The organism is Mesorhizobium sp. M0522 (genome assembly GCF_040321085.1).
GTDB lineage: Bacteria > Pseudomonadota > Alphaproteobacteria > Rhizobiales > Rhizobiaceae > Mesorhizobium.
The window spans coordinates 280,604-334,371 of the sequence record NZ_JAMYQW010000003.1 but is presented as its reverse complement, the minus strand read 5'-3'; the positions used below and the strand labels follow the sequence as shown (position 1 = coordinate 334,371).

The window sequence follows — 53,768 nt, the reverse complement described above, 5'->3', positions numbered from 1 at the left end:
GCGAATGATCGGGCTGAGATCGGGCAGAGCATGCCCGTACAACTGGACCGTGACCACCGTGGTGCTGGTCCGGGCAACGACCTTGGCCCAGCGCCAGAAGCCATCCGCGCCAAGCAGACGAATGGCGCGGCCGATATCGCTGGTCTGGAAGCCGATGCCGTCGTTGATGCCGACGATCGAGGAGGCCGAGAGATCGAACGGCGTTTGCGACGGCGCGTATTCGTGCAGGGCCAGTTCGGCGATAGCGGTTCCATCGCTGCCGCCACCTGAAAACAGCAGCTGATAATATTCGTAGGCAACCGTATTGTTGAAGCCGTCGAAGAAGCGGGTTTCCGACTTGGACCAGCCGGTCTCTCCGTCCCGGCTGTCGAGCGTCGTCCAGTCGGTGCCGTTGTGCGAGGCCTGGAATTGCCACTGGGTCGGCGATGCAGTGTCTGAGTGATCATTCGTGGCGGTAATCCAGTAGGCGTCGACCGTCTTGGCCCCGCCGCCGCCGAACTGGTAGCGCAGATACCCGCTCGGAAAGCCCGCTATGTTCTCCCCCTTCTGCTTGTCGCCATCGAACACCTGCCACACGTCGGATGAGCCGTTGCTGTTGCTGACCGTGCCGCTTGGCAGCGTATTCGCGACCATGACCGGCATGGCGTTGCCGGTTGCGGCCGGCGTTAGCGTCGTGGCCGTGGTGTTGATCTTGTCGTAAGGGCCGTCGAGAAAGACGAAATCGGCCAGCGTCCAGGTCGTGTGCGCGGTGCGCGTCAGCACTTTGACCGGATGACCCTTGTGGGTGATCCACATCTGGTCTGCCGACTGGACGAATTGCAGGTCGAACAGATCGGCCTCGGGATAAGGCGAAACGACTTCGACCGTGCCGACGCGCGCGCCATATGCATAGACGCGGATGTAGAGATCGCCGAATTCGAGCGCATAGGCCTGGTCGGCCGAGAAGATGAACGGGATCAGCCGTGTCGCCTTTGACGGAGCCTTCACCTGCGCGCAAAAATACGTGCCGCCGCGTTTCCTGATGCCGCCATGCGGCAGCGTGACGAAGTTCGTGCATTTCGACAGCGCCGCCCGGTAAAGGTCGAGCGAGGCGCGAGCATGCAAGCGGGGAGAAATCTCGCCGCGGATGAAAGCATCTTGGACCGGATAGAGCGTGGTCATCGGCCGACGCCCCGGCTGTCGCCGCGCTGGAAAGCCCAGGAAATTGTGGAAAATCTGCCGCCGCGCTGGATGGCATTGGCCGAGTAGGCTGCATCCAGCGCTCTGTCATAGGCGCTGCGTGCGACGTCGATCATGCTGGCCTTGTGGGTCAACGGATGGGCGATCTTGATGGCGAGCGCCGCCACCAGCACTTCGCTGAACAGCGCGTCCCAGTCGTTGGGGTCGGTGAGATTGGCGACATAGCGGAGGATGCGCGGCCCGGCCTGATCCGAATAGACCAACCCGGCCTCCTGCCGCCATGAGAGCGGCACGCCATCCGGCTCGCCGCTATGGGTCAGCGGCAAGGGCCGCAGGCAGTCGGCGGGAAGCTCATAGGCGAAGTTCAGCGTGCCAGCGCCGCTGCCGGTGTCGAAGCCGGCGACCGAGGCCGCCAGGATGGCGAAGACAAAGGCGTGCTTGGTCAATTCGGCCTCGCGGGTCAGGTCGAAATGCAGATTGAGCAGGCGTGCCGCCTTGGCGTCCTGGTCGAGGCTTTCGATCGGCGCCTCGTCGAGCACGGCGAGCGCCATGTTGGCGATGTCGAGCGGGGTGATGGCCATGGCTCAGGCCTCCGGCTGTGTGGTTGGTCGGGGAAAACGGGGCATGGTGCCTCCACGGCAAAAAGCCGCTTCAAGGCGGCTGGGATTTCTTGTGATTTTGGCTTGGGCGGAACGTTGCACGTCTCGTGCATCGAACGTCACGACTCCAACCGCCCGTCAGGAAACGGGTGGCAGGCGCTGCGTCAGCCGTCTTTTTCCCATTCGAGCAAGGAAGACGGCAATGCTTCGGCTATTGCAGTTTCACGACACCGCCGCGCAACGCGGCGATGTCTTGCCTGAATTGTGTCAGCCGACGTGTGCGCCGGTCGAGATTCCTGTTTCAGCTGACTTGGCAAAGACGCTTGCTTTCACCCTTCCGGCACCTCCTGCCAAAGCCAAGCCCCTGTCCAGGGCGTCCTGAAGACTTGGCGTGTAGTAGGCGGTGTCTTCCAGGCCGCTGAAGAAGTTTATGCGATGAACTTCCCCCTTCTTGCTCATGACAATGCCCGCTTTTCGGAGCACTTCCTGAACTGTTTTGTACTTCATGTTCATGGTGACCTCCCTTACCAAGACAAGGCAGCATCGCCCTTTCTTGTAACTGTTTGGTGCCGTCGATTGGCCAAAGGGCAACATGAATGTTGTAGCGAACGCCAAAATTCACATCACTCCGACGCAGCGCAGCGGGTGAACTTGGGATTCGCCGACCTGGTGTCCCGAAGGGGCGGGACGTCTGACGCCCGCCCCTTCGCCCGATCAGGCCTCGGTCGTCTTCAGCGCGATGAACGTCATGTGCTTGACGCTCGACGCCGTGCGGTCCCAGTTTGCCGCCAGTGCCAGTTCGGCATCGGTGGCGAATTCGCCGGCCGAGGACGCGTCGAGAAAGCGGGTGCCCGGCACATGCGGCACGAAATGCCGGCGGCCGACCATTTCGGTGACACCACCGCCATGGCCCTGCCGCGGCTTGCGGTCGAACTCGAGTGGCCCGCCTTCGGTGTTGACCGGCAGCTCGTTCCACAGGATCGCCTTGTCCTTGAACATGAACGCCGTGTAGACGCCGCCGGCAACCGGAATGTCGTCGTCGACGACGGCCCTGAGCCCCATGTAATAGGGGATCAGCGGCCCGCCCTGCTCGGACGACGGCACATAGTCGATGAGGTCGGCGAGCTTCAGCGCCTTCATGCTTCGAATGCATCCAGATCGTCTTGAACTTGTCGGCGCGGTCGCCCATCAGGTAGGCGGCCTCGATGATGTCGGTGTCGACAATGGAGGCGCCGGTGACGCGCACCAGGTCACTGCCGTCATTGGCGATGTTGTCGGCCAGCACGCCTTTCAGTATGCCCAGCAGCGTCAGCTTGTTGGCGCGCTGCCAGTAGTCGGTCTGGCGGCGAACGATAAGCTTCTGCGGATCGTCGCCGGCAAGGATCGAGGTCAGATCCGGGATGCCCCAGGCCTGCGCACGCACATTGCGGGCCGCGACTTCGCGGCGCGCGCCGATCTTCTTCATCTCGATCGAGTCGGCCGGGTCGTCATTGACCGGCTCGGACGGATCGTTGCCGAGGTCCTTCCAGCCGGGCATGTCGACGGAACGTCCGCCCAGGCTGAGCTTCGAGGCGATCGACGGGTCGGAAAACAGGATCCCGGCCTGGTAAATCTCCAGCGACTGGACGTGCTCCTCGAACGAGTATTGCGCATAGACGGACGGAACGATCGCATCCGCGATACGGGTATAGGCGTCTGCCATTTTTGTCTTCCTTCAGGTTTGGGTTAAAGAGGATTGTTGGGCATCCACAGGTCGGGATTTTCGCCGGCCTCGCGTGCCAGCCGCCGGGCGCGGGCGGGGTCGCTTTTGACCAGGGCTGAGATGCCAGTCAGGTTGCGCTCGCCGGCGGCATTGCGCTTGAAGGGATTGCCTCCGCTCAAGGCAGCATTGCCGTCGATCGTGTCTTCGCGGAACATCGCCTCGCCGATGGCGTGGAACGCCTTGGCGATCTGCGGGTCGGTCAAGGCACCGTCCGGCAGAAGGATGCCCTTCGCCTTGTAGGCATTGACCAGTCCGAGCTTCTTCATCGCCCGGTTGGCGACCTCGAGCTTCTGGCGAAAGCCATCGCTGCCGGTCGGTCCCCAATCCCTGACGAGGTCGTCATGCGTCGTCTCGACCGAGCGGGCAAGGGCGATTTGCTGTGCCTTGGCCTGCTCGGCCATGTAGCCGACGAAGCGGTCGTGATAGGCCTGTGCGACCTTCGGGGTAGCACCTGCCTCGACCGCCCAGGCCTTGGACGCATTGGCGAGCTCGTCCGAATAGGCGAAGTTTTCGGGGAGCCCGTCGGGGCGCCGGTACTCGACCTTGTCGGGCGAGGTCAGCGGACGCATCGCCTCGGGCAGCCGGGCATGGAACCTGTCCCAGTCTTCCGCGGCTGCATCGGCTGCCGGAACGCGCAGGCTCTCGCCCTGCTGCCGCTCCAGCTCCGCATAGGAGTTGAAAACCCGATCGAGGCTGTCAGGCTTGGTCCAGCCCTTGGTTTCAGCAAGCTTGCGGTTGCCTTCGGAGAGACCGTCAAACCAGCTTGTGGCCGCAGGCGGGGCGGACCCGCTGTCCCGGTTGGCCGGTGGCCGTGCAAGGTTGCCCGCCGGTGGCGCCGCCACCACGGACCCGGCGTCTGCCAGATCTGTCATGAGAAGATTCCTTTTGTTGAGAATTAAAGGCCGGTGATGAGAGCGCTGGCGGCGAAGCTTGGTATCTCCCCCTCGAGGGGGAGATGGCCGGCAGGCCAGAGGGGGTATCCGCGCGTGGAGCGCCGACCTCATCTGTCGCCGGGCGTCGCGCCGGTCGAACCGACCCCCTCTGTCGCCTTCGGCAACATCTCCCCCTCAAGGGGGGAGATTAGCGCCTACGCATTATCGCCCCAGTTCTCCCAGAGCAGCGTGATGGTGCCCGACACCGCCAGCGTGCCGTCGGCGTCGATATCGGTGCCGGTGGCAAACGCCAGGTTGAGATAGAGGTCGACCGGCGTCACGGTGCCGTCGAGCGTCAAGGCTGCGGCAACATCGGCAATCGATGCGCTCGACGGCGCGGCACCCGCGCCATCCAGCGTACGGCCGGTGGCGCCCACCACATTGGCCATAGTGCCTGCCAGTACAGCGCTCGATGCTGCCGCCGAGCCGAGCGACCAGGTCAGCGCGACATTGTCGTTGATGGTCGAGGCGCGTGGCGTCAGCACGGCGAACTGCAATCTTGCCGTGCCGCCCTTGATCCGCGCCTTGCCATCGAGAAAGTCGAAGAGCTTCTGGCTGGCAAAGCCCTGCGCATCGGTGACCGGCACCGGCATGGCATTGAAGGAGAAGACGGTGCGGTAGGCGCCGCCCTGCCCGGTCGTCCTGGCGGTAAGCCCCGCCCTGGGCGGGGCAAGCCCGGCTTCTCTGGCGGCGGCACGCGAAAGCGTCCGGGCAAGACCTCGGGTCATTTGGTATCTCCATTCTTGCGGGATTGAAAACGGGGTCGGCTGGGCCGCCGCACGCAACAGCGGCAAAAGCTCATGGACATTTGGATCAGTTATGTGTATCTATACACAACATGAAGAGCGCCGATGTCATTCACAGGCTGTTGGCGGATGGCTGGTACGAAGTGGCTCGAAAAGGAAGTCACGCCCAGTTCAAGCACAAATCCAAGCCGGGCCGGGTGACAGTTCCGCATCCCAGGCGCGACATCCCGATCGGCACTCTCAAGAGTATTGAAAACGATCCGGCGTGAAGCTGAGGTAGAGAAATGCGGAACTATATCGGATTGATCCACAAGCAAGCGGACAGCGACTTCGGCGTCTCCTTTCCCGATTTTCCGGGCCTGGTGACAGGCGGCGTCAACCTGGATGATGCCCGTGCCATGGCCGGGGAAGCACTGGCCTTTCATGTCGAGGGGCTGGTCGAGGATAGCGAGGCCATTCCCGAACCGTCGTCCCTGGAGGAAGTGATGTCGGACAAGGACAATCTAAGCGGTGTCGCCATCCTGGTTCCCTTGAAAGCTGAAGCTGCGAAGGTCGTGCGTGTCAATGTCACCATTCCGGAAGATGTCCTCGATCAGATTGACCGATATGCGGAGCGCCACGGCTACAGCCGATCCGGATTTCTGGCCGCTGCGGCGAAAAAGGTAATGCAGATCGAGGCAGCGTAGCGCTCTCGAAGGTCGACTGGAGATGAAGCTCTTTGGGTCTTGTTCGGTTACTTTCTTTGCGGATCAGGCCGTCAGACAAAAACAACCATGTCTTATTTCGTGAGGCACGGTGCCTATGTTCCGCCGCAAATGCGACCGTACTTGGCAAAATCAGCCTGCGAATTAGTTCATAGACTTCAAGGGAGTATCAGACGATGACCATGTCCAGAGCCATTGCCGCCATGTTCGTAACCGCCGCGCTGGCAGGCTGTGCGCAGACCGAAGCACAGCAGAGAACCAGCACGGGCGCGCTGCTCGGCGCGGGTGCCGGCGCGCTTGCCGGCCAGGCGATCGGCGGCAACACCAAGAGCACGGTCATCGGTGCCGGAGCCGGCGCCCTGCTGGGCGCCGTTGTCGGCAATGCCACCACGCCGCAGCCGCCGCCCGGCGAACAGCTTTGCCGCTATCAGGACCGCACCAGCGGCCGCATCTACACCGCCCCCTGCGACGACCGGTACTACAACGGCGATTATTGAGTGTAGAATGCGGTTGGCGCGGTGGAGCCAGCTTCAGCGGCTAGTGCATGTCGCCCAAAAGTTTGCAGCGGTTCTGGGACAACGACATGGATGAACAAAGACCTAAAGGCGCGTCGATACGCGACGCCCTTTAAGGGACGATCTGTCAGGCCAAGCCGGGTGTACGGCAGGGCAGAATTAGGGGCATCATCACCTCAATTCGCAATTCCAATCAGAAGAACGTTCAACCCACGAAATTTTCGTCCACGAACATCTCCGCAAATTTCTGCGGTGTGAGAGTTACATCATTGTCGCGGGCGATTTTGAGGTTCCTTGCCCACATATCCCGGATTGCTGCCGGCATTCCCTCAGGCATGTGCATAGACTGGGCTATTGCGTCATGCCATTGTCCATCGCCGCCATAGATAGATTGCAGTTTGGGGCCCATCTTTTTCAAGCCATCCTCCGACTCCTGAGAAAGTTCTCCGATGGCCCAGAGCACATAAAGCTCCAGTAACCTAAGCAGCGGCTGTCCATCATAACGTGGGTCAGTCGACATATTACCTCATGCATCATAGGTGGCGTAATAAATGAGTCTTTCACAGATCGCGGAAAGGCTGGGCCTTTCTTTCAGCGACGCAACCCAGGCCTCGATAACCTCGATCGCAATGTGGATTTCGAGAAAGTATGTCAGGCCCTCTTTGGCTGCCTCCGCTGGCACCAATGCCCCTTCCGGCCCAGTTGCAACCATTGCGTCTGAATCTTCGGTCCAAGGCTCCGACACATAAATCGTGTCCTCCTCGTCAAATTCCGGCAACCGTCCAACGATATCCAGCAACTTTATTGTTTTCCCCACAAAGAAAATCCTCCTCGGCGATCCGGGTTTAGTGTCTCCTGGAAGATAGTCCCAGGATCATGTTGGGATCTAGGGACGAGTTGCATTACACCGGGTTCGTAGACTTGCACAATGATCAGCCGAAGTGGGTTATGGCCTCCGCAAGGTCAGTGCTCCCCGCACCCTACTCCTCCGCCCGTGCCGCCTTCTCCAGCGCCGCCTTACACAGAATCCCGATAACTCGATTCCAGTAGCGCACCGCTTCAAAATGCTCTTGTCTGGTCAACCAGGTCTTGTTCTCCAAACCGACTGGATCGCCACCAACGATAACCGGCGTAATCTCAAACAACTCCATGCCCTTGGGGCGGAAATACCTATTTTTGGCGCTCATTTTCAGTCCGCCAACCGAGCAAATAGGTCGGCGAGGTCACGCGCTATCGTCTCAGCGGACGCCGATCCATACCTATGAATGGGATGCGCACGATTGGCATGGCCGCATCTTCAGTGTCGAAGCCATAGCCTTCACCTCCTCCGTCCGATGCGAACAAGAGGATGCCTGGCGCATATTTTTCAACCTCATACTCTCGATTGAAGTCAGCCAATTCTTCGGCTTTAAAAAAAATAACACAGTTATTGCGGATGAAACCTTCGCCTCCATTATGCTCTTTGAGGAAGTCGGTGTAATCCTTGGGCAGCGCAACTCCCAAGCGTGCGGCCAGTCCATCGACGACTGCGGACTCAGCCGGTGCGTCGAACTGTCCCTCGGTTAAACTATATCCCACTGCTATCCTCCTTCAGCAACTGATTCCACCACGGCGTACCCTGTTGTCGATGAACATCGCGAGGCAGTGCGAGCCGGGCAGAATCGAGCTCGTCGTCTCCGGTGCTGATTTCGGCAGGGGGCAAGCGCATGACGTGCCTAGGTCGGGTTTTGCAGTCCATCAGCTAAATCTCTGACGTGCGAAGTCACCAGGATCATTCAATCCTTTTCCGGCTCGTCGAATGAATGAATCCCGGCCGACTCATTGCCGAGGCGCTCAAACACGTCTAGCGCCCGCTCTGAAACAACAAGCGTGTGGTTCGAAGCCATGCCGAAGTCATCATGTCCTGGCTGCCCATGGATCTTCATCCAGACGAAGGTTGGAAGTTCTGTTTCTGGCTGCAGCCGACGAAACAACTCCGAAGCAGTAACCTCGACGTCGGCAAACGTCGCCCCAGAAACTCGCATCTTCAGCAGCTCCAGCTCGGCTTCTTTGGTGACAAGATAACAGGGAAAACTCCTTATCAGGACATCACCTATCCAAACGTCAATCTCGTAGTGAAGTTTGTGCACAATCGGCCGGTGAACGCGGTTATCGAGAGCCGTATTTTTGCCAAAATCACCAGCAACAAATGGCTCTACATAGTAATAATCCATTTTTCACCTATATTTTCCGACAGGCGGCACGAAATGATGGCCATATTTCTTATCCATCATTGTAGAATGATCCAGAATCTGCCGCTCTGTTGGGTACGGGTACTTTTCATAGAATTTGTCATTTTCGCCCCTAATGATAACAAGATGCAGAATATCATTTAAATCCTTAGGGATCCCCCGGAGATTTTCTATCGAATTGATCTTTTTCTTCGATAGGAATTTAGAAGCCTCTTAAGTAATTGCTGCTCAGCCGGATGATGAATTACTACATCCTCGATGTTCACGTCGGGGTTCGCCTGAGCATACGCTTTCCTAAAGCCCCCTACGCCTCCAGCCTCGCCGCCTTCTCCAGCGCAGCCAACTGCGCCTCGTCCAGTGTCAGGAACCCCATAATATGCTGCACCACTTCGGCCCGCGCATTGCTCAGCGCGCTGTGCAGCTCGAAGCCGTTCGGCGTCTTGGTCTTGGCCAGCCACTCGCCATAGGACGGGCGGCGGTAATAGCCGGTCACGGCCGTCAGGTCGGCCAGCACCATTTCGCCGTCCTGGCCCGAGAACACCCTGAGATAGGCCTTGGCCAGGGCATCCCGCGCCTTGGCCGGGCCGCCGGCCTGGCTGGAATGGGCGAAGCGTTTGCCGCTCATGCGCCCTGCCCGCCCGAAGCATCTTGCGCAGCCTGCGGCATCAGTCCGCCGAGCCCGTCGAGCAGGCCGCTGTCGCGCGCCTGCACTGCCGCCGGCACGGCATCCCTGGCGACCTTGCCGGCGGCGGTCATCGCCGCCATGCCGGCCTGTTCCTGCTGCGCCTTGGCGCGGGCATCGCGGATGCCGGCCACCTCGTCCTGGCGGCGAAAAATGCGCTGCGGGCTGCGGCCGGCGCCCTGCACGATCTTCAGCGCCTCGTCGCCGTCGATATTGTCCATCACGCCGGGATCGAACTGCGCCATCTGCATGGCGGTGGTGACAACCTGGATGGTGTCGCGCGCCTCGGCCGAACGGCGCAGCACGTCGAGCGGGCCGGTGAAGGTCGGCCGCAGCGCCTTGCCGGCAAGGCTCGCCGGCGGCAGGAAGCGGCTGTCTTCCTCGTAAAGTCCCTTGTCTTCCAGAATACCCAGCTCGCGGTCGAGATTGCTGGCAAAGCCGGCCTGGATGATCGAGCCGGACGGCCCGAGCAGCGCGCCCTTCTCCTCCTGCCGGATCAAGGCTTCGGTCGCCGTCATCTGCGGGTTCTGCACCAGCGTCTGGAACAGGTTGACGAACATCATGTCGCGGATCTCCTCGGCCCGGCTGTCGGCATAATTGAAGGCATAGGTCGGGTTCTGGCCGGTGGCGATCGGCGCGATCAGCGGCCGGCCGGCATCGTCGATCAGGCCGGGATAGTTCTCGCCGGGATTGAGCACCGGCACATAGTCGAGGCGAGCCTTGGAGGCGGTCGCCGGATCGGTGATCTGCTGCAGCGCGCGAAGGCCGGAGCGCCGCACGGCGTTCTCTTCGCGCACCGTCGTCAGTGCCTCGATGGTCGGCGAGATGCCGTACGGATCGCCTTCGTAGCGGCGCCAGTTGAAGCACGACACCGGGAACGAGCGAAACCCGCTTTCCCTGACGATCGCCTCCTCGTCCTCGATCACGTGATAGGAAGCGAACGCCGTATCGAGATACTGGTAGGAGCCGCTCAGACTGTACATCTTGCGCTCGTCGCGCGGCTGGACGCACTGGATCAGCGAGATTTTCGTCTCGCATTTGACGGGGTCGTCGACCAGAATCTTGATCCGCGCCGGCAGTCTGTCGTAGCCGAGCAATTGCGCCGCCTGCCGCGCCGTGCGCTCGTAGCGGCGGTGGAAGATGTCGACCTGGCCCCAGCGGTTGCGTGAGAGATAGCCTTCGACCACAGGGATCGAGGCATAGCGGATCAGCGTGCCGCCAAAACCTTCCTCGGCATAGAGATAGGCCGGGCCGTAGCGCACGACATTGCGCAGGCAAGCCTGCGTTGCCGGCACGAAATTGGAATTGGCGGAATAGCGCAGCGAGAACAGGAAGTCGCGCAGCGCTTCCGCCCATTCCTTTTCCTCGTCGGTCTCCTCGTCGTTGATGGCTGCAGTCGACAACCCATGCCATTTCTCCGACTGCGGAATGATCAGGCTTTCCAGCCCCGCGGCCAGCCGGTTGGCGGCCGAGTTGATGGTGTTGGCGTAGACGCGCGCACCGCGCCGCTCCTGCCGCTCAGCCTGCGAATCGACGCCGGCCTGGCGGCGGCCACTCCACATATCGGGCGCGTCGGGATCGCAGAATTCGGACACCGCCTCCCAGACATGCTCATACTGGCTGCGCTCGCTCTCCAGTTCAGCCTGTCGCGCCAGGATATCGCGGGCACGGGAATCGCTCATGGTCAGCCTCGCTTGATGAACTCAATGGGGAAAAGAAAGAAATGGCGGGACGCCGAGGCTGCCGATCTCCCCCCTCGAGGGGGAGATGTCCGGTAGGACAGAGGGGGTCGTCTCGCGTGGATCGGCGACCCCCTCTGTCGCCTTCGGCGACATCTCCCCCTCAAGGGGGAGATTGGAAGCGCCTTATTCCGCCGGCGTCGTCTCCAGCGCCGGGCTCCGCCCAAAGCGCTGCACCACGAAACGGCCCATCTTCTGGCCGGGTACTTCGATCAGCATGTAGGTGATCCAGGACAGCAGGCACACCACTGGCAAGACGACGACAGTGACGATCGCGAAGCGCAGCGGCGCCGACAGCTCGTGGCCGAACTGGGTGATGACCAGAGCCGCAACCGGCTGGAGAACCAGCAGATGGATCAGATAGATGCTGAAGGAAAGCTCACCCATCAAATGAAAGAACCTGTTGGCGAGCGTCATGGCGATGTTTCTGGCCACGATACCCGCCATTCCCGGCAGCATGCGGTAGAGAACCAAGGCAAAGAACCCCAGGACGAGCGCTTCGCGCATCAACAGCTTGCTCAGCCCATAGCCGCCGCCGAACGGCAGCGCCGCCAGCAGCATGGCCAATGCCAGATGCACGAAGGGCCGCTTTTGCCTTTGATGGACGACGCCCGCCAGCAGCATCCCGCACAGGAAAATCTGCATCTTCAGCGGCAGGAACGACGGCATCGGAAAATGCACCGACAACTGTCCCATCAAGAACACCATCGCGCTGCCGGTCGCCGCGACCAGGATGGCCGCCCATATCCAGTCAAGCCTGCGAACCAGCAGCATGATGGCCGGGAACAGTGCGTAGAACTGCATCTCCAGCCCCAGGCTCCAGTCGGGCAGCGGCGTGCGATAGGCGAAATTCGGCACCAGGCCGAACAGGAACAGCAGATGGGCGCAGATATTCTTCAGCCCGCTGTCGAGATAACGCTCGGGCGCCTGCGGCGACCGCAGCAGGAACTCGTCGATGATCATTCTCGACCCGTAGAGATAAGGGCCAAGCGCCAGGGCAGCGAACAGCATGACGTAGAACAGCGGCGCTATCCTGAAATAGCGGCGGGTCCAGAATTTCAGCCAGGTTTCCGGCCTTTGCCAGGGCTCCTTGTCCTGGCGCAGCTGGTAGTGGAACACCATCAGGAAGCCGGACAGCATGATGAACAGATCGACGCCGAGGTCCGGTTCGCCAAGAATAGGAATCTGCCAGCCGGTCAACAACAAGCAGTGCCCGATGAGCACCCAGATGGCGGCAAGCGCCCGAAGCCCGTCCAGGCACTCGATGCGCGATGACCGGGCTTCTGTCATGCCGAACTCCTCGATTGCCATGTTGCAATGCAGCATGGCGGCTGAGGGAGGAATGTCAACCGTGCCGAAGGAACACGATTTGCGCTGTGCTGTTACGGAAAAGGCGGAACACCGGAGGGGAATTGTAGAGGCATGCACTTGAACACCCCCCTCTGTCCTGCCGGACATCTCCCCCTCAAGTGGGGAGATTGGCTGTCATCACGGTCTTCGCCAATTTTCTAGGGATGCAGAAAAGGCGCTGTCCTCCAAGCTGCCAATCTCCCCACTTGAGGGGGAGATGTCCGGCAGGACAGAGGGGGGCCCGAAGGATCGCGGCTTACGCGATCCCGGCAGGCAAGCTCCCGTCTATCTCTTCACCAACCGCGCATGCCGGCGCCAGTACCACCACGCCAGCACCCGGTTGCGGAACACTCGTCTCATCGCGCCCATGTCAAACCCCCAGCAGCACGCGGCGCTGGCCGGTCAGATCGCCGGGCGACAAATCGGTCTTCACGGTTCCGGCGGTGCCGTCATTGGCCGCAAGCTGGGCCCGCAACGCTGCTTCGCGCGCCTGCACGTCCTTGTCGGCAATGGTCGGCGTCGGCGGCAACGGCTTCAGCGCCGGCGGTTTTTGGAAGAGGCACATGGTTTTCTCCAAAGTGAGAGGCTCTTGTCCAGTCGTAGAGCAGAAAATCCTCGCCGTTCCGGCCATAGCCCGGCAGGCGGCAGCGTTGCGTTGCACCCAGCCGGGCAAGCCAGCGCAGCGCCAATTGATTGGCGGCCAAGGCGCGGGCCTCGACACGCCAAGCGCCGCGCGCCGCGACTTCAGGCCCGAGCACGGCATGAAAGAACTCGGTAATGCCAGGCACGCAGCGCCTCATGCGGCGCGTGCCCCAGCTCCAGGCGATCCACAGCCCGCTGCGCTGCTCGGCAGCGCCAAAGCCGGCCTCCGGATTGCCGTCGAGCTCCGCGACATAGGCAAACCCCTGCAGCGCCGTTATCGCCAGCAGCGCCGGCGACCATTCGTTGAACTGACAGTCGATCTCGGCCCGGTCCTCGGGCCGCAGATTGGCGGCGATATAGGAGAGATCGCGCAAAGTGGCGGGAATGATGCGGATTGTCATGCTCGGCGAACCTTACCGTCCACTGCGGCGCTAGAAGGCGGCGGTCGACCTTGCATGCGGTCCAGCATTTCAATCAGCGCGGCCTCGACCGAGCCAGCGAACTGGGTGCCAAGCCTCTATTTGTAAGCCACTGCTGCGCTTGCAGGTCCCGCCAACGGAATAATCTCGCAGCGACTAAACCCTGCCTCTTTGCACCACTCGGTGAACTGGGCGCCGGTGAAGTCAAACGCCTCGCCAAATTCGATCAGCATGTTCAGCGACATCATGAGACCGAAGCCGTTTTGCCTGCGTTCATCGTCGATGATGTTCTCGATGGCGACCAGCGCGCCGCCGGTCGGCAATGCACGATAGGCCTTGGCGATCAGCATTTTCTTGTTCTCGAGATTCCAGTCGTGAAGGATCATTCCCATCGTGATGATGTCCGCCTTGGGGAATTCGTCCGCGAAGAAGTCGATCGTCTCGGCGATGACCCGGCCGCCGAGATTACGCTCCCTCAAGCGCCGTTCGGCGATCGGCTGCACATCGGCGAGATCGCACGTCCGGCATTGCATGTGCGGATGCCGCGCCGCGACGATGGCCGAAAGCTGCCCGGTTGCGCCGCCTATATCGGCCAGCGTCTTATATTTGGAAAAGTCGAATTTCTCGGCAAACGCCGTGAAATTGCCCATGGAGATGCCGCTCATCGCGTCCATGAACTGCTCCAGGCGCGCCGGGTCCGCATAGAGCTCGCCGAACATCGACTTGCCTGTCTCCTTGATCTCGTTTTGAGGCTTTCCGGTTTGCAATGCCGGTGTGAGATCGCCCCAGAATCGATACAGTCGTGCGTTCGCCATCTCAAGGATTCCACCGATGTATTGGGGGCTCCGCTTGACCAGGAACAGCGCGGTCGATGGCGTATTGCCGTATTTGCCGGTTTCACCGGCGCCGTCCCTCTGCAGCAATCCGAGCGCGACGAGGGTGTCGAGAAAATCATACGTTGCGCGCGGATGCAGCCTCATCGCGCCTTGCAGTTCGAGGCCCGTTTTGGGGCCGTCCGCAAGCAGCGAGAAGAGTCCCAGTTCCACGGCGCTCAACAATGTCTTGGCTGGCCAGAACCCAAAGCCAATTTGCAGTATGTGGTCTGGAGAAATTCCGTTTTGCATCTGATCCTCCCCTATCGGCGAATGCCCCCCGTGAGGCCACGCCGATGCGTCCCTTGAGCGGGATCATTCGATGCTACACCACGTCCACGGACGTTCACTACAGTTTTCCAATCGGAGCCGGAGCGCATTGCCTCCCTCCCCGATTTTCCTCACCGAAACGCCCCCAGCGGATCGCTCTGCCCCGCTCTCCGCCGCGCGGCCTTGAACAGCGCCGGATCGACCACCGCTTCCCTCAGCATCATCACGCCGTAGCGTGTCGCCGCCATCAAATCGTCGCGCAGCTTCACCACCTGGCCGTCCCTGCGGTGATAGAGCCGGAACTCCTCGAACCACGGCAAAAGCGTCGAGAACACCTTGAAGCGGCCGCTCTGCATGCGGTCGAGCATCTCCATCAGCCCGGCTTCGACAGAGACCGAACCGTCGGCGAACTGCGCATGGCTGGCGAGCATGTTCAGCCCATGTGCCGAATATTGCTTCGCAAGTGCGGTACCGGCACCTTCCAGCGTCTCGCGGCGGCCGTCGCGCGGCCAGGCCCAGGGCAGCCATTCGCCCCACGGTTTCAGCGTCAGCGCCTGCATGGCGGGAGTCTGCTGCGAGGCACGGCAGGCTTTCGTGACATAGACCACATCGGCCTCCGTATCCCAGGCGAGCTCGACCGCCGCCGAGGGATGGTCCCAGCCGAAATCGAGGGCACCCAGCCGCGGCCAATAGCGCGGCAGCGGGAACGGTTCGCAGGCGATCAGCTCCTCGGCCACCGGAAAGATGCGGCCGGAGCCGAGTACCGGAATGCCTTTTGCCCTGGCTTCCCGCTCATGCGCCGGATAGGCGGCAATGATCTCGGCGCGCTGCTGCGGCGTATAATGCTCGGCATCGTCGATGGTCATGAAGGTGACGTGGCGGGTCATGGTTCTCACCCTCGCGGCAGTGAATCGTGGTGGCAGGCGCTGGACGTATGGTGTTGTTTGACAAAGAACTTTCCGATGGCGGGACAGCGCCCCTCTCTGTCCTGCCGGACATCTCCCCCACAAGGGGGGAGATTGGATGTCATCCTGGTTTTCGCCAATCTTCAACGGTTGCAGGCGGGCGGGACGCGGAAACTGCCAATCTCCCCCCAAGTGGGGGAGATGTCCGGCAGGACAGAGGGGGGCGCGAAGGAACGCGAGTTGTACGAGTTCGCAGCACTGTCACCCCTTGCCCATCCCTCCAACCTCCTCCGCCGACAAGAACAACAACACCACATCGCTCATGCCGAGCAGCGGCGTGAAGGTGACGATGGTGATGCCGCCGGTGGCGTTGGTGCGGGTCAGCCCTTCGGAATAGATGTCGAGCGGCGGCTCCTCGTCGAACCAGACGCCGTGCAGCGTTTCGCCCTGCCATTTCTCGCGGCCCTTCTCGTAGCTCTTGAACGACAGCACCGATTCACCGGCCTGGACATCGCCGCCGCCGCCCCAGCGCACCACGACGCTGTCGAGCGCGCCCGGCGCCCGTCCCGCCATCGTGCTGACGATGGCGTCGGCCGGGATCATGCCGGTGCCGGCCGCCTGCTGCTGCGGCGGGCCGATCAGGATGCGCTGCGGGTTATCGCGCGTGCTTTCGCCGGTGACGCCGGCCGCCCACATCCGAACCGGACAATCGAAAACCTTGCCTTGCCACCAATCTGGATAGCGGCCGGTGAGGTGCATCGCCCATTCGGCGCCGCCGGCCCTGGTCTTGCCGAGCTGGTTGCCGGCCATGAACAGGCGCTCGCGATTGGTCGCGCCGGCTGCATGGAACTCGGCCTGCCTGGGATAGGGCCGATAGGCGGCAAGCTGGTTAGTGCGGCGCCTGCGGTCCAGCTCCGCCAGCAGGCTGAGATATTCCGTCCTTGCCGCCCGGCTGTGCGAGGCCTTTTGCGAAGCCCGGCTTCTCGAGGAACGGCCTAAGGACGGCTTCGAGGCCGCGGATGCGCTGCCTGATTTCGTCATCGCTCAATGCATCCAGATTGTTGATGTTGACACTAATATCCTTGGGCAGCACCGACAGCACGAGCTTCAGGTACTGGTCGGGCTTTTCGGCGCGCACCTCGGCGATAACGCCGGCGCCATGGGCGCGAAAATCGGCGCGGATCGCTTCGAGAAAGCCGTCGGCCAGCGTCTTCTTCGCCCGCTTGGTTCGGCTGCCGGGTGCTTGATCGTGCGGCTGCGGATCGCCGGTGGAAGGAGCTTCGGCCATGCCCTACTCCGCCGTCCCAGCGGAGACCGCCGGCTTCTTGTTGCCTGGCCGCACGATGCGCTTGCGCGGCCTGGCCTTCTTGCCGGCGCGTGCCGACTTCGGCTTCCGCGGCTGGCTTGCCGGTTTCGCATCAGTCGTCGTGCCGGGCTTCATCGCACCGGCGTCAGGCAAGGCATTCAGCCTTGCCCTGAGAATTGCCACCGCCTTGCCGTCGAGTGCTCCCGACGGGAAGCCAAAGCCGCCGACCGCATCGACGGTACCGCCGCGCACCATGCCGATCCGCACGCCGGCGGCCACCTGCTCGAAGCGGCCATGGCGTGCATAGGGTGCGGTGCCGGCGAACTCGCCAATGGCGCTGACGACCTCGCGGCCGTCATCGTCGGTGATGATGGTGGCATAACGGTTGGACATGGGGTGTTCTCTGAAGTGGGCGCACGGGCGCGTTGGGAAATCTATGGACGATAGGTGGTTGCGGACCGGGATAGTCGGTCGCGTTCATTTGCGCCGACATACCTCGGCAGCACACGCAACATTCGGTCGAACAGGAGCCCGAAATGAAAAACCCGCCTCGGCGGGCGGGTCGTTGGAGCCAATTGGCACCATACCCAAATTAGTAGCATAGCTGCCGGCACAAAGCAAGAACAAAATGTGGCGCGGCGGCAGAAAATGCACTGACGACCTCGCACCCTCGTCGGTGAACGGCTGGAAGGAGGGGCGAAAAAGGCGGGCATTGCGTGAGACTTGCGTTGATGGGATGGTGGTTGCGCTTGAGGGGAACGCGTCATGGGCAATGTCACCAGTCACTACGGCAGCGACGGCATCGTCGATCGCATATTGGCCGCGATCCCGGACGCCGACCCGGCCGAAAAACTCGCGGCCGCGCAACTCTATCCATTCGATCAGCTCCATGGCCGCGAACTGATCGCCACGCGGGAGCATGCGGCCCGTCTTGCTCCTTCGCCGACAGATCGGATCCTGGATATCGGCAGCGGCATTGGCGGGCCGGCAAGGTTTCTGGCCTCGACCTATGGCTGCCAGGTCGACGGCATCGACCTGACACCAGCCTTTGTCGCCGCATCGAGCCGACTGACCGCACTGAGCGGACTGGCAGACAAGGTTCGCTTCCATCAGGCCGACGCAACGAAACTGCCTTTTGGCGACAGCACCTTCGATGCGGCGATCTGCTTCTATGTCGGCATGAACATCGAGAACAAGGCCGCGGTTATCGACGAGGCCTGGCGCGTGCTGAAACCGCGAGGCAGGCTGATCTGGACCGAGGCCGTGCTCGCCGGCGGCGAGCCATACTATCCCATGCCGTGGGCGGTTTCGCCGGCGACCAGCCACCTCGCCGATCGGGAAAAATTGAAAACCCTGTTTGACGATGCCGGATTTCGCATCGACGAAATCGTCGACGAAACCGGCGAACATGTTGAGCTGGCGCTGAAGAGGGCCAATTCCGGCATCGTGCCCTCGCCGGCGCAGCAGCAGGCAAATGAAGTCGTCATGGGCGCGGAATTCCTGCAGCGCCGCCGCAACTACATCCGAAGCCTGAGTGACGGAAAACTCGCCTCGCTCGCCGTGATCGTCTCCAAACCGGCCTGAAACAAAAAACCCGCCTCGGCGGGCGGGTCATTGGAGCCAATTAGCACTATACCCAAATTAGTAGCATAGCTGCCTGCACAAAGCAAGAACAAAATGTGGCACCGGCGGCAGAAAAATGCGAATTCCGTTCAGCGCCTCACCTTGTCCGCCTCCCGATTTGACCTTCCAAGAAGACCGCTAGGCTGCATTCCTTCGCGCCCCTCTCTGTCCTGCCGGACATCTCCCCCACTTGGGGGGAGATCGGCTTTCGCGCCGGCTTTCGCCAATCTCCAACGTTGCAGGAAGAGCGCAGCGCCGAAACCGCCAATCTCCCCACTTGAGGGGGAGATGGCCGGCAGGCCAGGGGGGGTACTGTCCCGGGCCCGCCGACTTCACAGCCGGCAACACAAGCAACGTTCGATCGAAAAGAAGCCTGAAAACAAAAACCCGCCTCGGCGGGCGGGTCGTTGGAGCCAATTCGCACCATACCCAAACTAGTAGCATAGCTGCCGGCACAAAGCAAGAACAAAATGTGGCGCGGCGACAAAAAATCCGAATTCTCTTCGGCGCCTCGCGTTGCCCGCCAGCCACTTTGTGGGCGCGAACGCAGCGTCGGCAACTAGCGGTTCCTCCATTTGCCGGGCATCTCACCGGCCGACGAGCAGCCGCAGCCGCGGATCAGAACAGGCATTCGCGCGTTTGAACCCCAGCCAATGGGAGCAAAAGCCATGAACGTCGCCAATCTGCAACTCGAAGGCCTGCTGATGGCCATCGCATCGATCAATCAGGTCCTGGTCCGCAAGGGCGTGCTCTCCGTCGAGGAGATAGACATCGCCTTGCGCAAGGCCGAAGCCAGCGAGACCAACGAGGAAAGGTCCGAAGGCATGTCGGCGTCGAGCCGCGATGCCGTCAACTTCCCGATCCGACTGCTGGAGTTGGCCAATCAATGTCAGCCGGAGACGGACATGCCGTCCTTCTCGAAACTGGCGCGCATGGTTGGTCAGATCAAGGAACCTTACAACGACCAGATGTGACACCGCGATCATAACTGACGCCGCGACAACGGCTTGCCGCGGCGGGGTTGCAAGACTGCTGGCGGCGCCTGCTAGCGGCCCTGCAGGATCTTGATCAACTTGCTGCTGTCGGCCCCCGGCGAGGAAAGCCTGCGGTAGTCCGCGTAAGTCAGCCTGCCATTAGCAACGGCATTAAAGAGCCGGTTACAAAAGGCGCTATCGTATTTTGCGACACTGACATTCATGATTGCTGCGTAAGTCTTTCTTTCGTTGAGCGGCGTGGACCTCTCGCGTGCAATGCATTCGTTGATCGCCACGCGCTTGGTGACAGGGCTGCCTTCAAGCGTGGTATGCATCGTGTTGAATTCGCCTTCGGTCAAGGTAGTGCAGCCGGCAAGCAGAGACGTGCCGATCATGGCGGCAGCAAAACGCGTGGCGATGTTCATGAATTCCCCCTCAAGACCCATGTCTTGCTTAGCCCGCCGAAAGTTGGAAGTACAGAGGGAATGCAGGCGCATCTACAAAAAGCATAAACCTCGAACGCTCGTACTTTAGCTGTCGCTTTTATTGCGCGCGACCTGCGGATGGCCGGAATGACGGTACCCGGCCGCTCTCGATCGTCACGACGATGCTGGTGCGGATCGTGCTGCCGATCTGGCCCTGGTCGCGGTCATAGACCCGACCGCCATTGTCGCAGCCACCCTTCTGAGCGCCTTTACGAGAACGCCGCCTCCGAGATTGGGCATCACCCCCTGCCAAGCCTCAGCGCCAGGACCCTGCCCGGCCCGTGCACGGCGGCAAACAGCAGCCCGGCCAGGAAAGTGAAGTGATCGACGAAGAAGCCGAACTCCGCCTGGTTGCCGGCCCAGTGCGACGGCCCGTGGAAGGCAAAGCCGAGGAACAGCACATAGGCGCCGGCGACGAGTGCTGCCCATGAGAAGAAGGCGCCGGTCAGGAAGCATAGAACGAGGACGACCTCGAGCAGGGCTGCGCACCAGGCCAGGAAGAGCGGGAACGGAAACCCGGCCGCCGCGATATAGCCGGCGGTGGCGCCGATATCGATGAATTTGAAGATCACGGCCATCAGGAACACGGCTGCGAAAATCAGCCGGCCGATAAGGATTGCCGCGGTCTGCCACGGCGACTGAACGGTTGATTGAGCGGTTTCCAAGGTCATGATGTCCTCCCAAGAGTTCCGATGGTTGTGCCCCAAGGACGCACCACCAGCCGCAAGCCCGACATCATCCCCCGAAAAACCTGCAGGATACAAGCGCGTAGCGAGAAGGCCTCGCAAGACCAGGGTTCCTCGCCCCCATTCATGGGGGAGAGGTGGCGCGGCGAAGCCGCGACGGAGAGGCGCCGGCAAAGAAAAGGCCTCTCTCCGGCCGCTTCGCGGCCACCTCTCCCCCCGCTTGGCGCGGGGCGAGGAACCCAAGCCTGGCTCTACTCCGCAGCCTTCGCCCGGCTGATCGGCTCCCGTACCGTTCCATACTGGCTGCCCCAGCGGTCGGTCATCGCCCAGCGTATGTCCCAGAGTTCCGGGAAGAAGCGGTGGCGGGCGCCGGCTTCCAGCAATTCGACCGGCCGGCCCTTCAGCGATTTCGCGCCGAGGCCGATCGTGCGGTGGATGAGATAGAGGTGGTTGGCACGGAATTTCTGGAACAGCTCGTCGAACTCGATCAGCGCTTCGGCAACGACATAGCTGTCGCCGTGATCGTAGCCGGTATCGTAGACATCCTCGACCGAAAGGCCGCGGTCGTCGAGGTACGACGCCTTGAAGGCCCGCCACAGATCGGGCGGCAGGCGCAGCAGCTGCTTGAAGCCCGGCGATTCCTGGCCGCTGCCATTGCCGAGCTGCAGCCGGATCTGCTGGTATTCCTTGGGCGACATGGTTTCGAGCAGGTCGAGCTGCGCCGTCATCAGCCGCATCAGCCGGTGCACGCGCGCCATCAGCGTGACGATGCGATGCGTGTCCTGCTTTTCCAGGAAATCGACGACGTCGATCAGCGTGTAGGCGATGAGCTTCATCCACAGCTCCTCGACCTGATGAACGATCTGGAACTGCAGCTCGTCGGCATTCACCATCTCGGCCAGCGGCTTCTGGCAGGCAAGCAGCCTGTCGCATTTGAGGTAGACGCCATAGTCGCGCATCTCAGGCGTTTCGATGCGGGCATAATAATCCTGCTTGTCCATGGCCATGCTCCTTGCCCCGGCCGTTGGGCCGCAGGCGCTTGTTGGATCCCGGTCCCCCGAGTCTAATCGCTTTCTTGCCGAACATTGTCCCTTTCTGTTATTCGATTGGCGGGAAACGAAGGACGAAAATTGTCGCTGAAGCAGATTGGAAGAACGAATGATGCTGGACGCGGTCGACCGGAAGATCGTCGCGGCGCTCGAACGCGAGGCCCGCATCTCCTTTGCCGCGCTCGCCGATGAGGTCGGCTTGAGCAAGACGCCGTGCTGGAAGCGGGTGAAGGCGCTTGAGGACGCCGGCGTCATCCGCGGCTACTCGACCCGGATCGACCCGGCCAAGCTCGGCTTCGGCATCGAAGCCTTCATCCAGGTGTCGATCGATTTCGAACTGTCGGACGCCTTCGAGGCGGCGGTCAAAAAGCATCCGCTGATCCGCCGCTGCCACGCCACGACTGGCGAGGCCGACTATCTCCTGCAGATCGTCACCGTCGACATGATGGCGCTCGACAGGATGCTGCGCGAGGAGCTCAGCCGGCTGCCCGGCGTGCGGCGCACGATCACCTCGATGGCGATGCGCGAGATCAAGGGCGGCATCTCGTTCGCCAATGCCGTCGGGCATACGCAGACCAAGCGATAGACCGGTCAGGCCCTGGTCATCAATTCGCGTCCCAGCCGCTTCGGTTGCTCGGCGCGCAGAACCACATTTGTCGTCACCGTGCCGTAGTGGCCGATGCTGTCGACGATGCTTTCAAGATCGGGCGGTGACGGGACCACGACCTTGACCAGAAAACAATCCTCGCCGGTCACCCGCAGCACCTCGACCACCTCCGGCAATTGGGCGAACCTCTTCAGGCAGGCCTGGATATGCTCATGCGTGGTGCGCAGGCGGATGACCGCCATGGTGCCGAGCCCGAGCGCTGCCGAATTGATCACCGCCTTGTAACCGGTGATGACGCCGCGCTCCTCCAGCCGCTTCACCCGTTCCGAGGTGGCGGGCTGGGACAGTCCGACGCGGCGGCCAAGCTCGGAGATGCCGATGCGGCCATCCTCCTGCATGATCTCAATGATCGCCAGATCGGTGGGGTCGAGCCTTGGCCGATAATCGCCGTTCCGCATGATCGCCTTTAATCCATCGGATTTCGTCGCTGCTTTCCGATGATCTCTCATTCCGCCACCTGGAAGAAGACCTAGAATTGCACGCGCTGCATCAGGAAAGAAGGGCTTCGCATGACCGACTTCATCATTGTGCCGGGCATCGGCGGATCGGGCAAAGCCCACTGGCAGACACGTTGGCAGCAGGCAAACCCGGCGATGCGGCGGTTCAACCCGGCGAGTTGGGACGCGCCGGACCTCGACGACTGGGTGGCCGCGCTGGAAACGGGTGTATGCCAGGCAAGGACACCGCCGATGCTCGTCGCCCATAGCCTCGGCTGTCTGCTCATCGTACACTGGCAGCGGATCTCCCCCCGCTCTATCGGCGGCGCGTTGCTGGTCGCGGTTCCGGACCCTGCGTCGCCGGCCTTCCCCTCCTCCGCCCGGGCCTTCGCCGACGCACCGCAACAACGGCTTCGCTTTCCGTCGCTGATTGTCGCCAGCACCAACGATCCCTACGGCTCGCTGGACTATGCCAGGGCGAAATCCGAGCGATGGGGCAGCGATCTCCATATCGCCGGACCGCTTGGCCACATCAATGGCGACAGCGGGCTCGGCAACTGGCCGGCGGGAATGGAGCTGCTGACAGCTCTAAGTCAAACGCAGGCAATCGCCCGAGGCGCCGTGCTTCAGCCGTAACCGCACCAGGACGGCTATCGCGCCGCCGTCCTGATCTGGTTTGCGCCGCGCCTCAGTTCGATGCTGCGGCAGGCGTGCTGAGTTCGAGGAACGGTACGGTCGAGCCCGGGATCATCGACTTCGGCAATTCGCCGTTCCATCTCTCCGCCTTGGTCAGTTCGACCAGCAGCGGATTGTTGGCGATTGCGGCGGCGCGAGCCTTGATGGCGCCCGCGGTCGCATCGCCTTCGACCCTGGTCTTGTAGGCGCTGGCCTCGGCTTCGGCCTTGACGCTGTCGGCGCGGCCCTTGGCCTGGGTGACGGCGATATCGGCCTTGATCTTTTCCTGCTGCAGGTTCTGTTCCTGCTTCTGCACCTCGACCTGAGCCGTCATCCTGGCTTCGACCGCCTGCTCGTAGGCGTCGGAGAAGTCGATGTTCTCGACCTGCACGCTGTCGATCATCACCGGGCCGTCGGTTACCGCCGCGATGGCCTCGGCGACGTCCTTGTTGAACTTCGCCCGGTTCTGGATAACCGACACCGCGTCGTACTGGCCGAACACCGTCTTGATCTCCTGCGGTGCTTTCCTGGCAATGACACGGTCGGCCAGTGCCTCGATCGATCCATAGTTGGTGTAGACGTTGCTGACTTCGGCGGCCGGCACGTGGAAGTTGACGGTGACGCGCATGTCGGCCGGCTGCTGGTCGCGCGAATAGGCCTGCATGGCCGGCAGGCCGCTGCAATCGTTCTGGTTCTCGCAGCCCCATTTGAGCACCTGCTGGCGCAGGCTGATCTTCTCGACACGCTGTAACCACGGCAGCTTGAAATGCAGTCCGGGATCAACGACCGAACTCAGCGCTCCGTTGGTCAAGAGCACGCCGCGGTCGCCCTGGTCGATCGTGTACCAGGATCCAAACAGCGCAAAGACGCCGAGCGCCACGATGACGAGTGCGATCAGGCCGGAACCGATCGACCCCGATGCCATCCCCGGCTTGCCCTGCGGACGGCTTGAATTACCTTGCGTTTCGGTCATCACCCCACCCCAACCTGATTGCCCGTGCTGCTTTTGCCCACAATAGTGGCGGCATTGCAATCCTCTGGATATGGAAGGACCTTCGCGCCAACCGGCCGGACCGGCGGGTGGTTCAGGCTGGCTAGCGGATTTCCCCTGCAGCCGCGGCAGCGGGCTGGGACGCGTTGCCTGGCGTCTCCTTCTGCCGTTCGGCATCGGTTTTGCGCTTCGGGCAATCCTCGTAGTCGTGGTCGCGCCCGCCGCAGTAGGAGCAGCATTTTGCTGACGCGTCGGAGCGAAGCATCGTTGGCATGCACAAGAATGCACGAAACCCGACAGATTGCGAAGGCTTGCACACCGGCAAGGTCGATTTCGCCACGGAACCGCTGCCGCCGCATGAAAGTTATCCGCTCATTGCAACGGGAGCACAGGACATGGCCGACGACCCGAACCGCTACGAGACCGGAGCGAGGAAATATCCGGCAAAGACGAGCCCCGACGCGGCCGACGAATTTTCGCAGGATGCGGCCGGCAACAAGCCACCTCCCGGCGGCATGGGATTGACCAGGCCGGCTGACGATTTCGACGACAGGACCCTTCATTCGGAGGGCCAGAACCCGCCGCGCGCAGCGATCCGGCCAGACGGCAAGGCCACCGCCAAGAAGCCCGGCAAGGACGCAAGACGATGAACGTCGCCAATCTCCAGCTCGAAGGATTGATGATGGCGATCGCGGCCGTCAACAACGCGCTGGTCCACAAGGGCCTGCTGTCGGTCGACGAGGTCGACATGGCGTTGCGCCGGGCCGAGGCGGCGATGACCAGCGACGAGCGTCTCTATGAAGACATGTCGCCATCCAACCGCGACGCCGTCTGCTTTCCGCTCAGGCTGCTGCAGGCGGCCAACAACGCCCAGGGCGAAACCGGCGTGCCGACCTTTGCCGAACTGGCCAGGATGGTCGGCCGGACCAAGGAGCCCTATAACGACCAGATGTGATGGAGGACGCCATGGCCGACGACAAATCCAAGACCAAGCAGGATCGCAAACTGGTCTCCGGCGAAGAGCCATACGAGGTCGCTGCGTTTGCCCGCAAATACGGCATACCGCAAAGCGAGGCCGCGACCATCATCAAGCGTTACGGCCCCTCGAGGAGGAAGCTCGACGCGCATATGGCGAGCCGCAACGCCTGATCCAATTCTGGCGGCGGCCGCCGTTCACGCCGGAAGCGTCCCTGCCCTGCCGCCTTGTCGAGAGTATCCGCACCGCCGGGCGGCCCCTCGGGCCCGCCGCTGCGGGATTCAACGCCCGGTTTCGATAGCCGCGGAATACTACCGCGGCGCAACAACTCATTTACCTCGACGCTGTACCAGTCCGGTGAGCAAAGCCGGGGGTCGGATGCAGGAACAATTATTGCGCTACGAATGTGTCATGGAGCCGGACGGCCGTTGGATGGTGTGGGACATCGTTCACGATCTGCCGGCGCAATTTTCGGAAATCGCGCTGATCGGCCTGAGCCGTCGTGAAGCGGTTTCGCTCTGCCGGCTGCTCAACGAGACGAGCCGTTCCGAGACGCGGCAGAGCCGGGCCTCCTGAGAAGCGTGCTCTCAGGCCTGCCCAAGCGCGGGGGATCTACATGCGATCGACAATATTCGGTCTGGTCTTGCTGCTGCCGGCCGCCGCCCTGGCGGAGCCGATCGAGACCCAGAAGATCATCACGGCGGCGACCGGCGACTGGAACGGCGACGGCGCCGCCGATCTGGCGATGATCGTCGAGACCGAGCCCGGCTCTCCCATGGACCTGTATTTTTTCCTCAAAGATCGCGATGGCGATTTTCTAAAACCTGCCGGGATCGTGCATGATCAGATTGACGGGGAATGGAAGGATTACGACCGGCCGGGCCCCGCCACATCCGACACCGAGCCCGAACTCACCGGGCTCCCCAACGGTTCGATCAAGCTCGATATTCCGGCGATGGAGATCGGCAGCGAGCGGACCAACAAGACGCTGACGCTCGCCTGGCGCAACGGCACGTTCGTCGTCGCCGGTTTTGCCTACGAGTATTGGGATTACATGGACGACAATGTTGCCGGCGACTGCGACTACAATGTGCTGACCGGCAAGGGCAAAAGCAGCAAGAAGCTGGCGGACGGCAGCACCAGGCAAGCGACCGTATCGGTCGAAGGCAAGGTCATCCCATTTGCGGAATGGACCCCGGGCACTGGCTTCAGCGCTTGCGGAGAGTGAGAGGTTTCGGTTGCCTCACTGCAGCGGCGGCTTCCACAGCAGGCTGTTGCGATCGGCGGACTTGACGCGCAGCCAGGTTTCGCGGCCATCGCGCAGCACCCGGAGCGGGATCTCGGCACCGGCCGGGCCGCTCTTCCAAAGCTTGCGATAAAAATCGGCAAGCCCATCGACCGCCGTGTCGCGGACATCCGAGATGACATCGCCTTGGCGAAGGCCCGCCTGGGCGGCCGGACCGCCCTCGGCGACGCTCATCACCACGACCTTGCCGTCGCTCTCGGCCGAGAAGGCGCCGAGCCACGGCCGCGGCGGCCTGGCGACCTGCCCGCGCGTCAGCAGATCGTCGAGGATGGGCGGCAGAAGATCGATCGGCACCACCATGTTGATGTCGGCGACCTCGCCGTTGCGGCTCATCTGCAGGCGCAGCGAACCGATGCCGAGCAGCCTGCCATCCGCGCCGATGAGGCCGGCGCCGCCCCATGAGGGGTGAGCCGGCGCCGTGAAGATCGCCTCGTCGAGCAGATATTCCCAATAGCCGGCGAATTCCTGCTTGGTGACGATCCGCGCCCGCACGGAGCGGCCGACGCCGTCGGCGAGCACGACGGGATCGCCGATCTTGGCCCTGGACGCATCGCCGAGCGCAATGGCGGGCAGCCCGAGCGGCGCCAGCGCCTGCACCAGGCCGAAGCCCGACCCCTGGTCGTAGGCGAGCGCATGGGCGGGAACCACACGCCCGTCCTGGTCGGCCAGCCAGACCTCCTCGGCCTCAGTGATGAGATAGCCGATGGTAAGTACCAGCCCGTCGCCGCGGATGACCACGCCACTGCCCTCGCGGCGGGTGCCAAGTGTATTTGCCGTGAAGGCGTCCTCTGGCACGGTGGCGCGGACGGCCACGATGGATCGCAAAAGGGGTTCGATATTCATGCTTTGGTTCCTGGCAATGTTCGCAGGCTGATATGGGCTATAGGTATGGCGCAGGTGATCAGGCGCAAGAGGTGGCGCCGGCTTTGGCGTGGACCGGCGCCGCGCCGTTCGCGCCGGGGTTTTGCAACAGCGCCGGCAGCCCTATCTGTACCTACGGCTATCCCAAGCTGCCCTATGCAAAGTTCCTCCGCCATTACCCACGTTGATATCTGATATCCTCCCAACCCAACCCTTCCAAAGGCCTCCCAAATGAACGACTACGCAACGGACCAATACACGCCGCCAAAAGTCTGGACCTGGAACAAGGCAAATGGCGGCGCTTTCGCCAGCATCAACCGGCCGATCGCCGGCCCGACGCATGACAAGAAACTGCCGGTCGGCAAGCATCCGCTGCAGCTTTATTCGTTGGCGACACCGAACGGCGTCAAGGTGACGATCATGCTGGAGGAACTTCTGGCGCTCGGCCACAGCGGCGCCGAATACGACGCCTGGCTTATTAGGATCAACGACGGCGACCAGTTCGGCAGCGGCTTCGTCGAGGTCAACCCCAACTCGAAGATCCCGGCCATGATGGATCGCAGTGGGAAAAAGCCGGTCCGCATCTTCGAATCCGGCTCGATCCTGCTCTACCTCGCCGAAAAATTCGGCGAATTCCTGCCGACGGAGCAGCCGGCTCGCGCCGAGACCCTGTCATGGCTGTTCTGGCAGATGGGCTCGGCGCCCTATCTCGGTGGCGGCTTCGGCCATTTCTACACCTATGCGCCGACGAAGATCGAATATGCCATCGACCGCTTCGCCATGGAAACCAAGCGGCAGATGGACGTGCTCGACCGACGCCTCGCCGAAAGCGAGTATTTAGGCGGCAGCGACTATACGATTGCCGACATTGCGGTGTGGCCCTGGTATGGCGGGCTGGCCAAGGGCCGTATGTATGACGATTCCGGCGAGTTCCTGCAGGTGGAGCAGTACAAGAACGTGCAGCGCTGGGCCGACGCCATCGACGCGCGGCCGGCGGTCAAGCGCGGCCGCATGGTCAACCGCACCTTCGGCGAGCCTTCGATGCAGCTGCACGAGCGCCATGACGCCAGCGACTTCGAGACGAAGACGCAAGACAAGCTCGAGGCGGCCAAAAGCTAAGCGGACGACGCGCCGATCTCCCGCCTTGTAGGGGAGATCGGCAGCTTCGGCCGACTGCTCAAGCTCGCCTTCACCGCCGCCATCCACAGCCGGTCGATGTTGGCCAGGAATTTCTCGTCGAGTTTGTTGAGGTGCTTCCAGTACATGCCGTCCTCGAAGAAATAGCCGAGTTCCTTCTCGATCCTGTCGGCCTCCTCCGCCTGATCGAGCCGCAGGCCGGCAAGCATCTCCGCCTTCATTTCCGAAAGCTGCGAGGAAGAAAGCGCGCCGAGTTCATCGAGCGTCAGCCGCGGGAAGATCAGCCGGCTGCGCGGCAGGTCGGATAGGTTGACGCACAGGCAGCCGCGCCGAAGCGCATGGATGAGCAGGCGGGCCGACTTCGCCTCGAGGTTGCGCAGGGTGACGTCGTTGCGCAGCGGATCGGCGCGGCCGACGCCGTAAAAATGCGTGTTGCCGGGCTGGTCGTAGATCATGTCGCAGCCAAGGAATGCCAGCACGTCCGGCTTCTGACTGTGGATCGTCCAGTAGGCCGCCGTCATCGACATGGTGCCGCCGGCATAGACGAAGCCGCCAAAGCTGTTTTGCGCCGGCACGTAGTGCGAGGCGCTGAAGATCTGCGCCTGCTGCAGGGGACCGCCTTGCGGCATCCGCTCCGCCGAGAAATCGCCGGCATGGACGAGGAAATCCCAGTCGGGGCGCACGCGCCAGGCGTTGTTGATGGCGACGATCTTGCCGAAGGCCTGCTTGGGCCAGGCGGCGCAGCGCACCACATCGGGGGCGCTACCGATCAGCAAGATCACGTTTGGCGTTCCGTCGATCACCACAACCCTCTCGACCGGCCGAAATGCATCTCGATGCCGCCCGGTTGAACGGCTTTATAGCCTCAACGGCCCATCGAAAACACCAGCCGGATTTAAGCTGGCATCAACAAAAGGGAGCTTGCCAGCCGGTTGTAAAATGTGGCCTTAGGCACCGTCGTACAAGCAGCAGGCAGGTTTTCCCGCTAGCCCAAAAACGACGATATGAGTTGGGCGATATATATTAGTTGACTAAACTAGCGGAACGTCCAATGCACATTCCCAGAACCGAACATGTCCTGTCTAGACCATGATATCTATATGGGACATTACTACATAAGCTGAACGCGACCTCGACGGCTCGGCGGCACAGCCCTCAGACGCCGCGGCTTTGCCTCCGCGCTTTTCGCCCCAGATCCGTAGATCAACCGGACGACGAACAGGAAATATCCAACCTGCATGACGATCAAGGTCAAGATCGTCCAGGCCAGCGTCTTCCAGATTGAACCCGTCGCAAGGTAAGTCGAGATCGCCACGATGGACGATGTGGTGGTCAGCCCCACCAGGAACTGTGGAAAGTTCATGACTTTTCTGCGCCGCCCCGGAACTGGCAACAGCCGGGACGAACTCCCCTAACCCTTTACCCCGGACCAACGTTTTCACTATTTTAGCAATTGCGCAAGCACCAAATAGGACAGCAGTTAACGCATGCTTCCGTGATCAAGGGCTGCATGTCAGGTCACCAAGGTGGGCTGGCTTGGACGGCGGCTGCGCGTCCCCTCCTCCCCAACCAGCTCTCCATACCCCCTCACCGCCCCATCAAGCCCACGTATTCGCCACGTCTCCCCTTCCCGTGCCTCAAGATGGGACGGGCCGAGCGGCACTTTCCCTCCGCCGTCCGGCAGGTCCAGCACGTAGACGGGATTGCAGATGCCCGACAGGCGCGCACGCAAGGCGCTGACCAGCGCCTGGCCCTCGGCGATCGTGGTGCGCCGGTGCGCCATGCCGCGCACGAGATCGCCGTGGTGCAGGTAATAGGGTTTGACGCCAAGGCGATACATCAGCTCGCGGCACAGCTCTTCCAGCACCTCGACCGTATCGTTCACGCCTTTCAGCAGAACGCTCTGGTTCAGCAGCACGAAGCCGCCCTGCCGCAACGTGCGGCAGGCCCGCTCGGTCGCCTCCGTGATTTCGCGTGGATGGTTGAAATGGGTGACGACAGTGACCATCAGCCGACCCTGCAAGGCTTGAATCAACCCGCCGGTGACGCGCGACGGCAGCGCGACGGGTACGCGAGTGTGGATGCGCAACAGCCGCACATGCTGGATCGCCTCGACACGGGCGCGGATTTCCGCCAGCGCCCTGTCCGGCAGCGATAGCGGGTCGCCGCCGGTCAGGATCACCTCGCGGATTTCCTGATGGGCCGCGATATAGGCGAAGGCTTCGTCGAGAGCTTCGCGCGTGTAGCCGCGGCCGATCGACGTCAGCTGCTCCTTGCGAAAGCAGAACCGGCAATAGACCGCGCATTGATAGGTCGGGAACAACAGAACCCGGTCGGCATGTCGATGCGTCAATCTAGGCACGGGACTGAAGGCGTGGTCGGCGATCGGATCGTCGAGTTCGCCCTCCTGCTCTGCCAGTTCGTCGGGCGACGGGATGACCTGAAGCCGTATCGGATCGGCGGGGTCGTTCCAGTCGATCAGGTCGAGATAGGCCTTGGGAATGCGAACCTTGTGGCGCGTGGCCGCGGCTTCGGCCGCCGCCCGCTCGGCTGGCGACAGCGGCAGCGAATCCAGATCGCCTACATGCCGCACGCCCTCGCGAACATCGTCCCGCCATGCGGCATCCGCCTCGCGAGCGCGCCGGTCATCGGCTGCCACGCCGGCCGCATCGACCGCCATGCTGGCGTCGGGGATGTCGGGATGTGAGGTCATCGCAGGCTCCTTGAATTTCGGGCCGGGGTACAGCATTGGAGCCAGGACTTGAAGGCAATAAGCGGTGTTTGGCCGGGTTGGAGGGCGCGGCAGGAAGCCACAACCGGCCACTGATCAGAACAATCGTCCAACATCGCTGACGCAAAACATTAGCTTGCTCTTATATTAGCTTGAGCGTATACACATAAACGGCCGGTGATCTACCCCCCAACCGGTTAGGCTCGGCGCCAGTTCCCCTCCCTACCCCTCAGGTCAACGACGCCGGGCCGCTCGGGATCCGCCCGGTCGCCCGCGGTCGAGACCGGATCGTCGACCTCTTCGATGTCGATCATGCCCCCTGCTCAAGCCCCCAACTGAACATACCAGCTGAACACATCGGCGATGTCCGCGTCTCTCGGCCTTCCCGTCGCCGGCCGCGGTCGCTAATCTCGGATTGCGAAAAAGCTGGAGAAGAGCGTATGGCGAACGACTTGTCGCCAAGGCTTTTGGAGATCGTCAATGCGCTGCCCTTGCGGCAGGGCATGCGAGTGCTGGAGATCGGCTGCGGACCGGGTGCTGCAGCGCGCGAGATCGCGCGCCGGATCGGCGGTGGGCACGTGCTGGCGATCGACCGCTCGGCCAAGGCCATCGCGCAGGCCGGGGCCGCCTCGCGCGCCGAGATTGCGGCAGGCCGGCTGAGCCTTCGCCAGATCGCCATCGAGGATTTCGAGTTGGAAGCCGATGAGAAGCACTTCGACATTGCCGTTGCGGTGCGCGTCGGCGCGCTGGACGGGCGTCATCCCGAAGCAGGAAAAATTGCCCTGCGACGGCTCAAGGCGGCGTTGACCGCGCAAGGCCGGCTGTTCATCGACGGCGGCGATCCGCTGCGCGAAATTGCGATACATGGCTGAGCACCTCGTGCTTGGCCTCCGGAACCGAGCGTCTACGTGACCGTGAGCGGCAGAGCCGGCCTCAGCTCCGCAACCCCGGCGCCTCCTGCCCGGTGCGCTCGACATATTCGGTATAGCCGCCGCCATAGGTGTGGATGCCCTCGGGCGTCAGTTCCAGCACCCGGTTCGACAGCGCCGCTAGGAAATGGCGGTCATGCGAGACGAACAGCATGGTTCCCTCGTACTGCGACAGTGCCGTGATCAGCATCTCCTTGGTGGCGATGTCGAGGTGGTTGGTCGGCTCGTCCAGCACCAGCAAATTGGGCGGATCGAACAGCATCAGCGCCATCACCAGCCGCGCCTTCTCGCCGCCCGACAGCACGCGGCATTTCTTCTCGATCTCGTCGCCGGAAAAGCCGAAGCAGCCGGCCAGCGCCCTGAGCGGCGCCTGGCCGGCCTGCGGAAATGCATCTTCCAGCGTCTGGAACACGGTGCGCTCGCCCTCCAGCACTTCCATGGCGTGCTGGGCGAAATAGCCCATCTTGACGCTGGGCCCGCGCGCCACCGTGCCATTGTCCGGCTCGGAAGCGCCAGCGACCAGCTTCAGCAGCGTCGACTTGCCGGCGCCGTTGACGCCCATGATGCACCAGCGCTCGCGGCGGCGCACCTGAAAATCCAATCCCTCGTAGATCGAGCGGCTGCCATAGCCCTTGTGCACGTTCTTCAGCGTCACCACGTCCTCGCCGCAGCGCGGCGCCGGCTGGAAGTCGAACGACACCTTCTGGCGGCGCTTGGGCGGCTCGACACGGTCGATCTTGTCCAGCTTCTTCACCCGGCTCTGTACCTGGGCGGCATGTGAAGCCCGCGCCTTGAAGCGCTCGATGAAGGCGATCTCCTTGGCCAGCATCGCCTGCTGGCGCTCGAACTGCGCCTGCTGCTGCCGGTCGGCAATCGCCCGCTGCTGCTGGTAGAATTCGTAGTTGCCGGAGTAGGCGGTCAGCGAACCGCCGTCGATCTCGACCACCTTGTTGACGATGCGGTTCATGAACTCGCGGTCGTGCGAGGTCATCAGCAGCGCGCCGTCATAGTTCTTCAGGAACTGCTCCAGCCAGATCAGGCTTTCGAGGTCGAGATGGTTGCTCGGCTCGTCGAGCAGCATGGCGTCGGGCCGCATCAAAAGGATCCTGGCCAGTGCCACGCGCATTTTCCAGCCGCCGGACAGCTTGCCGACGTCGCCGTCCATCATCTCCTGGCTGAAGCCAAGGCCGTCCAGCACCTCGCGCGCCCGGCCATCCAGCGCGTAGCCGTCGAGCTCCTCGAAGCGGTGCTGCGCCTCGCCGTAGCGGGCGATGATCTCGTCCATCTGGTCGGCCTGGTCAGGGTCGCCCATGGCGTGCTCGAGCTCGCGCATCTCGGCCGCCACTTCGCTGACCGGTCCGGCGCCGTCCATCACTTCGGCAACGGCGCTGCGGCCGGACATGTCGCCGACATCCTGACTGAAATAGCCGATGGTGACGCCGCGATCGACGGAGACCTGGCCTTCGTCGGGCTGCTCCTCGCCGTTGATCATGCGAAACAGCGTCGTCTTGCCGGCGCCGTTAGGCCCGACCAGCCCGACCTTCTCGCCCTTCTGCAAGGCGGCGGAGGCTTCGATGAAGACGATCTGACGGCCGTTCTGCTTGCTGATGCTTTCGAGACGAATCATGGGTTTCCGGGGAAGGCCAAAGGAGCGTTCCCGCGCCAATACGCGATAGGCCGCGCTTGCGGAAGCCCGCAATTGATGAGGCGCCCCGCGCCAAATTGTCTGAACCCGCCAGTTGCTTCCCGGCTGGATCAGGCCTTGACGGCGTAGGGATGAGCCGGCGGATCAGCTATCGGTCAGGGCTTTTGTCGTCGCCAGCTTGACCCCGGCGGCGGCAAATGCCGCATTGTGCCGGGCGATGATCTCCGCGGCGGTCTCGCTGGCCGCGTCGAGCGTGCTGTGGGCGTCGGAAACCACGGTGACGCCCAGGCCCGCTGCAAAGGCGCCCTTCACCGTGGCCGCCACGCAGAAATCGGTCTGCGCGCCGATCAGAACGACCTCGCCGGCGCCCTGCCCGGCCACCCATTCTGCAAGGGCGGCATTGCTGAACGCATCGCCGACACGCTTGGCGAAAGTCGGCTCGTCCTCGGCCTGGCCGAGCGCCGGCCACACCGGCCAGCCCGGCTCACCCGGCGCCAAAGGATCGCCCTGCGGCCCGTCATGCCTGATGAAGGCGATCTTGCGCCCGCTGCGCCGCGCCCACTCGATCAGCGCGCGGCTGCGGGCAACCATGCCGTCGGCATCATGGATCGGCGGTTCGGCGACACCGTCGAACATGCCGGTCTGAAGGTCGATCACGATCAGCGGCGCAGCGGCCGCGGGGCTGGTCCCTGACATGGTTTTTTATAGCACGAGGGCGGAGCTGATCAAGGATCAGGGCCGCGATGGCGCGCACGGGCAACCGCAAGTGGCTGGAGTTCGAGATATGTGACAATCCGCTTGCAGCGGCGCTAACATAGCGCGCCGTTGGGATGTGGGTCAGTTCGAAATTCCGGCTATCGGCCGTGACCGGATTGCATTCGTGGCAAGCTCCTGCGAAGAAATTCCCTTGACACATGCAGCCGTAGCTTTCCTTGCGATCGTGACTTCGGTGTTGGTTGCGATCCTACCCGCACAATCGCAAGAGTGGACGCCCTCGGAGGACGCGGTTCGAGATGCAACGGAAACGGTTGGTCGCTATTTCCTTTCGCTCGATAGCCAAGAGTATGGGCGGGCATACGAAATGATAACTGATACCGCCAAAGCTTCGATCCCATCGAACGCCTTCGTGGAGCAAAGTAAACATTTTCATTCTCAGGCCGGCGCTGTGCGCGAGCGCCGGCTACTCAAATTCACGTGGTTGAAGGACCCAGAGAACGCTGCCTTTCCTGGCGTCTATGCCGCAGTCGACATAGCGGCGAAGTTTGAAAACATCGATCGTTACTGCGGCTATATTGTCCTCTATCAGCGGCCATCAGGTGGAAATTTTCGAGTCATGCGGGTCGAAAGCAACTTCATCGACAACTCTACCGCGAAAAGCATTGAAAAGACCCAATCGAAACTCGAATTGGATCGAGCATGGGCCGAGTTGTCGGCTAACTGTCCGAATTTTCCATCGTGAAGGTGAGGCGGTCCGTTTTTGTACCTTCCGCGACCATCGGCTTTTCGGTTTCCCTCGCTTCGATCAGCGCAACGATGTCGGTGAACTCCTACAGTTTGCCGGCCCGGGACGCGAACGCAGCGAGAGCGCAGCTTTTGTCCTCACCCAATCCCGCCCATCACGGCATAGGTGCCGGCGGTGCGCTTGTCACTAAACCCAAGCGCGATGTTTATCTCGTCCGATCGCCCTTCGCAAAGTAGCCGGCGGCCCGGACGATCACACCCGGCCCGATGTCCCATCCTCGCCAAAAATCCCGGTCACCCAGTCGATGAACACGCGTACCCGTGGCGCGAGCTGGCGGTTCTGCGGGTAGAGCGCCGACAGCGGTGTCGGCGACGGCGGGCAATCCGGCAGCACTTCGACAAGCGTGCCGCGTGTGAAATCCCCGGCGAAGCGGTAGTGCGGCGCCTGCACTAGGCCGAAGCCGAGACGCGCCAGCTCCGCCATCGTGTCGGAGCCGTTGACCGTCACCCGGTTGGGCAGGCTGACATAACTCAACGCGCCGCCGACGGTGAATTCGAGCGGCATGACCTCGCCGGTCCGCGACGAGCGGAAGCCGACCATCAGATGGCCTTCGAGATCGTCGAGGGTTGCCGGCATGCCGAGGCGTTCGCCCGCGAAGCGGCGCGGCCAACCTGACTGGTTGCCGCCCGGAAAGGCGGCGCCAGCCTCCGTGCCTCACTTCAACTCCACCCAGACCGGCGCGTGATCGCTGGCGCCGGTCTCGCCGCGCACGTCGCGGTCGATGCCCGCCGCTACCAGCCGGCGCGACAGCTTCTTGCTGAGCAAGATATGGTCGAGGCGCAGGCCGGCACCGCGCGGCCAGCGGTTGCGGCGGTAATCCCAGAATGTGTAGAGCGTCTCGTTCGGGTGCTTCTTGCGCAGCGCGTCAAGCCAGCCCTGGTCGAGCAGCCGCTGGAACGATGCGCGGCTTTCCGGCTGGACCAGCGCGTTGTCGTCATAGGAGCGGGTCGGGTAGATGTCGCGCGGCTCGGGCACGATGTTGTAGTCGCCGGCCAGCACCACCGGCAGGCCGGTGTCGAGCAACTGCGCGGCATGCGCCTCCAGCCTTTCGTGCCAGTTGAGCTTGTACTGGAATTTCGGGCCGGGCTGCGGATTGCCGTTCGGCGCGTAGAGGCAGGCGACGACGATGCCGTTGACCGCTGCCTCGATGTAGCGCGCCTGCTGGTCGCTGTCGTCGCCGGGCAGCGCCTCGCGGGTCAGAACGGGTTCTGCGCCACGCGAAAGGATGGCGACGCCGTTCCAGGTCGGCTGCCCGACCCAAACCGCGCCGTAGCCGGCCGCCGCAAGCGCAGTGCGCGGAAACTGCGTCTGCCTGGCCTTTAGTTCCTGCAGGCAGGCGATGTCGGGTTTGGCGGCGGCCAGCCATGCGAGCAGGTTCGGCAGCCGGCTGTTGATGTTGTTGACGTTGAAGGTGGCGATCTTCATCGGCCTGCTTCAACGCACGATGCGTTCGGTCCACGCCTTCACCGCATCAGCGAGCGTCTTCAGATGATCGGCGGTGGAGAAGCCGGAGATGTTTTTGCGCGGCTTCAGATCATGGTCGCCGTCTTCCAGCCAGAAGATCTCGATTGCGTCGGACAAAGCATAGGTCGCGACCTCGTCTTTGGTCCCGAACTCGTCGCGCGTGCCCTGGAAGATCACCGTCGGCGTCTTGAGATCGGCGAGGTGCTTTGTCCGAAGCTGCGTCGGTTTGTCAGGCGGATGGAAGGGATAGCCGAGACAAAGCAGGCCCGAGATCTCGCCCTTTGAAAACATCTCGTCGGCGATCATCGAAGCGACGCGTCCGCCCATCGACTTGCCGCCGATGATGAGCGGACCCTCCACGCCCTTCGCCCGGAGGTCGGCGATCGCCTTGACGTATTCCGGGTTAACCGTCTCGGCGCGCGGCGGCGGCTTGCGGTAGCCGTAGCGGCGAGCCGCCATGTAGTGGAATTCAAAGCGCGCAACGCGGAAGCCGGCCTCGGCCAGCGCTTTTGCCGTGGCTGTCAGCGAGGGGGAGTCCATAGGAGCGCCTGCGCCATGGGCGAGCAGGATAGTGATGGCGGCGGTGTCGGGCCCGTCGAAGAGGAAGGTTGTCATGGGGACTCCAACGCTGGTGACCCCTTCTCCCCTTGTGGGAGAAGGTGGCCGAGCGAAGCTCGGTCGGATGAGGGGTGTTCCAGGGAACGCCGACGCCTCATTTCTTCCAACACCCCTCAACCGTCTCGGCGCTGCGCGCCGATCCACCTTCTCCCACAAGGGGAGAAGGTGGCGCTACTACCTCACCCCGCCGATTTCCGCGCCAGCTGCAAATCCACGAACTGTATCCCCTTGGCCGCCGTGCGCGCCCATTCGGAGTTGGGATCGAGTTCGAGGTAGCGCACCCAGCGACGCCGCGCCTCGGCGAGATTGCCGGCGTCGAACTCCAGCCTGGCAAGGTTGAATACCGCATCGGCATAATCAGCGTCCAATGCGATCGCCTTCAGCAAATGGCGGCGCGCCGAGGCTACCCGCCCCTCTTCGCTCATCAGCCCGGCAAGATTGAACCAGGCCTCGACGAAGCCGGGGTCGCACTTGATGGCGCGGGCATAGTCGTGCGCCGCCTCGGCCGCGTGGCCGGCGGCGCGCAGGCAGTTGGCGCGGTTGAAGGCGGCGATGGCATCGCTTGGGTCGATGGCCAGGCAGCGCTGGTAGAGCGCGGCCGCCTGCTCGTGGTCTTCAGCCCCTTCCGCCGCCTCGGCATCGGCGAACAGCTCTTCCAGCGTGTCGTCATCCTGCGTTCCCAGATCGAACAGCAGCTGGCCGTCGAGTTCGCTCTGGCCGCCCTCGAGATAGATCGCGTCGGCCCGCCCATGCTGTGAGCCGACGGCGAGCGACTTGGCGGTGAGCGAGGCGACCGGGCCCGACCGGTGCACCGAGCGCGCAATCGCCCCCCATGAGGCGCCGCCGGCAACCAGCCCGGCATATTTGCGGGCGAGGATCAGGTCGCGAAAGGAATACGGTTCGCAATCATGCTCGAAGGCATCGAACAGCGACAAAAGGTCGAGATCCTCGCCGGTCAGCCGCGACTGGTCGATCAGCGACTGCCGCGACAGCGCCGAAGCCTCCGGCGCTTTCATCAGGCCGAGCAGGCGCAGGAAGCCGTTCTCGCTGACCAGCTTGCGCCCGGCCGCGCGCTCGGTGACGACGCGGCGCTCAATCTCGGCATCATCGGCCTTGGCGAGGAACGTCCGCCCGAATACCACATGGGTGGTCCGTCTGGTGACTCCGCGCCGCAATTGGCCCTGCCGGCGCGCGACCTCGCGCGCCGCCATGCGAAGCGGAAACGCCGCGAGCGCGCCGATAGTGCCGAAGATCGTGCCAGTGGGCGCCGTCACCCTTTGCTCTTACCGACGGCCTGCAGCAGATTGGCCTTGAGCGGGTTTTCCTTGGCGCCGCCCTTGGCGGACTTTGCTTTGGCTGCCGGTTTCGTCGCCTCATCGGCCTTGCTCTTGGACTTGGCCGGCGGCTTGGCCGATTGGGACAGGCTCGCCTTCAGCGCATCCATGAGATTGATGACATTGCCGCGCTCGGGGGCCGCCGCGATGATCGGCTTATAGCCCTTCAGCTTCTCGCGGATCATCGCCATCAGCGCGATCTCGTAGCGGTCCTCGTAATTCTTCGGTTCGAAGGTGGTTTCCTTCTGCTTGATCAGCGCCTCGGCCAATTGCAGCATTTCGGGATCGGGGTTTCCGGCCGGGATATTGCCGAAATACTCAGCCGTGCCACGCACTTCGTTCGGATTCCTCAAGGTGCAGACGAACATGCCGTTCTCGCGCGCGCCGATCGTCACCACGCGCTCGCGGCTGGACAGCACCAGGCGGGCGATCGCCAGCTTGCCGGATTTGCGCATGGCTTCGCGCAGCACGACGAAGGTCTCCTCGGCCATTGCGCCGTCCGGCGCCAGGTAATAGGGCGCGTCCTGATAGATGACGTCGACCGAATGCTCGTCGACAAAGGCCTCTATGTTCATCGTATGATTGGATTCGATGCGTACCGCATCGAGATCGGAGTCCTCGATGATGATGTACTGCTTGTCCTCGTATTCGTAGCCCTTGACCAGGTCTGAACGCTCGACCAGCCCGAGTTCGGGGTCGACCGGCTTCATGTTGATGCGGTTGTGCGTCTTCTTGTGCAGCTGGTTGAAGCTGATGCGCTCGCTGGCGCTGGTCGCCGGATAGAGCCGGACCGGACAGCTGACCAGACTGAGCTTGAGGTAACCTTTCCAACTTGCCCTGGGCGCCATGAAATACTCCTACGCGGCCTTGTGCTGTCGAACTGTTCGCAGCGTTCATTCGTCCGGAGGACGAACGGGGCTGCCGAAATCCTACATTGCCCCTCACAATACCGCCAAATCCCTAGCGAAATCTTCCATCTCGGCTGAGGGGTCGGCGGTGGGACCCGGCGCGAAGAATAATTCAAATTTTCCGGAGCGTCGATGGATTCCAGATCGGACCGGCGCACCGCCGTCACCATTCTACCGGACGGCTCTGTGCAGCGGCCAAAAGATCGGCCAAACCTGTGCCTCGACCCGCTTTGATGCTGGAGTTTCAATCTGATAACGCCGTTTGCGATCGGCCATGACCGATCGCCGGCCGGCTGGCAGACAATCGGCCAAAAGATCGGCCAATTTTTCTATTAATCTAGAAAAAACCATTTATGATTATGTACTTATTAATTCTGAAGATCGGCCAAAAATTGGAGGCAGCCGTACCATGGAAGAAAGCGTACAGCGGATCGAACCGGCCCGTCTGGAGGAGGTATCCGAGGAAATCTCGGATGCCCTGGCGGAATTGTCGGCGGCGTCCGCTACGTTGGGCGGCAGCCTTCATCCCCGTACAGCTGCCAACCTCGCCGATCTCGTGCGCATCATGAATACCTATTACAGCAACCTCATAGAGGGCCATGACACGCGTCCGCGCGACATCGAGCGCGCGTTGGCAGGAAATTTCGACAAGGATGAGGAACGGCGGAACCTGCAACTTGAAGCCGCCACTCACGTCAGGCTCCAGGCCGAGATCGACCGGATGGCTGCGCGGGGCCGATTACCTGATCCGGCTTCCCGCGACTTCATCCTGTGGCTGCATCAGGAATTCTATCGGGATGCCGAGGAACTCATGCTGCGTGTCAAGGGTGCAGGGCGCGAATTTCTCATGGTGCCCGGGGAATGGCGATCGAAACTTGAGCACGATGTTGCGGTCGGCAGGCATCAACCGCCATCCAGCGTCCGCGTCGACGATTTCATGTGCTATTTCGAAACGCGCTACCGCTTCGCAAAGCTCGGCAAGGCAGGCCGGATACTCGCCATTCCTGCTGCGCATCATCGCTTCAATTTCATCCATCCATTTCCCGACGGCAACGGGCGCGTCAGCCGCTTGATGAGCCATGCGATGGCACATGAGGCAGGTATCGCCGCTCATGGATTGTGGTCGATTTCACGTGGACTGGTGCGAGGGCTGAAGAGTCGCAAAGACTACAAGACCATGATGGATCATGCCGACATGCCGCGCCAGGGCGATCTCGACGGCAGAGGCAATCTCTCACAGCGCGCGCTAGCGGATTTCACCCTGTGGTTCCTGCGCGTCTGTGTTGACCAAGTGACCTTCATGTCCGGCCTTTTTGATCTCGCCACGCTGGCAAAGCGTCTTCGCGCCTACGCTACAAGCAGCGAGTTGAAGCCGGAAGCCAGCCGTCTGCTGGAAGAGGCGCTGATACGCGGCGAATTCGAGCGAGGCGAAATCTCGCGCATTACCGGACTGCCCGAGCGGACCGCGCGGCGGGTTTTCAATGATGTCATTTCGCTTGGGCTGCTGGAATCCGAAACGCCCAAAGGGCTGGTATCCCTGCGCTTTCCCGCCAAGGCCTTGGACACGCTGTTCCCGAGGCTGTCTCCCGAAACATGAATCAACAGTCAGCCAGCCTCAGGTCCAACCGGCGGCAAATCCCTGGCGAAATCTTCCATGTCGGCCCAGGGATCGCCTGACGTCGCCAGCAGGCCCGGCAGCGACGAATAATTCAGATCCTGCGGAGCGTCGATGGATTCCAGATCGCTCCAGCTCACCGGCGTCGAGGCCGGCAAATTGGTGCGGGCGCGCAGCGAATAGGGAGCCGCAGAAGTGTGGCCGCGCGCATTGCGGTGATAATCGATGAAGATGCGCCGCTTGCGGTTATGCTTGCCCATGGTGGTGGTGAAAGTGTCGGGCGCGGTGGCGGCAAGATGCGTCGAGATGGCGCTGGTCGCCTGGTGCAATTTCTTCCAGTTCTGCTTTTGCGTCACCGGCACTGATATGTGGATGCCGTGGCCGCCGGACGTCTTGGCGAACGGCACCAGCCCTAGCGCTTCCAGCTCGCCCTTAATGTGCACCGCCGCCTCAACCACCTCGCGCCAGGCGATCCCCTCGCCCGGGTCGAGGTCGAAAACGACCAGGTCCGGCTTGTCGAGCCGCGTGCGATGGGTGCCCCAGGTGTGGAACTCGACGACACCGAACTGCGCCAGCGCCAGATAGCCCTTGGCGTCTTCCACCGAGAGATAGGATTTGGTCTCGCCCTCCGAATTGGTCGCTTCGAAAGTCGCCACAGAGGACGGCATGCCGGTGAAGGCGTGGCGCTGGAAGAAACAGTCCTGCGGCCTGCCGGTCGGGCAGCGCACCAGCGACACCGGCCGGCCGAGAATGTGCGGCAGCATGAAATCGCCGACCAGCGCGTAATAGACGGCAATGTCGAGCTTGGTCGGGCCGGTCTTGCCGAACAGCCGTCGCGTCGGGTTGGTCACCAAGATGGTGGCGAGGTCGGCCTCGGCGATCAGCCGCTTGCGCTTGGCCGAAACCGGCGTCGACAGGCCGACGTCGCGCAGGCCGCGGAACACGGCATGGCGCAGCGCATTGTCGGTGGTCCGGTTGGCGTAGTGGATATGCGCCGAAAGCAGCGGCCGCACCCAGTTCATCTCGCGCATGATTTCGCGGGGAACCCCTTCCGGCGCGGACGCCCCGGCGCGCAACGGCTCCAGCCGGGCCAGCAACTCGCCGGCGGTCCCCGCATCGAAGCCGGTGCCGACCTTGCCGCGATAGTGCAATTCGCCATCCTCGAATTCGCCGAGGCCGAGTGCAGCCAACCCCTCTGCCGCATCGGAGACTGTGTAGCCGGCGATGACGAAGTCGCCGGTCTGAAGCGCCTTGGTCTTGGTCCAGGTCTTGGTACGGCCGCTCTGGTAGATTGCCGTGGCGCGCTTGGAGACGACACCCTCGAGCCCCATCTCGGATGCCTGGTCATAAAGTGCCTGGCCATCTCCTTCGACATGATCGCTGAGCTGGATGGCCGAATTGGCGCCGAGACCGGACAGCAATTGCGAAAGCAGCGCCTTGCGCCGGCGGAGCGGCGCTTGTCTCAGGTCCCAGCCGTCGAGATACAGAAGATCGAAGGCGTAGAAGTGGAGCTTGTTGCCGGCGCCTTCGGCCAGCGCGTCTTGCAAACGGGCAAAGCGGCTGATGCCCTTGGCGTCGAGCGCGACGACCTCGCCGTCGATGATCGCCTCGCGGCACGGCAGCCTGGCGAAGGCAAGCGGCAGGTCGCCATAGCGCTTCGTCCAGTCGAGGCCGGCGCGGGTGATCAGCCTGACTGCGCCGTTAGCGAGATGCGCCATGGTGCGGTATCCATCGAATTTGATCTCGTGCAGCCAGACTTCGCCCGTTCGGGCCGCTGGGTCATCGCCGCCCGGCGGCTTCGGAACCTGCGTAGTCAGCTGCGGCTCGATCCGGGAAGGCGGCGGCGCCTTGACGGCGCCCGGCAAAGCACCTGGCTTCAGCACCACCGGCCTGGCAGGCTTGGCGGCCGGCTTCGGCGTTGCCACCAGTTCCTCGATGCGGCGTCCGGATTTGACGCTTTCCGGCCGGGCTTCCAGTATGTCGAGCTTGGCGTCGGCGGCCAGATCACGCTCCTTGAACAGCAGCCAGTTCCTCTTGCCCTCATCCTCGCCGGGCTTCGGTTTCAGTCGCGTCAGCATCCAGCCGCCATTCAGCTTTTCGCCGGCGAGGCGGAACTTGAAGGAACCGGTGCGCAGGCTCTTCTCGACATCGTCCATCGGCGCCCAGACGCCGGTGTCCCAGACGATCATCGGCCCGCCGCCGTATTCGCCTTCGGGAATGACACCTTCGAAGTCGATATATTCGAGCGGATGGTCCTCGGTCTCGACCGCCAGCCTTTTATCGGCCGGATTGAGCGATGGGCCGCGCGGCACCGCCCAGCTCTTCAGCACGTCGCCGACCTGCAGGCGAAGGTCGTAGTGATCGGCGGTGGCGTGATGCTTGTGAACGACGAAACGATTGCCCTCATCGGCAACCAGACCGCCGGCTGGTTCCGGCGTCCTCGTGAACTCGCGCTTGGCGCGATAGGCCTTGAGCTTTGGCGGGGCGGTCACGGCCACATGCTCTTGCGCAAAAACAACGGCTTGATGCGCATGTCTTGAATCATTTTGTCAGCATCGGGCAGGTCGGCGTCACGCCGCTCAATCGTCGGTGGCCGGCGTCAATTCGAGTTCGGCCGGCGACAGGCCCTGCTGCAGCTGGCTGAGCCGGAATTCGTCGACCCAATAGGCCTCGCCGTCGACCAGCACGCGCGCGCTGTAGCTGCCGGCCGAAAAACGCTGCGCAGTGATGTACACCTTGTGGCGGTCGAGCGCGTTCCGCACCGCGGCGCGCTTGGATTTCTGACTGGCGACGGAACTGGCCATGCTGGTTACTCACGCACAAGCCGCAAGGCGGCGTGCCTTAAGGATGGCCGAGAGCGGCTCGGCTGTCAATTTGGCGGCCGCAGTGAGCCCTCGCGCGGTGGCGCCTCCCGCTCTGTGGAAACCGAGCCGGTGCGCTATATTGCCCTGGCGGCTTGGAACGCGATGCTGATCCGGAGAGCTTCACATGACATTGACGATGCGCAAACTCGGCAGCCAGGGGCTGCAAGTCTCGGCAATCGGTCTCGGCTGCATGGGCATGAGCCAGTCCTATGGCCCGGCCGACGAGGCGGAATCGACCGCCACGCTGCACCGCGCCATCGAACTCGGCTGCACCTTCCTCGACACCGCGGAAGTGTACGGGCCGTTCACCAACGAGGAACTGCTCGGCCGCGCGCTGAAGGGCCGGCGCGATGAGGTGACGATCGCGACGAAATTCGGCTTCCGCATTGAAAACGGCAAGCAAGTCGGCACCGAGCGCGACAGCCGGCCCGAACATATCCGCGAGGCTTTGGAAGGTTCGCTGAGGCGGCTTGCCACCGACCACGTCGACCTCCTCTATCAGCACCGCGTCGATCCGGCGGTGCCGATCGAGGATGTGGCGGGCGCTGTCGGCGAGCTGATCGCTCAGGGCAAGGTCCGCTTCTTCGGCCTATCGGAAGCCGGCGCCGCCAATATCCGCCGGGCGCATGCCGTGCATCCGGTGTCGGCCGTGCAGAGCGAATATTCGCTGTGGGAGCGCAATCTGGAGCCGGAAATCATTACGCTGCTGAAGGAGCTCGGCATCGGCCTGGTGCCGTTCTCGCCGCTCGGCCGCGGTTTTCTCACCGGCGATGTCAGGCGCGCCGAAGACTATCCGGAGGGCGATTACCGGCGCGGCGATCCGCGCTACCAGGGCGCCAACTATGACGCCAACATGCAGGCGGCGGCCACGGTACTCGACATCGCCGCGGCGAAGCCCGTCAAGCCAGGTCAGATCGCGCTGGCCTGGCTGCTCCACAAGGGGAGCGACTTCGGCATCGACATCGTCCCGATCCCCGGCACCAAGCGCAGAAAATACCTCGAGGAGAACGTCGCCGCGGCTTCGATCAGGCTGGACCCAGCCGAGATGCAAGTGCTCGACGACGCGCTGGCGCCGGGAAAGGTCGCCGGGCCGCGCTACGGCGAGCGCACCATGGTGATGATCGATCGGTAGGTCTTGCCTGCTCCCGTTCTTGCGCAAAGCTCCGGCCTTGGCTAGCATCCGCCGGCAGGCACCGAGCGGAGGAGAACGTCGCGGTGGACCGGCTGGAGCGCCGTGCGTCCCTTCAAAGCGAGTTGGGCGCTCAAAGGACACTCCATTTTTGAATCGACGCAAGGAACCTTCCGGAAAACCCATTCCGGTTTCGGGGTCATGCGCTCATCTGGGAGGAGACTAAATTGATCAACAGACGTGAATTCCTGCTGTCGTCGGCGGCGATGGGCGCCTTGGCGCTGGCCGCTCCGCGACTGGCTTTTGCCCAGGACAAGCTGACCATCCTTGGTTCGGTGCCGAGCCTCGGCTTTCCGTTCTTCGTGCACATGCTGAACCAGATCAAAGCTGAGGCCCAGGCGCAAGGCGTCAACCTGGTCGAGAGCGACGGCCAGAATTCGGCGCCCAAGCAGACCGCCGATATCGAAGCGGCGCTGGTGCAGAAGGTCGACGCCATCGTCATCTCGCCGCTCGACGTCAACGCGCTGGCCCCAGCCATCGAGGAAGCGGTCAAGGCCGGCGTTCCCGTCGTCACCATCGACCGCCGCGTCGAAGGCGTCGAAGGCATCCTCGCCCATGTCGGCGCCGACAATGTCAAGGGCGGCGAGGCCGAAGCACAGGCCATGGTGGCGGCGTTCCCGAATGGCGCCAAGATCTTCCATCTGCAGGGTCAGCCCGGCGCCGGCCCGGCGATCGACCGTAACAAGGGTGTGCACAACGTCCTCGATCCTATGAAGGACAAGTACCAGATCATCTTCGAGCAGACCGCCAACTTCGCCCGCGCCGAGGCGCTGTCCGTCACCGAGGCCGGCCTTGCCGCCAACGGCAAGCCCGACGCGATCATCTGCGCCAACGACGACATGGCGCTTGGCGCGGTTGAAGCCTGCGCGGCGCGCAACTTCACCGACGTCAAGATCTATGGCTTCGACGCGCTTCCCGAAGCGCTGGTCGCCGTGCGCGACGGCAAGCTGGCCGGCACGGTCGAGCAGTTCCCCGGCGAGCAGTCGCGCACCGCCGTGCAGATCGCGGTCGCCTACGCCAGGGACAAGACCGAGCCGAAGGAAAAGCTGGTGCTTTTGACGCCGATCGTCATCGGCAAGGACAATCTCGACAAGGCGGAGAGGCTGGGCGAGACGAAGTAAGGTTGCACAAAGGGCGCGCAGCGGCAAAAGTAGCATTCTGTCGCGCCCCCCTCTGCCCTGCCGGGCATCTCCCCCACTTGGGGGGAGATCGGGAGCTTCGCCGATGGCGCCTTTTCTGCAACGCAGGAAGATTGGCGAAAGCCGAGGTGACATCCAATCTCCCCCCTCGTGGGGGAGATGTCCGGTAGGACAGAGGGGGGCGCTGTCCCGCCGGCAATCGCAATCCAGGAGCAAACTTTGCCCAAGGCAGCCGCCATCGCGCCCTCTCCCGCCCTGCTCACCGTCGAGGGCGTGACCAAGCGCTTTGCCGGCGTCACCGCGCTGAACGACGTTTCGCTCGAAGTCCGCCCCGGCGAGATCCTCGGCCTGCTCGGCGAGAACGGCGCCGGCAAATCGACGCTGCTCAAGATCCTGTCCGGCGTGATGCCGCCGTCCAGCGGCCGCATCGTCTTCGATGGGGTCGAATTCAGCCCGCACAATCCGCAGGATGCCAAGCGCCACGGCATCGTAACCATCTACCAGGAACTGAGCCTGATCCCGACGCTGACCGTGGCGGAGAATATCTTCATCGGCCGCGCACCGCTCGGCCGGTTCGGGCTGGTCAGTTGGCGGAAGATGGAGGAAGATTCGCGCGCGATCATCGCTCGCGTCGGCCTCGACCTCGACCCGGCGACGCCGGTGTCGGCGCTGTCGGTGGCCGAGCAGCAGCTGGTCGAGATCGCCCGCGCGCTGTCGCTGAAGAGCCGCTTGATCATCATGGACGAGCCGACCTCGGCGCTGACCGAAACCGAAGTGCACAGGCTGATGTCGATCATGGACCGGCTGCGCAAGGATGGCGTCGCCATCATGTTCGTCACCCACCGGCTGGAGGAGGCCTCGGCGATCTGCGACCGCATGACGGTGCTGCGCGACGGCAGGCTGGCCGGCCATCTCGACCGCGAAGGCGGGCCGATCAAACTGCCGAAGATCATCGAGAAGATGGTCGGCCGCGCCGCTTCCGAGCTCTACGCCAGGCCGACGCAGCGCGACGTCGCCGGCGACGTCCGGCTCTCGGTGCGCGGCCTGCGCACGGTGCGCGATCCGCAGGCGCCGCATGCCATCGTGCTCGAAGGCGTCGATCTCGACCTCAAGGCGGGCGAAATCCTCGGCGTCGCCGGGCTCGTCGGCTCCGGCCGCACCGAGCTCGCCCGCGCCATCTTCGGCGCCGACCGCATTGCAGCCGGCACCATCATGCTCGACGGCAAGCCGATCGCGCCCGCCTCACCCGCCGACGCCATCGAGCTCGGCATCGGGCTGGTTCCGGAAGACCGCAAGCACCAGGCAATCTTCGCAGCACTCGCCATCCTCACCAATTTCTCGATCGCCGCGCTCGACCGCTACTCCAATGTCGGCTTCATGGCCGAGCGGCGAGAGCGCGAGGCGTTGGAGAACTACAGGAAGACGCTGTCGATCCGCATGGCCTCGCCCGAGCAGGCGATCGAGGGACTGTCCGGTGGCAACCAGCAGAAGGTCATCCTTGCCCGCTGGCTGGCACGCGACCCCAAGGTGCTGATCGTCGATGAACCGACGCGTGGCGTCGATGTCGGCGCCAAGGCGGAGGTGCACCAGATCCTGGTAGAGCTCGCGGCGCGCGGCATCGCCATCATGATGATCTCGTCCGAGCTGCCCGAAGTGCTTGCGGTGTCGGACAGGATCGTCACCATGCGGCGCGGGCGCATCACCGGCGAGATGCCTGGCATCGAGGCGACCGAGGAGAAACTGATGGAACTGATGGCGCTCGACCAGAAGCAGGAAGCAACGCAATGACCAGCACGACCGAACGGAGCCAGCGCCGCGGCGTCAATATTGCGCGCCTGCTGATGAGCTTCGGCCCGCTGATGTTCCTGGCGTTGCTGATTGTCGTCTTCACCGTGCTGAAGCCGAGCTTCATCGACCCGATCAACCTGTTCAACATCATGCGCCAGATCTCGATCACCGGGCTGATCGCGCTCGGCATGACCTTCGTCATCCTCACCGCCGGCATCGACCTGTCGGTCGGCTCGCTGCTCGCCTTCTGCGGCATGGTCGCGGCGGTGGTGGCCAAGGGCGGCACCGCCAACACGCTGTCGCTGTCGACAACGGGCACGCAGGGCTATGGCTGGTTCGCCGCCCTTCTCGCCGCCGTCGTCGTCGGCGCCGTGGCCGGCGGCGTCCAGGGCTTTGCCATCACCAGGCTGAAAGTGCCGCCCTTCGTCGTCACGCTTGGCGGCCTCACCGTGTTTCGCGGCCTGACCTTGACGATTTCCAATGGCGGCCCGATCTCCGGCTTCGACGCCTCGATGCGCTGGTTCGGTACCGGCCTGATCGGCCCGGTTCCGGTGCCGGCGATCATCTTCGCGATTGCCGCGATCCTTTGCCATATCGTGCTGCGCTACACACGTTACGGCCGCGCGGTCTATGCCGTCGGCGGCAATGCCGAGGCGGCACGGCTCTCCGGCCTGCGTGTCGACCGCATCCTGATCTCGGTCTACATCATCGTCGGCTTCTTCGCCGGCCTTGCCGCCTTCGTTTTGTCGGCGCGGCTCAACTCCTCCGAAGCCGTCGCCGGCATCGGCTACGAGCTGACGGTGATCTCGGCGGTCGTCATCGGCGGCACCTCGCTGTTCGGCGGCATCGGCAGCGTCGGCGGCACGGTGGTCGGTGCAGGACTGATCGGCGTCTTGCAGAACGGGCTGCAGTTCAACAACGTCTCGTCCTACACGCAAAGCATCGTCATCGGCCTGATCCTCATCCTCGCGGTGGCCTTCGATCGCTGGCTGAAATCGCGGGTGAGGCGGTGATACAGGTGCCATACCTATCCAGGTCGACGGGCCAGCACCCCCCTCTGTCCTGCCGGACATCTCCCCCTCAAGGGGGGAGATTGGATGTCGCTCCAGCTTAAAGAAGGGAGAACTTTCGGCGAAGCTGCCAATCTCCCTCCTTGAGGGGGAGATGTCCGGCAGGACAGAGGGGGGTGTTCAAGCGCAGCATAGAGAAGATGGGCAAGTTTCGCGCTGAGGAATAGAAGTAGTGAATCACTATCCCGTACCTCCCCGTAGCCGCGGCAATGCGCGCAAGATGCGCAAGGCCATGACGGATGCCGAGCTGAAGCTCTGGAATGAGGTCAGGGCGCATCGACTCATGGGGCTGGCATTTCGGCGGCAGATGCCAATTGCAGGCCATATTGTCGATTTTGCCTGCCCGGACAAAAAGCTGATTGTCGAACTGGATGGCTCCCAGCATGCCCGGGCCGATGCCTCAATATGGGACGCTACCAGAAGCGCACGGCTTGAAGCGCTGGGCTGGACTATCCTGCGGTTCTGGAACGACGACGTCATTCGCGATATCGATAATGTCTGCCAGCACATAGTCATGGTGGCCGGCGCGGATGTGCGCTGAACTCAGCCGTGCAGGGTCGGCGGGACAGCACCTCTCTGTCTTGCGGGACATCTCCGCTCAAAAGGGGCAGGTTTCTGAGGCGAGGTGCCAATGACCCAGATAAGAACCATGACCGAACAGGACGTTCCGGCGGTGTCGCGGCTGCTTGGAGGGTCCTGGCGACACACCTATTCGCCGATCCTGGGTGCCGAGACCACGGCGCGGCTGTCGGATGAGAGGCACGCGCCGGAGCGGCTGGCGGCCGAGCTCAGGGACGACAGCAAGATGTCCTTCGTCGCCGAGCGGGCTGACGGCTCGCTCGCCGGTTATGCGATGGCCGCGATGGACGACAAAGGCGAGGTCATGCTCGAGCGGCTCCATATAGACAAAAGCGAGTACGGCACCGGCCTTGCCGCCGACCTGCTGCATGCCGTTCTTGCCGCGCATGCGGGTATTCCCAGCATCGCCCTGGAAGTGATCGAGGGCAACGACCGCGCAATCGCCTTCTATCGCAAGCACGGCTTCGAGGTCGTCGAGCGCCGGCCGGCTGCACACGGCGTGGGCGGCCACGCCTCGCTGATCATGCGCCGGCTGCTACCGATGGCTTAGCAAGCGAAAGCGGCTGAGCGCGTAATCTCCCCCCTTGAGGGGGAGATGTCCGGCAGGACAGAGGGGGGCGCCTCGCGTGAAGCGCCAACCTTCTCTTTCGTCCCACAGGGCGTCGCGCCAGGACGTACCGACCCTCTCTGTCGCCTTCGGCGACATCTCCCCCTCAAGGGGGGAGATTGGCGACTTCTCCGACCGCTCAGACCGGGGCGTTGACGCGCTGTGCGCGCGTTGCCCAGTCGGCAACCGTCGCGCCAGCAACGCTCTCGCCGGCAACCATCCCGCTCGTCTGCGGCGCAAGCAGGTCGTTGCGGCGGGCGAGGGCGACGAAGGCGGACACGGTCCACTTGCCGTTTCGAAGTCGCGCTTTGGAAGCCTGGCCTTAGAAGTCCATGCCGCCACCGCCGGGCATCGGAGGCATGGGCGTTTCCTTCTTCGGCTTCTCGGCCACCATGGCCTCGGTCGTCACCAGCAGGCCGGCAACAGAGGCGGCGCCCTGCAGAGCAGTGCGCACGACCTTGGCCGGGTCGATGACGCCTTGACTGTAGAGGTCGCCGAACTCGTTGGTCTGCGCGTTCCAGCCATAGCCGAAATCGGCCGTCTCGCGCAGCTTGCCGACGATGATCGAACCTTCGGCGCCGGCATTTTCGGCGATCTGGCGCACCGGGGCCTCGATCGCGCGACGCACGATCTCGACGCCGGTCTTCTGGTCGGGATTGTCGACCTCGATATTGTCGAGCGCCTTCGCCGCTCTCAGCAGCGCCACGCCGCCGCCGGGCAGGATACCCTCCTCAACCGCCGCTCGTGTGGCGTGCATGGCGTCGTCGACGCGATCCTTGCGCTCCTTGACCTCGATCTCGGTCGAGCCGCCGACGCGGATGACGGCGACACCGCCTGCGAGCTTGGCCAACCGCTCCTGCAGCTTCTCGCGGTCGTAGTCGGAGGTGGTTTCCTCGATCTGCGCCTTGATCTGGCTGATGCGCGCCTGGATTTCATCCTTGCGGCCGGCACCGTCGACGATGGTGGTGTTCTCCTTCTCGATCAGCACCTTCTTGGCGCGGCCGAGCATCTCCAATGTGACGTTCTCGAGCTTGATGCCGAGGTCCTCCGAGATCGCCGTGCCGCCGGTCAGGATGGCAATGTCTTCGAGCATGGCCTTGCGGCGATCACCGAAGCCCGGCGCCTTGACGGCCGCAACCTTCAGGCCGCCCCGTAGCTTGTTGACGACCAGCGTCGCCAGCGCCTCGCCTTCGACGTCCTCGGCAATGATCAGCAGCGGCTTGCCGGATTGCACGGCGGCTTCGAGCACGGGAAGCATGGCCTGGAGGTTGGAGAGCTTCTTCTCGTGGATCAGCACATAGGGTTCTTCGAGTTCGACGCGCATCTTGTCCTGGTTGGTGATGAAATAAGGCGAGAGATAGCCACGGTCGAACTGCATGCCTTCGACCACTTCCAACTCGGTCTCGGCGGTCTTGGCTTCTTCGACAGTGATGACGCCCTCATTGCCAACCCTTTCCATCGCTTCGGCAAGGAAGCGGCCGATCTCAGCATCGCCATTGGCAGAGATGGCGCCGACCTGGGCGATTTCGTCGTTCCTGGTCACCTTGCGGGCATTGGATTTCAGGTCGGCGACGACGGCGTCGACCGCCTTGTCGATGCCGCGTTTCAGGTCCATCGGGTTCATGCCGGCAGCGACGGCCTTGGCCCCTTCCCTGACGATGGCCTGAGCAAGAATCGTCGCGGTCGTGGTGCCGTCGCCGGCGGTATCGCTGGTCTTCGAGGCGACCTCGCGCACCATCTGCGCGCCCATGTTCTCGAACTTGTCCTCAAGCTCGATCTCTTTCGCCACCGTCACGCCGTCCTTGGTGATGCGCGGCGCGCCGAACGATTTGTCCAAGACAACGTTGCGGCCCTTGGGACCGAGCGTCACCTTCACCGCATTGGCGAGGATGTCGACGCCGCGCAACATCTTCTCGCGGGCTTCGGTATGAAATTTCACATCTTTGGCAGCCATTGGAACACTCCTTCGATAGGCAGCTTTTCGTTGACTGGAATGCTTGTTCAGGCTCCGCTCAGGCAGCCTTCTTCATTTCGCCCGTGGCTTCGATCACGCCCAGCACGTCGCTCTCTTTCATGATGAGCAGATCCTCGCCATTGAGTTTGATCTCGGTGCCGGACCATTTGCCGAACAAAATGCGGTCGCCGACCTTGACGTCGAGCGGCCGCAACTGGCCGCTGTCGTCGCGCGCGCCGGGGCCGGCGGCGATGACCTCGCCCTCCTGCGGCTTCTCCTTGGCGGTATCGGGGATGATGATGCCGCCCGCGGTCTTTTCGTCGACCTCGATGCGGCGGACCAGGATGCGGTCATGCAATGGACGGAACGCCATGTCGTTCTCCTCTCGGGACAAACAGATTTTCGAACATCCTCCTGACCGGACCGGCAATATCGGCCGGGCACGGGGTGCGCGACCCCTTCATCAGGCATCGCGCGCATACGAACTAGTCGCGCTTTTTTCAGCTTTCAAGAGGATCATGCAAAAATTTTAGCACTCGACGCCTGAGAGTGCCAATACGCTGTAATTGTTCGCACATTCGCCGTTTCCGGCGCGATGACCCGGCCGGATTTCCAAATCTGTCCGTCTCCTGAGCCGCTTGCCGGCGGCTGGAACCTATGTGGAAGGCGAGGCGTTTTGCAGACCGAGGTTCATTGGGAAAGGAAGGATTGCATGACCAGCAGGGACTTTCAGCTCCAGATGCAAGGGTTTGGCCTCACCACGGCGGAGATCCACTACCGTCTGCCCGATCATCGAAGCCTGCTTCAGCTCTATATCTGGCAGGAATACGATATCGCCCCCGATTTCCCGACGCTGAAGCATTTCCTCGATTTCTGGGAGCGCGAGATCGAAGGCCCGCTGCATTCGGTGCGCGTGGCTCATCACCGTCTGATCCAACCGTCCGAATGGCGGGCCGTAAACGGCATTATCTCCGTCCACTGAGGAGCAAGCCGACCTGCCGCCAGACAGCAAACAAAGTCTCTCGAGGTGGAGAAAGGCAGTTGCCTCTCCCACTTGTTTTGGATCTCACAATATCGGAGGGCGTCCGGACT

The 53,768-nt window shown here is 62.8% G+C and carries 62 protein-coding genes and 4 pseudogenes (2 of these 66 running past the window's edge); 24 read left to right on the top strand and 42 right to left on the bottom strand.

The window, feature by feature from the left end:
* From NKI58_RS06595 to NKI58_RS06580, 4 genes are all read right to left on the bottom strand, one after another.
* A protein-coding gene (locus NKI58_RS06595; protein WP_352784608.1) for a phage tail protein crosses the window boundary here: on the bottom strand, positions 1–1,161 show its start. Its footprint begins 1,296 nt before the window's first position; 1,161 of the gene's 2,457 nt are visible here — the first part of the coding sequence; its start codon is at positions 1,159–1,161; its stop codon lies off the left edge, out of view.
* Positions 1,158–1,760: a phage connector family protein gene (locus NKI58_RS06590; protein ID WP_352784606.1), complete on the bottom strand. Its 603-nt coding sequence runs from the start codon at positions 1,758–1,760 to the stop codon at positions 1,158–1,160. Before NKI58_RS06590 ends, NKI58_RS06595 begins: the two co-directional genes overlap by 4 nt.
* A 285-nt stretch (positions 1,761–2,045) precedes the next feature.
* Positions 2,046–2,291 carry a hypothetical protein gene (locus tag NKI58_RS06585; RefSeq protein WP_031211513.1) on the bottom strand — a complete coding sequence of 82 codons (246 nt, stop codon included), beginning with the start codon at positions 2,289–2,291 and terminating at the stop codon, positions 2,046–2,048.
* Positions 2,292–2,492: 201 nt separating this feature from the next.
* The gene (locus NKI58_RS06580; protein ID WP_352784603.1) at positions 2,493–2,918 is read right to left on the bottom strand and encodes a hypothetical protein; all 426 of its coding nucleotides are present in this window, start codon (positions 2,916–2,918) and stop codon (positions 2,493–2,495) included.
* Between NKI58_RS06580 and NKI58_RS06575 the strand changes: the two genes are divergently transcribed.
* Positions 2,917–3,507, top strand: coding sequence for a hypothetical protein (locus tag NKI58_RS06575; protein ID WP_352784601.1), 591 nt, complete (start codon positions 2,917–2,919; stop codon positions 3,505–3,507). The genes NKI58_RS06580 and NKI58_RS06575 overlap by 2 nt on opposite strands.
* On the opposite strand, the gene NKI58_RS06570 is transcribed toward NKI58_RS06575, so the two are convergent.
* On the bottom strand, positions 3,504–4,412 hold the full coding sequence (locus NKI58_RS06570; protein ID WP_352784598.1) for a hypothetical protein: 909 nt from the start codon (positions 4,410–4,412) through the stop codon (positions 3,504–3,506). The genes NKI58_RS06575 and NKI58_RS06570 overlap by 4 nt on opposite strands.
* A gap of 215 nt (positions 4,413–4,627) precedes the next feature.
* Positions 4,628–5,200 (bottom strand): hypothetical protein, encoded by a 573-nt coding sequence (locus NKI58_RS06565; RefSeq protein WP_352458161.1) that lies wholly within the window; start codon positions 5,198–5,200, stop codon positions 4,628–4,630.
* A gap of 110 nt (positions 5,201–5,310) precedes the next feature.
* Between NKI58_RS06565 and NKI58_RS06560 the strand changes: the two are divergent.
* The 3 genes and pseudogenes from NKI58_RS06560 (at position 5,311) to NKI58_RS06550 (ending at position 6,419) form a co-directional block, all read left to right on the top strand.
* Positions 5,311–5,498: pseudogene (locus NKI58_RS06560) on the top strand (type II toxin-antitoxin system HicA family toxin).
* A gap of 4 nt (positions 5,499–5,502) precedes the next feature.
* Entirely contained in the window at positions 5,503–5,904 is a 402-nt protein-coding gene (locus tag NKI58_RS06555; RefSeq protein ID WP_352458163.1) for a type II toxin-antitoxin system HicB family antitoxin, read from the top strand.
* A 194-nt stretch (positions 5,905–6,098) separates the two neighbouring features.
* Positions 6,099–6,419, top strand: a complete 321-nt coding sequence (locus NKI58_RS06550; RefSeq protein ID WP_352458164.1) for a YMGG-like glycine zipper-containing protein — start codon at positions 6,099–6,101, stop codon at positions 6,417–6,419.
* A gap of 223 nt (positions 6,420–6,642) precedes the next feature.
* Here NKI58_RS06550 and NKI58_RS06545 read toward each other — a convergent pair whose 3' ends face one another.
* From NKI58_RS06545 to NKI58_RS06480, 14 genes and pseudogenes are all read right to left on the bottom strand, one after another.
* Positions 6,643–6,957 carry a hypothetical protein gene (locus NKI58_RS06545; protein WP_031211512.1) on the bottom strand — a complete coding sequence of 105 codons (315 nt, stop codon included), beginning with the start codon at positions 6,955–6,957 and terminating at the stop codon, positions 6,643–6,645.
* Between the two features lie 6 nt (positions 6,958–6,963).
* Positions 6,964–7,236, bottom strand: a complete 273-nt coding sequence (locus NKI58_RS06540) for a hypothetical protein (protein WP_023675731.1) — start codon at positions 7,234–7,236, stop codon at positions 6,964–6,966.
* 181 nt (positions 7,237–7,417) lie between these two features.
* Positions 7,418–7,624, bottom strand: coding sequence for a hypothetical protein (locus NKI58_RS06535; RefSeq protein ID WP_352784590.1), 207 nt, complete (start codon positions 7,622–7,624; stop codon positions 7,418–7,420).
* Positions 7,625–7,667: 43 nt separating this feature from the next.
* Positions 7,668–8,015 (bottom strand): SMI1/KNR4 family protein, encoded by a 348-nt coding sequence (locus NKI58_RS06530; RefSeq protein WP_352458166.1) that lies wholly within the window; start codon positions 8,013–8,015, stop codon positions 7,668–7,670.
* A gap of 197 nt (positions 8,016–8,212) precedes the next feature.
* Positions 8,213–8,650: a hypothetical protein gene (locus tag NKI58_RS06525; RefSeq protein WP_352784588.1), complete on the bottom strand. Its 438-nt coding sequence runs from the start codon at positions 8,648–8,650 to the stop codon at positions 8,213–8,215.
* 322 nt (positions 8,651–8,972) lie between these two features.
* Positions 8,973–9,293: a Bbp19 family protein gene (locus NKI58_RS06520; protein ID WP_352784586.1), complete on the bottom strand. Its 321-nt coding sequence runs from the start codon at positions 9,291–9,293 to the stop codon at positions 8,973–8,975.
* Positions 9,290–11,032 (bottom strand): portal protein, encoded by a 1,743-nt coding sequence (locus NKI58_RS06515; RefSeq protein ID WP_352784584.1) that lies wholly within the window; start codon positions 11,030–11,032, stop codon positions 9,290–9,292. The genes NKI58_RS06520 and NKI58_RS06515 overlap by 4 nt, the downstream gene beginning before the upstream one ends.
* Positions 11,033–11,215: 183 nt before the next feature.
* Positions 11,216–12,379 (bottom strand): acyltransferase family protein, encoded by a 1,164-nt coding sequence (locus NKI58_RS06510; protein WP_023675727.1) that lies wholly within the window; start codon positions 12,377–12,379, stop codon positions 11,216–11,218.
* A gap of 509 nt (positions 12,380–12,888) precedes the next feature.
* Positions 12,889–13,482 carry a GNAT family N-acetyltransferase gene (locus NKI58_RS06505; RefSeq protein ID WP_352784582.1) on the bottom strand — a complete coding sequence of 198 codons (594 nt, stop codon included), beginning with the start codon at positions 13,480–13,482 and terminating at the stop codon, positions 12,889–12,891.
* Positions 13,483–13,598: 116 nt separating this feature from the next.
* The gene (locus NKI58_RS06500; protein WP_352784580.1) at positions 13,599–14,624 is read right to left on the bottom strand and encodes a methyltransferase; all 1,026 of its coding nucleotides are present in this window, start codon (positions 14,622–14,624) and stop codon (positions 13,599–13,601) included.
* Positions 14,625–14,773: 149 nt separating this feature from the next.
* Positions 14,774–15,523: pseudogene (locus NKI58_RS06495) on the bottom strand (phage terminase large subunit family protein); the annotation flags it as partial.
* 321 nt (positions 15,524–15,844) lie between these two features.
* Positions 15,845–16,459 (bottom strand): annotated as a pseudogene (locus tag NKI58_RS06490) (terminase large subunit domain-containing protein); the annotation flags it as partial.
* On the bottom strand, positions 16,437–16,835 hold the full coding sequence (locus NKI58_RS06485) for a hypothetical protein (RefSeq protein WP_245274656.1): 399 nt from the start codon (positions 16,833–16,835) through the stop codon (positions 16,437–16,439). The pseudogene NKI58_RS06490 and the gene NKI58_RS06485, both read right to left, overlap by 23 nt.
* Before the next feature lie 3 nt (positions 16,836–16,838).
* Positions 16,839–17,246 (bottom strand): hypothetical protein, encoded by a 408-nt coding sequence (locus NKI58_RS06480; protein WP_023675716.1) that lies wholly within the window; start codon positions 17,244–17,246, stop codon positions 16,839–16,841.
* Between the two features lie 372 nt (positions 17,247–17,618).
* Between NKI58_RS06480 and NKI58_RS06475 the strand changes: the two genes are divergently transcribed.
* On the top strand, positions 17,619–18,437 hold the full coding sequence (locus NKI58_RS06475; RefSeq protein ID WP_352784577.1) for a class I SAM-dependent methyltransferase: 819 nt from the start codon (positions 17,619–17,621) through the stop codon (positions 18,435–18,437).
* 707 nt (positions 18,438–19,144) lie between these two features.
* Positions 19,145–19,450, top strand: a complete 306-nt coding sequence (locus NKI58_RS06470) for a hypothetical protein (RefSeq protein ID WP_023675713.1) — start codon at positions 19,145–19,147, stop codon at positions 19,448–19,450.
* A 71-nt stretch (positions 19,451–19,521) separates the two neighbouring features.
* Here NKI58_RS06470 and NKI58_RS06465 read toward each other — a convergent pair whose 3' ends face one another.
* The 3 genes from NKI58_RS06465 to NKI58_RS06455 form a co-directional block, all read right to left on the bottom strand.
* Positions 19,522–19,875: a hypothetical protein gene (locus tag NKI58_RS06465; protein ID WP_352465355.1), complete on the bottom strand. Its 354-nt coding sequence runs from the start codon at positions 19,873–19,875 to the stop codon at positions 19,522–19,524.
* A gap of 299 nt (positions 19,876–20,174) precedes the next feature.
* Positions 20,175–20,606: a DoxX family protein gene (locus NKI58_RS06460; RefSeq protein ID WP_352465356.1), complete on the bottom strand. Its 432-nt coding sequence runs from the start codon at positions 20,604–20,606 to the stop codon at positions 20,175–20,177.
* A 266-nt stretch (positions 20,607–20,872) separates the two neighbouring features.
* A complete protein-coding gene (locus NKI58_RS06455; protein WP_352465357.1) occupies positions 20,873–21,622 on the bottom strand; it encodes a tryptophan 2,3-dioxygenase family protein in 750 nt (249 codons plus the stop codon).
* Positions 21,623–21,779: 157 nt separating this feature from the next.
* Between NKI58_RS06455 and NKI58_RS06450 the strand changes: the two genes are divergently transcribed.
* The gene (locus NKI58_RS06450; RefSeq protein WP_245274655.1) at positions 21,780–22,256 is read left to right on the top strand and encodes an Lrp/AsnC family transcriptional regulator; all 477 of its coding nucleotides are present in this window, start codon (positions 21,780–21,782) and stop codon (positions 22,254–22,256) included.
* 5 nt (positions 22,257–22,261) lie between these two features.
* Here NKI58_RS06450 and NKI58_RS06445 read toward each other — a convergent pair whose 3' ends face one another.
* Positions 22,262–22,735, bottom strand: a complete 474-nt coding sequence (locus NKI58_RS06445; protein ID WP_352465358.1) for an Lrp/AsnC family transcriptional regulator — start codon at positions 22,733–22,735, stop codon at positions 22,262–22,264.
* A 111-nt stretch (positions 22,736–22,846) separates the two neighbouring features.
* On the opposite strand from NKI58_RS06445, the gene NKI58_RS06440 reads away from it, so the two are divergent.
* A complete protein-coding gene (locus NKI58_RS06440; RefSeq protein ID WP_352465359.1) occupies positions 22,847–23,410 on the top strand; it encodes an RBBP9/YdeN family alpha/beta hydrolase in 564 nt (187 codons plus the stop codon).
* A gap of 52 nt (positions 23,411–23,462) precedes the next feature.
* On the opposite strand, the gene NKI58_RS06435 is transcribed toward NKI58_RS06440, so the two are convergent.
* A complete protein-coding gene (locus tag NKI58_RS06435) occupies positions 23,463–24,422 on the bottom strand; it encodes a prohibitin family protein (RefSeq protein WP_352465360.1) in 960 nt (319 codons plus the stop codon).
* Between the two features lie 290 nt (positions 24,423–24,712).
* Here NKI58_RS06435 and NKI58_RS06430 point away from each other — a divergent pair, with 290 nt between their 5' ends.
* From NKI58_RS06430 to NKI58_RS06410, 5 genes are all read left to right on the top strand, one after another.
* Positions 24,713–25,090 carry a hypothetical protein gene (locus tag NKI58_RS06430; protein ID WP_352465361.1) on the top strand — a complete coding sequence of 126 codons (378 nt, stop codon included), beginning with the start codon at positions 24,713–24,715 and terminating at the stop codon, positions 25,088–25,090.
* Positions 25,087–25,395 (top strand): hypothetical protein, encoded by a 309-nt coding sequence (locus tag NKI58_RS06425; RefSeq protein WP_352571348.1) that lies wholly within the window; start codon positions 25,087–25,089, stop codon positions 25,393–25,395. The genes NKI58_RS06430 and NKI58_RS06425 overlap by 4 nt, the downstream gene beginning before the upstream one ends.
* A gap of 11 nt (positions 25,396–25,406) precedes the next feature.
* Positions 25,407–25,589, top strand: coding sequence for a DUF3606 domain-containing protein (locus tag NKI58_RS06420; RefSeq protein ID WP_023675702.1), 183 nt, complete (start codon positions 25,407–25,409; stop codon positions 25,587–25,589).
* A gap of 220 nt (positions 25,590–25,809) precedes the next feature.
* A complete protein-coding gene (locus tag NKI58_RS06415; protein WP_352571349.1) occupies positions 25,810–25,992 on the top strand; it encodes a hypothetical protein in 183 nt (60 codons plus the stop codon).
* Between the two features lie 40 nt (positions 25,993–26,032).
* Positions 26,033–26,644: a hypothetical protein gene (locus NKI58_RS06410; protein WP_352571350.1), complete on the top strand. Its 612-nt coding sequence runs from the start codon at positions 26,033–26,035 to the stop codon at positions 26,642–26,644.
* A 15-nt stretch (positions 26,645–26,659) separates the two neighbouring features.
* Here NKI58_RS06410 and NKI58_RS06405 read toward each other — a convergent pair whose 3' ends face one another.
* Positions 26,660–27,565 carry a S1C family serine protease gene (locus NKI58_RS06405; protein WP_352784566.1) on the bottom strand — a complete coding sequence of 302 codons (906 nt, stop codon included), beginning with the start codon at positions 27,563–27,565 and terminating at the stop codon, positions 26,660–26,662.
* A gap of 249 nt (positions 27,566–27,814) precedes the next feature.
* Between NKI58_RS06405 and yghU the strand changes: the two genes are divergently transcribed.
* A complete protein-coding gene (gene yghU / locus NKI58_RS06400; protein WP_352586968.1) occupies positions 27,815–28,702 on the top strand; it encodes a glutathione-dependent disulfide-bond oxidoreductase in 888 nt (295 codons plus the stop codon).
* Here yghU and NKI58_RS06395 read toward each other — a convergent pair.
* The 3 genes from NKI58_RS06395 to NKI58_RS06385 form a co-directional block, all read right to left on the bottom strand.
* On the bottom strand, positions 28,699–29,502 hold the full coding sequence (locus NKI58_RS06395) for a hypothetical protein (RefSeq protein ID WP_352586971.1): 804 nt from the start codon (positions 29,500–29,502) through the stop codon (positions 28,699–28,701). The two genes, yghU and NKI58_RS06395, sit on opposite strands and share 4 nt — an antisense overlap.
* Before the next feature lie 329 nt (positions 29,503–29,831).
* Positions 29,832–30,083, bottom strand: a complete 252-nt coding sequence (locus tag NKI58_RS06390) for an exopolysaccharide production repressor protein (RefSeq protein WP_352586973.1) — start codon at positions 30,081–30,083, stop codon at positions 29,832–29,834.
* Between the two features lie 150 nt (positions 30,084–30,233).
* On the bottom strand, positions 30,234–31,400 hold the full coding sequence (locus NKI58_RS06385; protein ID WP_352824265.1) for a KamA family radical SAM protein: 1,167 nt from the start codon (positions 31,398–31,400) through the stop codon (positions 30,234–30,236).
* 491 nt (positions 31,401–31,891) lie between these two features.
* On the opposite strand from NKI58_RS06385, the gene NKI58_RS06380 reads away from it, so the two are divergent.
* Complete coding sequence (locus NKI58_RS06380; protein ID WP_023675692.1) at positions 31,892–32,323, top strand: SAM-dependent methyltransferase; 432 nt, start codon at positions 31,892–31,894, stop codon at positions 32,321–32,323.
* A 61-nt stretch (positions 32,324–32,384) separates the two neighbouring features.
* Here the strand turns inward: NKI58_RS06380 and NKI58_RS06375 are convergent, their stop codons facing one another.
* Together NKI58_RS06375 and NKI58_RS06370 are read right to left on the bottom strand one after the other, a co-directional pair.
* On the bottom strand, positions 32,385–34,007 hold the full coding sequence (locus NKI58_RS06375; protein WP_352784557.1) for an ABC-F family ATP-binding cassette domain-containing protein: 1,623 nt from the start codon (positions 34,005–34,007) through the stop codon (positions 32,385–32,387).
* A gap of 162 nt (positions 34,008–34,169) precedes the next feature.
* Complete coding sequence (locus NKI58_RS06370) at positions 34,170–34,721, bottom strand: isochorismatase family protein (RefSeq protein WP_352784554.1); 552 nt, start codon at positions 34,719–34,721, stop codon at positions 34,170–34,172.
* Between the two features lie 136 nt (positions 34,722–34,857).
* Here NKI58_RS06370 and NKI58_RS06365 point away from each other — a divergent pair, with 136 nt between their 5' ends.
* Complete coding sequence (locus NKI58_RS06365; protein ID WP_352784551.1) at positions 34,858–35,484, top strand: DUF4019 domain-containing protein; 627 nt, start codon at positions 34,858–34,860, stop codon at positions 35,482–35,484.
* A 255-nt stretch (positions 35,485–35,739) separates the two neighbouring features.
* Here NKI58_RS06365 and NKI58_RS06360 read toward each other — a convergent pair.
* The 5 genes and pseudogenes from NKI58_RS06360 to ku form a co-directional block, all read right to left on the bottom strand.
* Positions 35,740–36,135: pseudogene (locus NKI58_RS06360) on the bottom strand (LysR substrate-binding domain-containing protein); the annotation flags it as partial.
* Between the two features lie 66 nt (positions 36,136–36,201).
* A complete protein-coding gene (locus tag NKI58_RS06355; protein WP_352784549.1) occupies positions 36,202–36,972 on the bottom strand; it encodes an exodeoxyribonuclease III in 771 nt (256 codons plus the stop codon).
* 9 nt (positions 36,973–36,981) lie between these two features.
* Positions 36,982–37,626 carry an alpha/beta hydrolase family protein gene (locus NKI58_RS06350; RefSeq protein ID WP_352784546.1) on the bottom strand — a complete coding sequence of 215 codons (645 nt, stop codon included), beginning with the start codon at positions 37,624–37,626 and terminating at the stop codon, positions 36,982–36,984.
* Positions 37,627–37,808: 182 nt separating this feature from the next.
* Positions 37,809–38,840 (bottom strand): tetratricopeptide repeat protein, encoded by a 1,032-nt coding sequence (locus tag NKI58_RS06345; protein WP_352784682.1) that lies wholly within the window; start codon positions 38,838–38,840, stop codon positions 37,809–37,811.
* A gap of 59 nt (positions 38,841–38,899) precedes the next feature.
* Positions 38,900–39,811 (bottom strand): non-homologous end joining protein Ku, encoded by a 912-nt coding sequence (gene ku, locus NKI58_RS06340; protein ID WP_352784543.1) that lies wholly within the window; start codon positions 39,809–39,811, stop codon positions 38,900–38,902.
* 334 nt (positions 39,812–40,145) lie between these two features.
* Here ku and NKI58_RS06335 point away from each other — a divergent pair, with 334 nt between their 5' ends.
* Entirely contained in the window at positions 40,146–41,468 is a 1,323-nt protein-coding gene (locus NKI58_RS06335) for a Fic family protein (protein ID WP_352824263.1), read from the top strand.
* An 8-nt stretch (positions 41,469–41,476) separates the two neighbouring features.
* Here NKI58_RS06335 and ligD read toward each other — a convergent pair whose 3' ends face one another.
* Entirely contained in the window at positions 41,477–43,978 is a 2,502-nt protein-coding gene (ligD, locus tag NKI58_RS06330) for a DNA ligase D (RefSeq protein ID WP_352784538.1), read from the bottom strand.
* Between the two features lie 87 nt (positions 43,979–44,065).
* Positions 44,066–44,290: a hypothetical protein gene (locus NKI58_RS06325; RefSeq protein ID WP_023675682.1), complete on the bottom strand. Its 225-nt coding sequence runs from the start codon at positions 44,288–44,290 to the stop codon at positions 44,066–44,068.
* A 184-nt stretch (positions 44,291–44,474) separates the two neighbouring features.
* On the opposite strand from NKI58_RS06325, the gene NKI58_RS06320 reads away from it, so the two are divergent.
* The 6 genes from NKI58_RS06320 to NKI58_RS06295 all read left to right on the top strand — a co-directional run bounded on the left by NKI58_RS06320 (position 44,475) and on the right by NKI58_RS06295 (position 50,665).
* Positions 44,475–45,482 carry an aldo/keto reductase gene (locus NKI58_RS06320; RefSeq protein ID WP_352457298.1) on the top strand — a complete coding sequence of 336 codons (1,008 nt, stop codon included), beginning with the start codon at positions 44,475–44,477 and terminating at the stop codon, positions 45,480–45,482.
* Between the two features lie 227 nt (positions 45,483–45,709).
* A complete protein-coding gene (locus NKI58_RS06315; protein ID WP_352784679.1) occupies positions 45,710–46,660 on the top strand; it encodes a substrate-binding domain-containing protein in 951 nt (316 codons plus the stop codon).
* Between the two features lie 237 nt (positions 46,661–46,897).
* A complete protein-coding gene (locus NKI58_RS06310; RefSeq protein ID WP_352784533.1) occupies positions 46,898–48,466 on the top strand; it encodes a sugar ABC transporter ATP-binding protein in 1,569 nt (522 codons plus the stop codon).
* Complete coding sequence (locus NKI58_RS06305; RefSeq protein ID WP_352784530.1) at positions 48,463–49,479, top strand: ABC transporter permease; 1,017 nt, start codon at positions 48,463–48,465, stop codon at positions 49,477–49,479. The genes NKI58_RS06310 and NKI58_RS06305 overlap by 4 nt, the downstream gene beginning before the upstream one ends.
* A gap of 229 nt (positions 49,480–49,708) precedes the next feature.
* On the top strand, positions 49,709–50,077 hold the full coding sequence (locus NKI58_RS06300; RefSeq protein ID WP_352457300.1) for an endonuclease domain-containing protein: 369 nt from the start codon (positions 49,709–49,711) through the stop codon (positions 50,075–50,077).
* 90 nt (positions 50,078–50,167) lie between these two features.
* On the top strand, positions 50,168–50,665 hold the full coding sequence (locus NKI58_RS06295; RefSeq protein WP_352457301.1) for a GNAT family N-acetyltransferase: 498 nt from the start codon (positions 50,168–50,170) through the stop codon (positions 50,663–50,665).
* 196 nt (positions 50,666–50,861) lie between these two features.
* On the opposite strand, the gene NKI58_RS06290 is transcribed toward NKI58_RS06295, so the two are convergent.
* Genes NKI58_RS06290 through NKI58_RS06280 form a run of 3 tightly spaced genes read right to left on the bottom strand, consistent with a single transcriptional unit; the run spans position 50,862 to position 53,049 of the window.
* Positions 50,862–51,002 carry a hypothetical protein gene (locus tag NKI58_RS06290; protein WP_352699796.1) on the bottom strand — a complete coding sequence of 47 codons (141 nt, stop codon included), beginning with the start codon at positions 51,000–51,002 and terminating at the stop codon, positions 50,862–50,864.
* Between the two features lie 42 nt (positions 51,003–51,044).
* Entirely contained in the window at positions 51,045–52,676 is a 1,632-nt protein-coding gene (gene groL / locus NKI58_RS06285) for a chaperonin GroEL (RefSeq protein ID WP_352784525.1), read from the bottom strand.
* A 58-nt stretch (positions 52,677–52,734) separates the two neighbouring features.
* Positions 52,735–53,049, bottom strand: a complete 315-nt coding sequence (locus tag NKI58_RS06280) for a co-chaperone GroES (protein ID WP_352453513.1) — start codon at positions 53,047–53,049, stop codon at positions 52,735–52,737.
* 339 nt (positions 53,050–53,388) lie between these two features.
* Between NKI58_RS06280 and NKI58_RS06275 the strand changes: the two genes are divergently transcribed.
* Entirely contained in the window at positions 53,389–53,658 is a 270-nt protein-coding gene (locus NKI58_RS06275) for an usg protein (protein ID WP_352784521.1), read from the top strand.
* Positions 53,659–53,766: 108 nt separating this feature from the next.
* On the opposite strand, the gene NKI58_RS06270 is transcribed toward NKI58_RS06275, so the two are convergent.
* Positions 53,767–53,768: a 2-nt sliver of a DUF982 domain-containing protein gene (locus NKI58_RS06270; RefSeq protein ID WP_352784518.1), read on the bottom strand. Its footprint extends 268 nt past the window's final position; just 2 of its 270 coding nucleotides fall inside the window; its start codon lies off the right edge, out of view; only part of the stop codon is in view: it crosses the right edge, with 2 bases visible at positions 53,767–53,768.

Coding starts and splice junctions, on each gene's coding strand:
- NKI58_RS06590 (WP_352784606.1), bottom strand. CDS start 1,760: ATGGCCATCACCCCGCTCGACATCGCCAACATGGCGCTCGCCGTGCTC.
- NKI58_RS06585 (WP_031211513.1), bottom strand. CDS start 2,291: ATGAACATGAAGTACAAAACAGTTCAGGAAGTGCTCCGAAAAGCGGGC.
- NKI58_RS06575 (WP_352784601.1), top strand. CDS start 2,917: ATGCTTCGAATGCATCCAGATCGTCTTGAACTTGTCGGCGCGGTCGCC.
- NKI58_RS06580 (WP_352784603.1), bottom strand. CDS start 2,918: ATGAAGGCGCTGAAGCTCGCCGACCTCATCGACTATGTGCCGTCGTCC.
- NKI58_RS06570 (WP_352784598.1), bottom strand. CDS start 4,412: ATGACAGATCTGGCAGACGCCGGGTCCGTGGTGGCGGCGCCACCGGCG.
- NKI58_RS06565 (WP_352458161.1), bottom strand. CDS start 5,200: ATGACCCGAGGTCTTGCCCGGACGCTTTCGCGTGCCGCCGCCAGAGAA.
- NKI58_RS06555 (WP_352458163.1), top strand. CDS start 5,503: ATGCGGAACTATATCGGATTGATCCACAAGCAAGCGGACAGCGACTTC.
- NKI58_RS06550 (WP_352458164.1), top strand. CDS start 6,099: ATGACCATGTCCAGAGCCATTGCCGCCATGTTCGTAACCGCCGCGCTG.
- NKI58_RS06545 (WP_031211512.1), bottom strand. CDS start 6,957: ATGTCGACTGACCCACGTTATGATGGACAGCCGCTGCTTAGGTTACTG.
- NKI58_RS06535 (WP_352784590.1), bottom strand. CDS start 7,624: ATGAGCGCCAAAAATAGGTATTTCCGCCCCAAGGGCATGGAGTTGTTT.
- NKI58_RS06525 (WP_352784588.1), bottom strand. CDS start 8,650: ATGGATTATTACTATGTAGAGCCATTTGTTGCTGGTGATTTTGGCAAA.
- NKI58_RS06520 (WP_352784586.1), bottom strand. CDS start 9,293: ATGAGCGGCAAACGCTTCGCCCATTCCAGCCAGGCCGGCGGCCCGGCC.
- NKI58_RS06515 (WP_352784584.1), bottom strand. CDS start 11,032: ATGAGCGATTCCCGTGCCCGCGATATCCTGGCGCGACAGGCTGAACTG.
- NKI58_RS06510 (WP_023675727.1), bottom strand. CDS start 12,379: ATGACAGAAGCCCGGTCATCGCGCATCGAGTGCCTGGACGGGCTTCGG.
- NKI58_RS06505 (WP_352784582.1), bottom strand. CDS start 13,482: ATGACAATCCGCATCATTCCCGCCACTTTGCGCGATCTCTCCTATATC.
- NKI58_RS06500 (WP_352784580.1), bottom strand. CDS start 14,624: ATGCAAAACGGAATTTCTCCAGACCACATACTGCAAATTGGCTTTGGG.
- NKI58_RS06485 (WP_245274656.1), bottom strand. CDS start 16,835: ATGGCCGAAGCTCCTTCCACCGGCGATCCGCAGCCGCACGATCAAGCA.
- NKI58_RS06480 (WP_023675716.1), bottom strand. CDS start 17,246: ATGTCCAACCGTTATGCCACCATCATCACCGACGATGACGGCCGCGAG.
- NKI58_RS06475 (WP_352784577.1), top strand. CDS start 17,619: ATGGGCAATGTCACCAGTCACTACGGCAGCGACGGCATCGTCGATCGC.
- NKI58_RS06470 (WP_023675713.1), top strand. CDS start 19,145: ATGAACGTCGCCAATCTGCAACTCGAAGGCCTGCTGATGGCCATCGCA.
- NKI58_RS06465 (WP_352465355.1), bottom strand. CDS start 19,875: ATGAACATCGCCACGCGTTTTGCTGCCGCCATGATCGGCACGTCTCTG.
- NKI58_RS06460 (WP_352465356.1), bottom strand. CDS start 20,606: ATGACCTTGGAAACCGCTCAATCAACCGTTCAGTCGCCGTGGCAGACC.
- NKI58_RS06455 (WP_352465357.1), bottom strand. CDS start 21,622: ATGGACAAGCAGGATTATTATGCCCGCATCGAAACGCCTGAGATGCGC.
- NKI58_RS06450 (WP_245274655.1), top strand. CDS start 21,780: ATGATGCTGGACGCGGTCGACCGGAAGATCGTCGCGGCGCTCGAACGC.
- NKI58_RS06445 (WP_352465358.1), bottom strand. CDS start 22,735: ATGCGGAACGGCGATTATCGGCCAAGGCTCGACCCCACCGATCTGGCG.
- NKI58_RS06440 (WP_352465359.1), top strand. CDS start 22,847: ATGACCGACTTCATCATTGTGCCGGGCATCGGCGGATCGGGCAAAGCC.
- NKI58_RS06435 (WP_352465360.1), bottom strand. CDS start 24,422: ATGACCGAAACGCAAGGTAATTCAAGCCGTCCGCAGGGCAAGCCGGGG.
- NKI58_RS06430 (WP_352465361.1), top strand. CDS start 24,713: ATGCACAAGAATGCACGAAACCCGACAGATTGCGAAGGCTTGCACACC.
- NKI58_RS06425 (WP_352571348.1), top strand. CDS start 25,087: ATGAACGTCGCCAATCTCCAGCTCGAAGGATTGATGATGGCGATCGCG.
- NKI58_RS06420 (WP_023675702.1), top strand. CDS start 25,407: ATGGCCGACGACAAATCCAAGACCAAGCAGGATCGCAAACTGGTCTCC.
- NKI58_RS06410 (WP_352571350.1), top strand. CDS start 26,033: ATGCGATCGACAATATTCGGTCTGGTCTTGCTGCTGCCGGCCGCCGCC.
- NKI58_RS06405 (WP_352784566.1), bottom strand. CDS start 27,565: ATGAATATCGAACCCCTTTTGCGATCCATCGTGGCCGTCCGCGCCACC.
- yghU (WP_352586968.1), top strand. CDS start 27,815: ATGAACGACTACGCAACGGACCAATACACGCCGCCAAAAGTCTGGACC.
- NKI58_RS06390 (WP_352586973.1), bottom strand. CDS start 30,083: ATGAACTTTCCACAGTTCCTGGTGGGGCTGACCACCACATCGTCCATC.
- NKI58_RS06385 (WP_352824265.1), bottom strand. CDS start 31,400: ATGGCGGTCGATGCGGCCGGCGTGGCAGCCGATGACCGGCGCGCTCGC.
- NKI58_RS06380 (WP_023675692.1), top strand. CDS start 31,892: ATGGCGAACGACTTGTCGCCAAGGCTTTTGGAGATCGTCAATGCGCTG.
- NKI58_RS06375 (WP_352784557.1), bottom strand. CDS start 34,007: ATGATTCGTCTCGAAAGCATCAGCAAGCAGAACGGCCGTCAGATCGTC.
- NKI58_RS06370 (WP_352784554.1), bottom strand. CDS start 34,721: ATGTCAGGGACCAGCCCCGCGGCCGCTGCGCCGCTGATCGTGATCGAC.
- NKI58_RS06355 (WP_352784549.1), bottom strand. CDS start 36,972: ATGAAGATCGCCACCTTCAACGTCAACAACATCAACAGCCGGCTGCCG.
- NKI58_RS06350 (WP_352784546.1), bottom strand. CDS start 37,626: ATGACAACCTTCCTCTTCGACGGGCCCGACACCGCCGCCATCACTATC.
- NKI58_RS06345 (WP_352784682.1), bottom strand. CDS start 38,840: ATGGCGGCGCGCGAGGTCGCGCGCCGGCAGGGCCAATTGCGGCGCGGA.
- ku (WP_352784543.1), bottom strand. CDS start 39,811: ATGGCGCCCAGGGCAAGTTGGAAAGGTTACCTCAAGCTCAGTCTGGTC.
- NKI58_RS06335 (WP_352824263.1), top strand. CDS start 40,146: ATGACCGATCGCCGGCCGGCTGGCAGACAATCGGCCAAAAGATCGGCC.
- NKI58_RS06325 (WP_023675682.1), bottom strand. CDS start 44,290: ATGGCCAGTTCCGTCGCCAGTCAGAAATCCAAGCGCGCCGCGGTGCGG.
- NKI58_RS06320 (WP_352457298.1), top strand. CDS start 44,475: ATGACATTGACGATGCGCAAACTCGGCAGCCAGGGGCTGCAAGTCTCG.
- NKI58_RS06305 (WP_352784530.1), top strand. CDS start 48,463: ATGACCAGCACGACCGAACGGAGCCAGCGCCGCGGCGTCAATATTGCG.
- NKI58_RS06295 (WP_352457301.1), top strand. CDS start 50,168: ATGACCCAGATAAGAACCATGACCGAACAGGACGTTCCGGCGGTGTCG.
- groL (WP_352784525.1), bottom strand. CDS start 52,676: ATGGCTGCCAAAGATGTGAAATTTCATACCGAAGCCCGCGAGAAGATG.
- NKI58_RS06280 (WP_352453513.1), bottom strand. CDS start 53,049: ATGGCGTTCCGTCCATTGCATGACCGCATCCTGGTCCGCCGCATCGAG.
- NKI58_RS06275 (WP_352784521.1), top strand. CDS start 53,389: ATGACCAGCAGGGACTTTCAGCTCCAGATGCAAGGGTTTGGCCTCACC.